This window comes from Rubrobacter taiwanensis, assembly GCF_004337705.1.
Lineage (GTDB): Bacteria > Actinomycetota > Rubrobacteria > Rubrobacterales > Rubrobacteraceae > Rubrobacter_C > Rubrobacter_C taiwanensis.
The window spans coordinates 1-43,873 of record NZ_SKBU01000017.1 but is presented as its reverse complement, the minus strand read 5'-3'; the positions used below and the strand labels follow the sequence as shown (position 1 = coordinate 43,873).

General features: G+C 67.3%; 45 protein-coding genes, 5 tRNA genes and 4 pseudogenes. 10 read left to right on the top strand and 44 right to left on the bottom strand.

The features are described 5' to 3' along the window. The 25 genes and pseudogenes from E0L93_RS10495 to E0L93_RS10375 all read right to left on the bottom strand — a co-directional run. On the bottom strand, nt 1-87 hold an 87-nt coding region (locus E0L93_RS10495; RefSeq protein WP_207890343.1), incomplete at its 3' end, for a GTP-binding protein. Between the two features lie 57 nt (nt 88-144). Further along, nucleotides 145-218, bottom strand: a tRNA-Met gene (locus tag E0L93_RS10490). 39 nt (nt 219-257) lie between these two features. Then, nucleotides 258-329, bottom strand: a tRNA-Thr gene (locus tag E0L93_RS10485). Nucleotides 330-342: 13 nt separating this feature from the next. Continuing rightward, nucleotides 343-424, bottom strand: a tRNA-Tyr gene (locus E0L93_RS10480). Between the two features lie 57 nt (nt 425-481). Then, a tRNA-Thr gene (locus E0L93_RS10475) sits at nt 482-553 on the bottom strand. A gap of 30 nt (nt 554-583) precedes the next feature. Next, a complete protein-coding gene (locus tag E0L93_RS10470) occupies nt 584-1,084 on the bottom strand; it encodes an NYN domain-containing protein (RefSeq protein WP_165874296.1) in 501 nt (166 codons plus the stop codon). Next, complete coding sequence (gene rlmB / locus E0L93_RS10465) at nt 1,069-1,788, bottom strand: 23S rRNA (guanosine(2251)-2'-O)-methyltransferase RlmB (RefSeq protein ID WP_132691657.1); 720 nt, start codon at nt 1,786-1,788, stop codon at nt 1,069-1,071. Before rlmB ends, E0L93_RS10470 begins: the two co-directional genes overlap by 16 nt. After that, a complete protein-coding gene (gene cysS, locus E0L93_RS10460) occupies nt 1,785-3,200 on the bottom strand; it encodes a cysteine--tRNA ligase (RefSeq protein WP_132691655.1) in 1,416 nt (471 codons plus the stop codon). The genes rlmB and cysS overlap by 4 nt, the downstream gene beginning before the upstream one ends. Next, nucleotides 3,197-4,465: a glutamate--tRNA ligase gene (locus tag E0L93_RS10455; protein ID WP_132691653.1), complete on the bottom strand. Its 1,269-nt coding sequence runs from the start codon at nt 4,463-4,465 to the stop codon at nt 3,197-3,199. Before E0L93_RS10455 ends, cysS begins: the two co-directional genes overlap by 4 nt. A 36-nt stretch (nt 4,466-4,501) precedes the next feature. Continuing rightward, on the bottom strand, nt 4,502-4,972 hold the full coding sequence (gene ispF / locus E0L93_RS10450; protein WP_132691671.1) for a 2-C-methyl-D-erythritol 2,4-cyclodiphosphate synthase: 471 nt from the start codon (nt 4,970-4,972) through the stop codon (nt 4,502-4,504). Further along, nucleotides 4,972-5,640, bottom strand: coding sequence for a 2-C-methyl-D-erythritol 4-phosphate cytidylyltransferase (gene ispD, locus E0L93_RS10445; protein ID WP_279387488.1), 669 nt, complete (start codon nt 5,638-5,640; stop codon nt 4,972-4,974). Before ispD ends, ispF begins: the two co-directional genes overlap by 1 nt. 23 nt (nt 5,641-5,663) lie before the next feature. Then, nucleotides 5,664-6,158 (bottom strand): CarD family transcriptional regulator, encoded by a 495-nt coding sequence (locus E0L93_RS10440; protein WP_132691649.1) that lies wholly within the window; start codon nt 6,156-6,158, stop codon nt 5,664-5,666. Nucleotides 6,159-6,160: 2 nt separating this feature from the next. Further along, complete coding sequence (gene disA / locus E0L93_RS10435) at nt 6,161-7,237, bottom strand: DNA integrity scanning diadenylate cyclase DisA (RefSeq protein WP_132691648.1); 1,077 nt, start codon at nt 7,235-7,237, stop codon at nt 6,161-6,163. Next, complete coding sequence (radA, locus tag E0L93_RS10430; RefSeq protein ID WP_132691646.1) at nt 7,234-8,607, bottom strand: DNA repair protein RadA; 1,374 nt, start codon at nt 8,605-8,607, stop codon at nt 7,234-7,236. The genes disA and radA overlap by 4 nt, the downstream gene beginning before the upstream one ends. Before the next feature lie 117 nt (nt 8,608-8,724). After that, complete coding sequence (locus tag E0L93_RS10425; protein ID WP_132691644.1) at nt 8,725-11,217, bottom strand: ATP-dependent Clp protease ATP-binding subunit; 2,493 nt, start codon at nt 11,215-11,217, stop codon at nt 8,725-8,727. A gap of 263 nt (nt 11,218-11,480) precedes the next feature. Continuing rightward, complete coding sequence (gene lysS / locus E0L93_RS10420; protein ID WP_165874295.1) at nt 11,481-12,962, bottom strand: lysine--tRNA ligase; 1,482 nt, start codon at nt 12,960-12,962, stop codon at nt 11,481-11,483. Nucleotides 12,963-13,013: 51 nt separating this feature from the next. Then, on the bottom strand, nt 13,014-13,499 hold the full coding sequence (greA, locus tag E0L93_RS10415) for a transcription elongation factor GreA (protein ID WP_132691640.1): 486 nt from the start codon (nt 13,497-13,499) through the stop codon (nt 13,014-13,016). Nucleotides 13,500-13,585: 86 nt separating this feature from the next. Next, complete coding sequence (locus tag E0L93_RS10410; protein WP_207890435.1) at nt 13,586-14,359, bottom strand: type III pantothenate kinase; 774 nt, start codon at nt 14,357-14,359, stop codon at nt 13,586-13,588. Continuing rightward, entirely contained in the window at nt 14,356-14,844 is a 489-nt protein-coding gene (gene folK, locus E0L93_RS10405; protein WP_132691638.1) for a 2-amino-4-hydroxy-6-hydroxymethyldihydropteridine diphosphokinase, read from the bottom strand. Before folK ends, E0L93_RS10410 begins: the two co-directional genes overlap by 4 nt. Then, a complete protein-coding gene (locus E0L93_RS10400) occupies nt 14,841-15,689 on the bottom strand; it encodes a dihydroneopterin aldolase (RefSeq protein ID WP_132691636.1) in 849 nt (282 codons plus the stop codon). Before E0L93_RS10400 ends, folK begins: the two co-directional genes overlap by 4 nt. Further along, nucleotides 15,682-16,542 (bottom strand): dihydropteroate synthase, encoded by an 861-nt coding sequence (gene folP, locus E0L93_RS10395; RefSeq protein WP_243638195.1) that lies wholly within the window; start codon nt 16,540-16,542, stop codon nt 15,682-15,684. Before folP ends, E0L93_RS10400 begins: the two co-directional genes overlap by 8 nt. A 3-nt stretch (nt 16,543-16,545) precedes the next feature. Further along, entirely contained in the window at nt 16,546-18,414 is a 1,869-nt protein-coding gene (ftsH, locus tag E0L93_RS10390) for an ATP-dependent zinc metalloprotease FtsH (RefSeq protein WP_132691634.1), read from the bottom strand. Between the two features lie 84 nt (nt 18,415-18,498). Further along, nucleotides 18,499-19,047: a hypoxanthine phosphoribosyltransferase gene (gene hpt / locus E0L93_RS10385; RefSeq protein WP_132691665.1), complete on the bottom strand. Its 549-nt coding sequence runs from the start codon at nt 19,045-19,047 to the stop codon at nt 18,499-18,501. A gap of 4 nt (nt 19,048-19,051) precedes the next feature. Next, nucleotides 19,052-20,383, bottom strand: coding sequence for a tRNA lysidine(34) synthetase TilS (gene tilS / locus E0L93_RS10380; protein ID WP_132691632.1), 1,332 nt, complete (start codon nt 20,381-20,383; stop codon nt 19,052-19,054). A 328-nt stretch (nt 20,384-20,711) separates the two neighbouring features. Then, nucleotides 20,712-21,305 (bottom strand): annotated as a pseudogene (locus E0L93_RS10375) (IS630 family transposase); the annotation flags it as partial. A 185-nt stretch (nt 21,306-21,490) separates the two neighbouring features. On the opposite strand from E0L93_RS10375, the pseudogene E0L93_RS10370 reads away from it, so the two are divergent. Then, nucleotides 21,491-23,010: pseudogene (locus E0L93_RS10370) on the top strand (transposase). Here E0L93_RS10370 and E0L93_RS10365 read toward each other — a convergent pair. The 13 genes and pseudogenes from E0L93_RS10365 to E0L93_RS10310 form a co-directional block, all read right to left on the bottom strand. Then, nucleotides 22,988-23,359, bottom strand: a complete 372-nt coding sequence (locus tag E0L93_RS10365) for a helix-turn-helix domain-containing protein (RefSeq protein WP_165874294.1) — start codon at nt 23,357-23,359, stop codon at nt 22,988-22,990. The pseudogene E0L93_RS10370 and the gene E0L93_RS10365 sit on opposite strands and share 23 nt — an antisense overlap. A gap of 11 nt (nt 23,360-23,370) precedes the next feature. Next, nucleotides 23,371-23,619 (bottom strand): amidohydrolase family protein, encoded by a 249-nt coding sequence (locus E0L93_RS15850; RefSeq protein ID WP_243638194.1) that lies wholly within the window; start codon nt 23,617-23,619, stop codon nt 23,371-23,373. Between the two features lie 193 nt (nt 23,620-23,812). After that, nucleotides 23,813-24,094, bottom strand: a pseudogene (locus tag E0L93_RS16640) (hypothetical protein); the annotation flags it as partial. 88 nt (nt 24,095-24,182) lie between these two features. Next, a complete protein-coding gene (locus E0L93_RS10355; protein WP_132691624.1) occupies nt 24,183-24,548 on the bottom strand; it encodes a hypothetical protein in 366 nt (121 codons plus the stop codon). Nucleotides 24,549-24,647: 99 nt separating this feature from the next. Beyond that, complete coding sequence (locus E0L93_RS10350) at nt 24,648-25,277, bottom strand: TetR/AcrR family transcriptional regulator (protein WP_132691622.1); 630 nt, start codon at nt 25,275-25,277, stop codon at nt 24,648-24,650. A 664-nt stretch (nt 25,278-25,941) separates the two neighbouring features. Beyond that, a pseudogene (locus E0L93_RS16635) lies at nt 25,942-26,433 on the bottom strand (Dps family protein); the annotation flags it as partial. 639 nt (nt 26,434-27,072) lie between these two features. After that, entirely contained in the window at nt 27,073-28,179 is a 1,107-nt protein-coding gene (locus E0L93_RS10340) for an FUSC family protein (protein WP_243638198.1), read from the bottom strand. Nucleotides 28,180-28,375: 196 nt separating this feature from the next. Further along, nucleotides 28,376-28,741: a DUF488 domain-containing protein gene (locus E0L93_RS10335; protein WP_132691618.1), complete on the bottom strand. Its 366-nt coding sequence runs from the start codon at nt 28,739-28,741 to the stop codon at nt 28,376-28,378. Between the two features lie 21 nt (nt 28,742-28,762). Further along, nucleotides 28,763-29,731 carry a sigma-70 family RNA polymerase sigma factor gene (locus tag E0L93_RS10330; protein ID WP_243638193.1) on the bottom strand — a complete coding sequence of 323 codons (969 nt, stop codon included), beginning with the start codon at nt 29,729-29,731 and terminating at the stop codon, nt 28,763-28,765. 77 nt (nt 29,732-29,808) lie between these two features. Beyond that, nucleotides 29,809-30,081 carry a hypothetical protein gene (locus E0L93_RS10325; protein WP_132691616.1) on the bottom strand — a complete coding sequence of 91 codons (273 nt, stop codon included), beginning with the start codon at nt 30,079-30,081 and terminating at the stop codon, nt 29,809-29,811. A 62-nt stretch (nt 30,082-30,143) separates the two neighbouring features. Beyond that, entirely contained in the window at nt 30,144-30,626 is a 483-nt protein-coding gene (locus tag E0L93_RS10320; protein WP_132691614.1) for a cupin domain-containing protein, read from the bottom strand. 110 nt (nt 30,627-30,736) lie between these two features. After that, a complete protein-coding gene (locus E0L93_RS10315; RefSeq protein WP_132691612.1) occupies nt 30,737-30,955 on the bottom strand; it encodes a hypothetical protein in 219 nt (72 codons plus the stop codon). A 5-nt stretch (nt 30,956-30,960) separates the two neighbouring features. Further along, nucleotides 30,961-31,464, bottom strand: coding sequence for a hypothetical protein (locus E0L93_RS10310; RefSeq protein WP_132691610.1), 504 nt, complete (start codon nt 31,462-31,464; stop codon nt 30,961-30,963). Between the two features lie 304 nt (nt 31,465-31,768). Here E0L93_RS10310 and E0L93_RS10305 point away from each other — a divergent pair, with 304 nt between their 5' ends. Beyond that, a complete protein-coding gene (locus E0L93_RS10305; protein ID WP_132691608.1) occupies nt 31,769-33,025 on the top strand; it encodes an NAD(P)/FAD-dependent oxidoreductase in 1,257 nt (418 codons plus the stop codon). Nucleotides 33,026-33,124: 99 nt separating this feature from the next. Continuing rightward, on the top strand, nt 33,125-33,277 hold the full coding sequence (locus E0L93_RS15845) for a hypothetical protein (RefSeq protein WP_165874292.1): 153 nt from the start codon (nt 33,125-33,127) through the stop codon (nt 33,275-33,277). A 93-nt stretch (nt 33,278-33,370) separates the two neighbouring features. Here E0L93_RS15845 and E0L93_RS10300 read toward each other — a convergent pair whose 3' ends face one another. From E0L93_RS10300 to E0L93_RS10280, 5 genes are all read right to left on the bottom strand, one after another. Further along, nucleotides 33,371-34,423: an MBL fold metallo-hydrolase gene (locus E0L93_RS10300; protein ID WP_243638192.1), complete on the bottom strand. Its 1,053-nt coding sequence runs from the start codon at nt 34,421-34,423 to the stop codon at nt 33,371-33,373. Continuing rightward, nucleotides 34,369-34,629, bottom strand: coding sequence for a cyclase family protein (locus E0L93_RS16630; RefSeq protein WP_424511427.1), 261 nt, complete (start codon nt 34,627-34,629; stop codon nt 34,369-34,371). The genes E0L93_RS10300 and E0L93_RS16630 overlap by 55 nt, the downstream gene beginning before the upstream one ends. Before the next feature lie 36 nt (nt 34,630-34,665). Then, the gene (locus E0L93_RS10290; protein ID WP_243638197.1) at nt 34,666-35,430 is read right to left on the bottom strand and encodes a sulfotransferase family protein; all 765 of its coding nucleotides are present in this window, start codon (nt 35,428-35,430) and stop codon (nt 34,666-34,668) included. 22 nt (nt 35,431-35,452) lie between these two features. After that, nucleotides 35,453-35,773 carry a hypothetical protein gene (locus tag E0L93_RS10285; RefSeq protein ID WP_132691604.1) on the bottom strand — a complete coding sequence of 107 codons (321 nt, stop codon included), beginning with the start codon at nt 35,771-35,773 and terminating at the stop codon, nt 35,453-35,455. Between the two features lie 109 nt (nt 35,774-35,882). Beyond that, nucleotides 35,883-35,956: transfer RNA gene (locus E0L93_RS10280), tRNA-Met, on the bottom strand. Nucleotides 35,957-36,027: 71 nt separating this feature from the next. On the opposite strand from E0L93_RS10280, the gene E0L93_RS10275 reads away from it, so the two are divergent. From E0L93_RS10275 to E0L93_RS15840, 4 genes are all read left to right on the top strand, one after another. Beyond that, entirely contained in the window at nt 36,028-36,411 is a 384-nt protein-coding gene (locus E0L93_RS10275) for a hypothetical protein (RefSeq protein ID WP_132691602.1), read from the top strand. Nucleotides 36,412-36,513: 102 nt separating this feature from the next. Then, nucleotides 36,514-37,638 (top strand): citrate synthase, encoded by a 1,125-nt coding sequence (locus tag E0L93_RS10270; RefSeq protein ID WP_132691600.1) that lies wholly within the window; start codon nt 36,514-36,516, stop codon nt 37,636-37,638. A gap of 191 nt (nt 37,639-37,829) precedes the next feature. Further along, the gene (locus tag E0L93_RS10265) at nt 37,830-39,575 is read left to right on the top strand and encodes an L-aspartate oxidase (RefSeq protein ID WP_132691598.1); all 1,746 of its coding nucleotides are present in this window, start codon (nt 37,830-37,832) and stop codon (nt 39,573-39,575) included. A 22-nt stretch (nt 39,576-39,597) separates the two neighbouring features. After that, on the top strand, nt 39,598-39,747 hold the full coding sequence (locus tag E0L93_RS15840) for a hypothetical protein (protein WP_165874291.1): 150 nt from the start codon (nt 39,598-39,600) through the stop codon (nt 39,745-39,747). Nucleotides 39,748-39,850: 103 nt separating this feature from the next. Here E0L93_RS15840 and E0L93_RS10260 read toward each other — a convergent pair whose 3' ends face one another. Continuing rightward, nucleotides 39,851-41,185, bottom strand: a complete 1,335-nt coding sequence (locus tag E0L93_RS10260) for a citrate synthase (RefSeq protein ID WP_132691596.1) — start codon at nt 41,183-41,185, stop codon at nt 39,851-39,853. Between the two features lie 140 nt (nt 41,186-41,325). Between E0L93_RS10260 and E0L93_RS10255 the strand changes: the two genes are divergently transcribed. The 3 genes from E0L93_RS10255 (at nt 41,326) to E0L93_RS10245 (ending at nt 43,531) form a co-directional block, all read left to right on the top strand. Next, nucleotides 41,326-41,952 (top strand): MarC family protein, encoded by a 627-nt coding sequence (locus E0L93_RS10255; RefSeq protein WP_132691594.1) that lies wholly within the window; start codon nt 41,326-41,328, stop codon nt 41,950-41,952. 78 nt (nt 41,953-42,030) lie between these two features. Beyond that, nucleotides 42,031-43,155, top strand: a complete 1,125-nt coding sequence (locus E0L93_RS10250; protein WP_132691592.1) for an acetamidase/formamidase family protein — start codon at nt 42,031-42,033, stop codon at nt 43,153-43,155. Between the two features lie 91 nt (nt 43,156-43,246). After that, nucleotides 43,247-43,531, top strand: coding sequence for a hypothetical protein (locus tag E0L93_RS10245; RefSeq protein ID WP_132691590.1), 285 nt, complete (start codon nt 43,247-43,249; stop codon nt 43,529-43,531). Nucleotides 43,532-43,873: the final 342 nt, after the last annotated feature.

Genomic DNA, 43,873 nt, shown 5'->3' with positions numbered 1-43,873 from the left:
CGTAAGCGTCGTCTTGCCGTGGTCCACATGCCCTATCGTCCCCACGTTTATGTGCGGCTTGGTCCTCTCAAACTTCCCCTTGGCCATCCTGCGAGTTCCTTTCCTCTAACCGCTCGAACCCTGACTCTCCGCAACAACAAGGAGTAGCGGTGGCAGGACTCGAACCTGCGACACGCGGATTATGATTCCGCTGCTCTAACCAACTGAGCTACACCGCCACTCTGTATTCTCCGGACCGGCTGCGCAGCCGGCCCCAGAGCCCCCGACCGGATTTGAACCGGTGACCCCTTCCTTACCATGGAAGTGCTCTACCACTGAGCTACAGGGGCGTATTGTTCTGTATGGGGGCGGGAGGATTCGAACCTCCGTAGGCAATGCCGGCAGATTTACAGTCTGCTCCCTTTGGCCGCTCGGGCACACCCCCGCGAACGCCCGGATAATAGTAGCAAACACCCGCGGTTTTTCAAACCCTCGCCGCAAGAGCCTGAGGGGGGATTTGAACCCCCAACCTGCCGCTTACAAGGCGGCTGCTCTGCCGTTGAGCTACCCAGGCCCGATGGGGCTCCCGGCACCAGATTATATATCACCCCCCGGATCTGCGCCGGATCTCCTCGAGCGCCCGCCGGGTCTCGGGCGAGAGATGATCCGAGATGCGGGAGCGCCACTTTCTATCCGGAGCCTGCACGAGCGCCGGCAGCTCGTCCAGCAGCTCGGCGAACTCGCGCGGCGTGCCCCGCCTCCCGCCCCGGGCGAGCACGGCCCGCTGCTGGGCGAAGTCGGCCGTGTAGACGGTGACCTCGCCCTCCAGCCGCTCCACCAGCCGCTCTATCTCATCGTCGGCAGACTCGCCGGGAGCGGTATAGACTACGCGCACGACCCCGCCGGCCAGCGGCTCGGTCTTACCGGGCTCGGGACTGCCGTGCGCGTCGAAGACGACGATGATCTCCGCTCCGGTCCACCCGGCGGCCCTGAGCGCGTCCCGCACCAGCCGGTCCCGCCGCTCCTCAAGGGCAGCGCCGTCTCCCCGGTAGCGCTCCAACGCCCCGAGGAGGTTGTAGCCGTCCAGTATCAGGTACGACGCCAACCCCGCTGCCTCCGGGCCTCGAACGCCAGCACCGCGGCCGCCACCGAGACGTTGAGCGAGTCCACGGTCCCGCACATCGGGATGCTCACCATCCCGTCGCAAGCCTCGCGCACGAGCCGCCGCAGGCCCCGTCCCTCGCTGCCGAGCGCGAGCGCGACCGGCCCCGCGAGATCCAGCTCCACATACGGCGTGCCGCCCCTGCTCTCCGCGGCGTAGACCCAGACCCCGGCCTCCTTGACGTGCTCCAGCGCTCGCCGCAGGTTGGTCTCCCGCGCTACCCGGACGTACTCGCTCGCCCCCGCACTGGCCTTGACCGCAGCGGGGGTGACGGGGGCTGCCCGGTCTTTCGGGATCACGACCCCGCTCGCCCCGGCTGCGTCGGCGACCCGCAGCACGCCCCCCAGATTCTGCGGGTCCGTGACGCCGTCGAGGACCAGCAGCAGGGGAACCCCGTCCGAGAGAATCTCCTCCAGCTCCGCGTACGGGTACGGTCCCGCGCGGGCCAGAACCCCCTGATGCACGCTCCCCGGCACGAGCTCCGCCGCCCGCTTCCGGCTTATCCTCCGAACCGGCGCCCCCCGTTCGGCGGCGGCCTGCTCTATCTCCTCCGATCCCGAGGCGTCCAGCACTTCGAGCACCTCGCGCCGGCCGCTCCTGAGCAACTCTAGTACGGGCCGGAGGCCGTATAAGAGCTCGCCCTTCACCTCCGGCGGCCGAGGACCGGCCCCTCCGGCGTGTCCTCGATCTCCCAGCCCTCGGAGCGCACCTCCTCCCGGAGGCGGTCGGCGGCCGTCCAGTCCTTCCCGCGCCGGGCCCGCTCTCGCTCGATCACCCGCCGCAGCACCTCTTCCCCGGGCTCCCCCACGTACCGCACCCGGACGCCGTCCACCTCGGCCACCGTTTCCCGCGCCAGATCGAAGCCCAGAATTCCCAGGATCTCCTCCAGCGCGTCCCGCAGGGATGCGAACTCCTCGGCGGCCTGCGGGCGCGCCGATACCTCCTGCCCGGCGCGGGAGGCCGCCTCGAAGACGGCGGCGATGGCCTCCGGCGTGTTGAAGTCCTCACGCATGGTGCGGTCGAACTCCTCCCGCAACTCTTCCGCCAGCCGGTCGGAGAGCTCCGAAGACCTCGTGGAGCCGGATATCTGGCGGTAGATCCGCTCCAGCCGCTCGTAAGAGCGGCGCTTCTCCTCCAGGATCTCCTCCGAGTAGTCTATGGGCTGGGAGTAGTGGCTCTGCAAAAACCACATCCGGATCGCGTTCTGGCCGTGCCGCCCGACGGCCTCCTTCACATCCACTACGTTGCCGACGCTCTTGGCCATCTTGTCCCGGGCCATGTTCACCATCCCGTGGTGCGCCCAGGCCCGCACGAAGATCCTGTCGGGATGCGCCCCGCGGCTCTGGGCCAGCTCGTTCTCGTGATGCGGGAAGCGGAGATCGGTGCCGCCGCCGTGGATGTCCGCCCCCTCGGGCAGGTGCTTCTCGACCATCGCCGAGCACTCGATGTGCCACCCCGGCCTCCCCGGCCCCCACGGGCTCTCCCAGGCAGGCTCTCCGGGCTTGGCCGCCTTCCAGAGCGCGAAGTCTAAAGCGTTGCGCTTGTAGCCCGTGTCTCCCTTCTCGGTCTCGCGCATCTCCTCGGGGCGCTGGCGGCTGAGGCACCCGTACTCCGGGAAGCTCTCCACAGAGTAGTAGACGTCGCCATTCTCCGCAGCGTAGGCCTTGCCCGCGTCTATCAGCTCCTGGATCAGGGAGATCATCTCCGGGATGTGCTCGGTCGCGCGGGGCTCCACGTCCGGCAGCCCCACACCGAGCAGCGCCAGCCGCTCGTGGAACGAGTCGGTGTAGCGGCGCACGATCTCCTCCCAGGAGACACCCTCCTGGTTGGCCTTGTTTATGATCTTGTCCTCTATATCCGTGATGTTCTGGACGAACCTGACCTCGTAGCCGCGGCTCTTGAGATACCTCACGGCCACGTCCCAGAAAAGGGGCGCCCGGGCGTTCCCGATGTGGATGTCGTTGTAGACGGTGGGACCGCAGACGTAGAGGCCGATCCTGCCGTCTTGCCCGATCCCGACCAGCTCTCCCGTCAGCGTGTCCCGTACTCTTACCGTCATCTCCTGCCTATCGCCTCTCTCGCCGCTTCCAAACGTCTTTTCGCCTCTTCGGGGCCGAGGGCCGCAAGGAGGTAGGCCATCTCCGGTCCCTGGTCCCGGCCCGTTAGCGCGAGCCGCAGCGGGTGCAAAAGCTCGCGCGCCCTTATGCCGCGCTCCTCCGCCCAGGCCCGCAGCTCGCCCACCAGCCCGCGCGCGCTCTCTACCGAGTCTACCGCACGCTCCGCGAGAACGCTCGCCGCATGAGCGTAGACCTCAGCCGCTTTTTCCGGCAGATCTCTCGCGAACACCGCCGGGTCCACCGGCTCCAGGATCTTCTCCACCAGAACCGGGGCGTCCGCCAGCGTAGCGAGCTCGCTCTGCACAGCCTCCGCGACGAACGTCTCCCTCCCCCCTGGGACCTCCACGCCCCGCACGAACGGCTCCATCCGCTCCCACAGCTCCTCCGCGCTCAAAGCCCGGATGCGCCGGGCGTTGGTCCACCGCAAGCGGTCCGGATCGAAGACCGCCGGGCTCGCCCCTAGCCGCGCCGGGTCCCACTCCCGCGCAAGCTCCTCCAGACTCCCGAACTCCTCTCTTCCCTCCGGATGCGACCAGCCCAGAAGCGCCAGGTAGCTCACGATGGCCTCCGGCAGGTAGCCCTCCCGCCGGTACTCCGCGACGCTCCGTGCCCCGTGCCGCTTGGAGAGCTTCCTCCCGTCGGGCCCCAGGATGACGCCCAGATGGATGAATTCCGGCGGCTTCCCGCCGAGCGCCCGGTAGACGAGCACCTGCCGGGCGGTGTTGGAGAGATGTTCTTCGCCCCGGATGACGTGCGTGATGCCCATCTCGAGGTCGTCTACCACCGCGGCGAAGTTGTAGGTCGGGGTCCCGTCGGACTTCATGAGCACGAAGTCCTCCACGCCGCTGAAACCGACCTCGCCGCGCAGCCGGTCGCGGAAGAATCCCTCCCGCGTCCCGGGCCGCAGGTAGACCGCCAGCCCGGACCTGCGGTAAGCCTTTCCCTCCTCCAGGAGCCGCCGCGCCGCCGCCGCGTACAGCTCGCCGCGCTCGCTCTGGCGGACCGGCCCCTCGTCGAAGCGGAGCCCGAGCCAGTCCAGGTCCCTGATCTGCGCCGCCTCGAACTCGCGTGAGCTGCGGGCGCGGTCGGTGTCCTCGATGCGCAGGACCGCCACGCCGCCGTGGTGGCGGGCGAAGAGCCAGTTGAAGAGCGCCGTGCGGGCGCTCCCGAGGTGCAGCATCCCGGTCGGGCTCGGCGCGAAGCGCACACGCACCTCTCCTGTGGCCGGGGAGTTCACGGCGGTCTAACAGCTCTCCAGCAGCAGCACGGCCTGCGCCGCGATTCCCTCGCCCCTGCCGGTGAAGCCCAGCCCCTCGGAGGTCGTGCCGCGGACGCTCACCCTCCCGGTCTCCACCCCCAGAGCTTGTGCCAGGTTCCGGCGCATCTCGTCCCGGTAGTCCCTTATCCTGGGCCGCTCGCAGATCACGACCGAGTCCACGTTCCCCACCCGCCAGGAGCCCCCGATGAGCCGCCGCGCCTCGCGCAAAAGCCCTATGGAGTCGGCGTCTCTGTATTCTTCGTCGGTATCGGGGAAGTAGTGCCCGATGTCCTCCAGCCCGGCGGCGCCGAGCAGGGCATCGGTGACGGCATGCGCCAGCACGTCGGCGTCGGAGTGCCCGGCGAGACCGAGCTCGCCGGGGATCTCCACCCCGCCCAGGATCAAGCGCCTCCCCGGAGCGAAGGCGTGCACGTCGATCCCGAGGCCGACCCGGATCACGGCCCGCCCCCCCGCCGGCTCTCCAGAATCGCCTCGGCGAAGATCAGATCCTCCGGCGAGGTCAGCTTGATGTTGGTCTTCTCGCCCTCTACGATCTCGATCCGCCCACCGAAACCCTCTATCAGAGAGGCGTCATCCGTGGCCCGGGCGAGAAGCTCCTCGGAGATATCGAAAACCCGCTCCAGCACCCCGAAGCGGAAGGCCTGCGGGGTCTGCACGGCCCAGAGGCTGCCGCGGTCCAGCGTCTTCCTGACCACCCCCTCCTCGACCACCTTTATCGTGTCGGAGACCGGCAGGGCCGGGATGACCCCGTCCGCCCCCCGCCGCGCCGCGCCGATGACCCGCTCCACCAGGGAGGGCGTCAGCAGGCACCGTGAACCGTCGTGTATCAGCACGAGATCCTGCGGCCCGGCCTCCAGCTCCCGGAGCCCGTTGCGGGCGGAGAGCGAGCGCGCCGCTCCCGGAGTGGAGCAGCCGGCGTACTTGGAGATCCGCTCCCGGGCGGCCAGCTCCCCCACCCGCCGCGCATCCCCCACCACGCAGATGCGGTCCACGCTCGGTGCCCGCTCGAAGGCCCGCAGCGTGTAGGCCAGCGCCGGGGTGCCCAGCAGCTCGATGAACTGCTTGGGCCGGCCCATCCTGCTGCCGGTGCCGCCGGCGAGTATAAGGGCTATAGTCTCCGAAGCGCTCAGCCCGCGGCCCCTCCGCCCTTCAGCGCCCGGTTCACCAGCCGCTCGGCCTCCGGCAGCTCCAGCCCCCGCACCGCCGCAATCTCGGAGACCAGGATCTGCCGCGCCCGCATGAGCGTGCTGCGCTCGCCGGTCGAGAGGTCGTGCTCCCGGCTGTAGACGGAGAGGTTGCGCACCACCTCGGCCACCTCCAGGAGCTCGCCGCTCTTGATCTTCTCCTGATTGTGCTTGAGACGGTGACTCCAGTTGGAGGGCATCTCCGTGACCTCGCGCCCCAGCATATCCAGCGCCTCCTCAATGGAGGCCTCATCGGCACAAGGTCTCAGGTTCGAGCCGTCTGCCGGCACGCTCAGAGTGAGGCCGGCATCGGAGATATACACCCTGTAGTACTTGCGTACCTCCCCGAGGACGGTCTTCTCCTCCGTCCCGGTGACGACCCCGGCCCCGTGGCTGGGGTATACGACGAGATCCCCCTCCCTGAACTCCCGTCCCACGGTTAGAACAGCTCCTCGGAGATCTCCAGGTTCTTCTGACGGGCCAGCCCGCGCCGGATGGCCCGCGCCCGTGCCTGGCCGACACCCTCCACGTCGTCCAGCTCCTCTTCGTCGGCCTCCATGAGCCGCCCGAGGGAGCCGAACTGGTGCACGATGCGCTCCGCCACCCGCTCCGGCAGCCGCGGAACCCGGATGAGCTGCCGGTAGCCCCGCGGCTTGAGGATGAACTCGTCCGTCTGCTCGACGGGACCGTAGCCTAGGATCTGTGTGATCTCGGAGGACTCGGAGAGCTGCTCCGGAGAGAGCCCGCGCAGTGCCCGGCGTGCCTCCCTGTAGTCGACGCCCTCCGCAACGTAGTCCCGCAGCAGCGCGTCGTACTGGTCCGGGACGTGCCGGAAGGCCTGCTCCAGCTGCATGTTCGCCAGCCGGCCCTCCTTGCCCAGCGCGATCACGTAGGTCTCTATCTCGTCGGCGATGCGCGCCGTGTACTCGAAGGTACGGATCGCCTGCACCACCTCCCGCAGCGTCACCGCTCCGTCGTACTCGTGCAGATCCAGAACCCGGGCCTCCCCCCGCAAGCGGCGGGTGAACTTCTCCAGCGTCGCCAGGGCCGAGTCCACCTTCGCCAGCACCACCCCGATGTCCTCCAGCACGTAGGGCGGATTCTTGCCGAGATAGATGGTGACCACGTTGCGGCGGTCGGAGACGGCGATGACCAGAGCTCCGGTCTGCTGCGCCGTGCGGTGGGCCGCCAGATGGCGCATCCCGGTCTCCCCCGAGGGGAGCGACTTGGGCCTGAGGTGAACGTTGGCGTAGTGGATGCTCGTGATGTCGCGGGAGACGATGATCGCCCCGTCCATCTTGGCGAGCTCGTAGAGCCGCATCGGGGTGAACGCGCACTCGACCTTGATGCCGCCGGAGATGATGCCGGCCTTCTCCAGCTTCTCGGGATCGGCGAAGACTATAAGGCCTCCGGTGCGCCCCCGGATGATGTTGTCCAGCGCGTCGCGCAGAGCCGTACCCGGCGCTACCAGCGGCAGCACCTCGATGACGGCATCCGGCAGGCGCCCGGGGCTCATTCGAGCGCCGCCTCCACAGCCTCGCCCAATGTCCTCACCTCGATAACTCCGGCTCCATCGCGGGTACGCTCCTTCCACCGGCTCCGGGGAGATATTATACGCCTGAACCCCATCTTTCGAAGCTCCCGCACCCGCCGCCCGGCCCCGGAGACGAACCGCACATCTCCCGTAAGCCCCACCTCCCCGAAGCACGCGCTCCGGGCTTGCACCGCCCGGTCCCTGAACGCCGAAGCGATGGCGAGCGCCACGCCGAGGTCGGCCGCAGGTTCCTCGACGCGCACGCCGCCGGTCACGTTGACGTACACGTCGTGGTCGCCGAGCCTGAGCCCCGCCCGCCGCCGGAGCACGGCACAGAGCATGTTCACCCTTCCGGCGTCCACCCCGTTCGCCACCCGCCGCGGAACGGCGAGCGGGCTGGGAGCCACCAGGCTCTCTATCTCGACCAGCATCGGACGCGTGCCCTCCAGCAGGCAGACCGTCACTACTCCGGGCGGCGGCTTCCCCTCGCGGTTGCTCAGCAGGAACGACGAGGGATCTTCGACCTCTTCCATACCCCGCCCGGTCATCTCGAACACGCCGACCTCGTTGGTGGAACCGAAGCGGTTCTTGAGCGCCCGCAGCACCCGGAACGCCTGGTAACGGTCACCCTCGAACTGCAGCACCGTGTCCACCATGTGCTCCAGCACGCGCGGCCCGGCGATGCTGCCCTCCTTGGTAACGTGGCCGACCAGAACCACCGCCACGCTCCGGCTCTTGGCGAGCCGCATCAGGCGCGCCGCGCTCTCCCGCACCTGCCCCACGCTCCCCGGAGCCCCCGAGAGCTCCGGCACGTACAGCGTCTGGATCGAATCCACCACCACGACCTCCGGACGCTCCTCGACGATCGTGGCCTCTATGACGTCCACATCGGTCTCGGAGAGCACCCTGAATCCCGCCTCCGCAACCCCCAGCCGCCGGGCGCTGAGCGCCACCTGCCGGGGGGACTCCTCGCCGGAGACCATGAGGCACCTCTCACCCAGATGCCCCATCATCTGCAGCAGCAGCGTGCTCTTGCCGACGCCCGGCTCCCCGCCGACGAGCACCAGCGAGCCCGGCACGACGCCGCCGCCCAGCACCCTGTCCAGCTCCCCCACCCCCGTGCTCAGCCGCCGCTCGCTGTCCGCCTCGACGGAGTCCAGCGTGAGGGTCCGCGCCGCAGCCGCCTTCTTCCCCGCCTCCGCAACCCGGGCGGCGAAACCGGCCGCCTCCCGGACGTCCCGCCGGACCTCCTCCACCATCGTGCTCCACGCGCCACATCCCGGACAGCGCCCGTGCCACTTGGGCTCCGCGCGCCCGCAGGAGGTACATACGTAGTGCGTCTTCGCAGCCATGCGCATCTATTGTAAGGGAAAGCCGTCAGTAGTCAGCGACCAATCTCCGGAGCGAGAAGGAGAGGCCCCGCGTGATCACGCGGGGCCTCGGTCCGACGACCGGCTACTGAGAACCGGCTACTGCTCGGCCTTCACGATCTCCTTGGGCTGCGTGACCTTGATGTCCACGATCGAGCCCCGCGTGTCGGCCTCCTCGAACGGCACGTCGTTGGCCTCTATGGTGACCTTCGAGCCGTTCGGGATGTCCCCGCGCAGGATCATCTCGCTCATCGGGTCCTCGACCATGCGCTGGATTACCCTGCGCAGCGGCCGCGCGCCGTAGGCCGGATCGTAGCCCGCCTCGGAGAGCTTGTCCAGAGCCGCCGTGGTGAACTCGACGGTCACGTCGCGCTCGGCCAGCTGCTCCCGCAGCCGGCGGACCTGGATCTCGATGATCTGCCGCACGTGCTCGCGCTCCAGCTTGTGGAAGACGATGATCTCGTCGATCCGGTTCAGAAGCTCGGGGCGGAAGATCTTGCGCAGCTCGCTCGTGACCCGGCTCTTCATCTCCTTGTAGGAGAGGCCCTCGTCGTCCGGGCTGAAGCCCAGCGACCGGGTCTTGTTGATCGTCTGCGCCCCGACGTTCGAGGTCATGATGAGCACGACGTTCTTGAAGTCCACCTGCCGGCCCTGCGCGTCGGTGAGCTGGCCGTCCTCCAGGATCTGCAACAGGATGTTGAAGACGTCCGGATGAGCCTTCTCGATCTCATCGAAGAGCACTACGCTGTAGGGGCGGCGGCGCACCTTCTCGGTCAGCTGCCCCCCCTCGTCGTAGCCGACGTAGCCGGGCGGCGAACCCACCAGCCGGCTCACCGTGTGCCGCTCCTGGTACTCGGACATGTCGAGCCGGATCATGGCGTCCTGGTCGCCGAAGAGGTACTCGGCCAGCGTGCGCGCCAGCTCGGTCTTGCCGACGCCCGTCGGCCCGAGGAAGACGAACGACCCCGACGGCCGGTTCGGGTCCTTCAGGCCGGCCATCGTGCGCCGGATGGAGCGGGAGACGGCCTTGATGGCCTCATCCTGCCCAACCACGCGGCCGTGCAGGGCCTCCTCCATCTGCAGGAGCCGCGCGGACTCCTCCTCGGTGAGCTTCTTGACCGGAATCCCAGTCCACATGCTCACGATCTCGGCGATCTCGTCCTCACCGATGGAGGCCTGATGACCGCCCCGCTTGCGCCAGTCGCGCTCCAGCTCGCGCCGCTTGAGGGCGAGCTGCTTCTCGGAGTCCCTCAGGCGCGCAGCCTTCTCGAACTCCTGCCCCTCGATGGCAGCCTCCTTCTCCGCCCGTACCTGCTGGAGCTCCTCGTCGAGCTCCTTGTAGTACGGCGGGGAGGACATGGTCTTGATCCTCATCTTGGAGGCCGCCTCGTCCACCAGGTCTATGGCCTTGTCGGGCAGGAACCGGTCGGCGATGTAGCGGTCGCCGAGCATCGAGGCCGCCCGCAGCGCCTCGTCGGTGATCTCTATCTTGTGGTGCGCCTCGTAGCGGTCCCTGAGCCCCTTCAGGATCAGCTCCGTCTCCTCCACGGTCGGCTCACCGACCTGGATGGTCTGGAACCTGCGCTCCAGCGCCTTGTCCTTCTCGACGTACTTCCGGTACTCGTCAATGGTCGTGGCGCCGATGAGCTGCAGCTCGCCGCGGGCGAGGGCCGGCTTCAGGATCGAGGCCGCGTCTATCGCGCCCTCGGCCGCACCCGCGCCGACGAGGTTGTGGATCTCATCGATGAAGAGGATGATGTCTCCGTGGTCGATGATCTCCTTCATGATCTTCTTCAGGCGCTCCTCGAACTCGCCCCGGTACTTGGAGCCGGCTACCAGAGCCCCCAGGTCCAGCGTGTAGACCTCCTTGTTCTCCAGGATCTCCGGCACCCGCCCGTCGGCGATCTCCTGCGCCAGCCCCTCGACTATCGCCGTCTTGCCGACGCCCGGCTCGCCTATTATCACCGGGTTGTTCTTGGTGCGGCGGACGAGGATCTGCATGATGCGCTCGATCTCCTTGGTCCGCCCGATGACCGGGTCGAGCTTGCCCTCCTCGGCGAGGAGCGTGAGGTTGCGCCCGTACTGGTCGAGCTGGCGGGTCTTGGGCCGCTTGCCCTCGGCCGCGCGGCCGGCCGCCGCCTCCCGGCGCTGGCTCCGGCCGCCGCCGAGCTGCTGCACGACCTGCCGGCGCACCCGCTCCGGGTCCACGTCCAGGTTGCTGAGCACCCGCGCCGCGACGCCCTCGGACTCGCGTACCAGCCCGAGCAGGATGTGCTCGGTGCCTATGTAGTTGTGCCCGAGCTGCAGCGCCTCGCGCAGCGCCAGCTCCAGTACCTTCTTGGAGCGCGGGGTGAACGGAGCCTGTCCGCCCGTCCCCTCCTCGCCGTAGCCGACGATGCTCTCGACCTGCTCGCGCACCTCCTCCAGGGTCACGTTGAGGGAGGCCAGCGCCCGCGCCGCGACGCCCTCGTCCTCCCGCAGGAGCCCCAAAAGCAGGTGCTCGGTGCCTATGTAGTTGTGGTTGAAGTGGCGGGCTTCTTCCTGAGCCAGCACCACGACCTTCCGGGCCCGCTCAGTGAACCGCTCAAACATCAGGCGATGCCTCCTCTGCCGGAAATTCCAGTGGTAAATCTATCGGGTGCCGCGCCTCGCTGAAAGCGCAGCCGGTCGGGGATTTCTCGGATAGCTCTAGCCCGCGCCACAGGCGCCTTCTGCCTACGCCGATCATAATACCTCTTCTTCTGCGTGCACCAACCACCTAAAGTATACAAAAGGCCGGGCGGATTGACTTCCGCATATCCAGGCCCTTCAGCGATAAGTCTAACCTCCGCTCCGCACCCGGATGGTGGTACAGATCACACCTCACCTCCTGCCACGCTCCGGAGGCGCTCCCGGACCACCTCTACCCCCGCGCCGGCTATGAACGGTCCGGCCTTCGGACCGCTCTTCCTGCCCAGCAGCGCCGCGTAGAGCGCCGCGAACGCCCGCCGGGGCTTTATCCCCAGCTCTCTGGCCGCGGAGTAGAGCGTCTCCTGGATCTCCTCGGCGTCCATCTCCGTCCCCAGCCGCTCCGCCACGATGCCGAGGTAGGTGCGCTCCTCCTCACCCAGCTGCGAGGCGAGTCCGGGCACCTCCCCCGTCATCTTGAACCGCTGCTCCTCGGGGGCCCACCGCTCCGCCCAGTTGCGGGCGTAGTAGAGATCCCGGGCGAGCCTACCCTCATCCTCCGCAGCCGCACCGTACCCGCTGTGCCGGAGCGCCTCGGCAGCCCCCCCGATATCCTCTCCGAAAGTCTGGGCCACGAGCGCCAGATGGGTGAAGGGGACCTCGGGCTCTCCGACCGCCGCCCGGTACTCGTCCATGAAGCGGGGGAAACCGGCGGCGACGTCCACGTCGAGCGCGCGCGAGGGATCCCGCCCCAGCACCAGCAGCCTGAGGGCGTCGGGCGGCATGATCTCGAGCATCTCGCCCGGGAGCAGCACGATGCCCCTAGAGCTGCTCATGGCCCCGAGGCCCCGAATCTGGAGCCACTCGTACTCGTAGCGCCCCGGAACCGGGTAGCCGAACACCTCGCGCGCCATCAGGTCGGCGGTGTCCGTAGAACCCCCGCGGCTGGTGTGGTCTTTCCCGAACGGCTCGAACGTGACGCCGAGCGCCTTCCACCGCGCCGCAAGCTCCACCCGCCAGCCGAGCTTACCCTCGCCCTTCGAGTAGTCGGCCACCTCCTCCCGGCCCTCCTCGGTGACGAAGACCACCTTGTGCTCGTCCGGCAGGTGCCGGACGAACCGGTTGCCGGTCAGCTTGCCCGAGGAGGCGCGGGGCACGTAGGGCGACCACCCCTCCGGCATCTCGCGTCCGGTCACCTCGTTCATGATCCGGCGCAGCTCCTCGGTGTGCTCCAGAGCCTCCCGCGTCACCTCCGTGTAGACGCCCTTCTCGTAGAGCTCGTGCGAGCGGAGAACATCTATCTCCATTCCCATGGCGTGCAGCGCCCGCTCGAAGGGCGCGAGGAAGCTCTCGGCGTAGGACTCGTGCTCGCCCGCCGGGTCCGGGATCTTCGCTATCGGGTGCCCGAGGTACCGTTCGTACTCTTTCGGGACGCCCGGAGCGATCTTGCGCAGCGGGTCTGCCGTGTCCGCGTGGAAGATGAAGCGGACCTCCTCGCCCCGCTCCCTGAGCGCCCGGCATACCGCCTCCCCGACCAGCACCTCCCGCAGGTTCCCTATGTGTATGTGTCCGGAGGGGCTGATCCCGGTCACCACCACGTGCGGCCCCTCGCCTAAAGAGGCCGCAACCTCCCGGGCCCAGCCGGGTACGGGGAGAGCGCTCTCGGTCACCTCATGCTCCGGGTTCTGCCGGTGTTCCTGACGGATCCGGGAAGGGGTCGGCTAACTCGCCTTCTCGACATCCACGATCTCGTACTCCGTCGCCCCCCGGGGCGTGGTTACGGTAACCCGCTCGCCCACCCGGCGCCGGAGCACCGCCTTGCCCACAGGGGAGGAGTGAGACAGCTTGCCGCTGGAGGGATCGGACTCGTTCGCACCCACGATCTGGAATGTGCGCTCCTGACCTGAGCCGACCACCTTGAGCGTGACCCGACTGCCGATGTTCACCGAATCGTCGGCGTGATCGGAGGGGTCCACCACCCGCGCGTTGCGGATGCGGCGCTGAATCTCGCTGATTCTGCGCTCCAGCAGGTACTGCTCGTTCTTGGCGTCGTCGTACTCGGAGTTCTCGGAGATGTCGCCGAACTCCCGGGCCTGCCGGATGCGGTCGGCGACCTCCTTGCGCCGTACCTCCGTGAGGTACTCCAGCTCCTGCTGGAACTTCTCTAAACCTTCGCGCGTGATTATTTCACGGTGTCTGTCCGTCATTGGAGTCGAGAGTATACGCACCGGAAACAGGAGTGTCAACGAGGCTCGGGGCAAATTTCCCACCCCGCGTGACCGGCGTCAAAACGCTAGGAGTTCAGCTCGTAGAGGATGCGCAGCCCCTTGAGGGTGAGGTCCGGCTCGCAGTGGTCTATCTCCCGGCAGTGGGGCACTATAGCGGGAGCGACACCGCCGGTGGCGACGGATGCGGCTCCGGAACCGAGCTCCTCCCGGAACCGGCGCACCAGCGCATCCACCGCTCCGGCGTAGCCGTAGACGAAGCCGCTGCGGATGGAGTCCGGGGTATTGGTGGCTATGGCCTTCGGCGGCCGCTCCTCTATGTCCACCGCCGGGAGCCGGGCGGCGCGGGAGATGAGCGCGTCCAGCGCCACGTGGAGGCCGGGGAAGATAGCCCCGCCCAGATACTCCCCGTCCCGGCCCACGGCGCAGACGGTCGTGGCCGTCCCGGAGTCCACTATTATGACCGGTGCGCCGTAGAGCGTCCGGGCCGCCACCGCGTTCACGATTCTGTCCGCTCCCACCGCGGAGGGATCGTCGTAGCGGTTGGGCATCCCGGTCTCTATCTCCGGCCCGACGCTGAGGAATCTGGCGTTCAGGTAGTCCTCCGCCAGGTGACAGTAGCTCCGGGTCAGCACCGGAACCACGCTGGAGATTACGAACGCCCGCACCTCCTCGAGGCGTAACCCCCGCAACTCGAGCAGCGCGGCGCATACCGCGGCCAGCTCGTCCGGCGTACGGCTCGCCTCGGTGGAGATGCGCCACCGCCCCCGCAGCTCTTCCCCTTCGAATACCCCGAAGACCGTCTGCGTGTTGCCCACGTCTACCGCCAGAAGCACGCTCACACCCTCCCGTACTCGCGCACGCCCGAAAGGTCGGCCTCCGCCAGCAACTCCTCCACGACCCCGTACCCCGGAACCTCCAGCTCCGGGGCGAGATCAGCCAGCGCCCGCAGGTTGAATGCCCGTACAACCCCCGGATGGGGAACGGTGAGGTCCGCTCCCTCGATGACCTCCCGCCCGAAGGTCAGCACGTCTATGTCTGCCGTCCGCGCGGTCTTCACCCCCTCCCGACGCTCCCGGCCGAGGGCACACTCCACACCTTGACAGAAGCGCAGAAGCTCCAGGGCCGAGGCCCCGTACTCAACCGCCACCACGCAGTTGAGGTAGTCCGGCTGCCCGGCTTCCACCTCCACGGGCTCCGTCTCGTAGACGCGGGAGACGCCCACCACTTCCACCCGGGGTCCGTTCCGCAGCGCCCGGATGATGGCCCTCAGGTACTCTTCCCGATCGCCCAGGTTGCTCCCCAGCGAGAGGAAGGCACGGCTCACCGCCGGAACTCACCCCGCACGGTCACACCGCCGAGCGAGCGCCCGACCGGAACCCTGACCTTGGTGATGGCGACCTCCAGCTCCAGCACGTCCGGGAAGCTCTCCAGCACGAAGCGCCCGACCCGGCCAACGGCGGTCTCCAGCAGCCTGAACTCTCGCCGCTCCAGAACCCTCGCCGCGCCCTCCACTAGCTCACCGTAGTCCACCACGCCGCGGATGTCGTCGTTCCCTCCGGCGGCGTAGGAGTACTCCAGATCCAGCAGCAGCTTCTGCGGCAGCGCCCGCTCCTCCGGCGAGACGCCGCAGCGGGCGTGCACCTCCAGCCCCCGCACCGCGGCCCGCAGCACCGCCGGCGGCTCGCCCTCCGGGGTGCGGTCCTCTCCGGCCCTCCCCGGTTCATCCCGCGCCGGGGCCTCCTTTAGAACCCGCTCCAGCTCCCGGCGGACCCTCTCCGGTTCCAATCCGAGCTCGTCCAGCACCCGGTAAGCGTCCGCCCGCCGTTCGTGCAGCAGCCCGAGCAGCAGGTGCTCGGTCCCGACGTGGGTGTCCCCTCTCTGCAGGGCCTCGCGCAGAGCGGCCTCCAGCGCGCGCCGGGCGGGCGGGGTAAACGGGAAGTCCTCTCCCGCCGGACCCCGGCCGTATCCGACCAGGCCGCCGACCAGATCCCGCGTCTCCTTCAGGCTCACACCGAGCGAGGACAGCGCCCGGCGGGCCGCTCCGTCCCGCTGCCGGACGAGGCCGAGCAGCAGGTGCTCGGTGCCTATGTAGCTGTGGCCGAAGTAGCCGGCCTCCTCCCGGGCCAGCTCCACCGCTTCCCGGGCCCGGTCCGTGAAACGCTCAAACATCCTCGCCCCGGATCGCGGCCGCCACCTTCAGCGCCTCGCGGTTGGCCCGCACATCGTGGACCCGGAAGATGGTCGCCCCCCGCTCGTAGGCCATGACGCTCGTGGCCACGGTTCCGAAGACGCGGTCCTTCACGCCGGCACCGGTGATGAGGCCGAGGAAGGACTTGCGGGAGGTCCCCACGAGCACCGGGAACCCCAGCGCGCAGATGCTCTCCAGCTCATCCAGGAGCCTCAGGTTGTGCTCCAGCTTCTTGCCGAACCCGATGCCGGGGTCCACGATGATCTTCTCCGGGTCCACCCCGGCGGACACGGCAGCCTCCGCCCGCCGGGCCAGAAAGTCCCGCACCTCGCGTACCACGTCCTCGTAGCGCGGGTCGAGCTGCATCGTCTTGGGCTCGCCCCGCATGTGCATCAGTACCACCGGACACCCGGCTTCGGCCACCAGCGCGGCCATCCGCCCATCTCCCCGCAGCGCCGTCACGTCGTTGACGATCCGCGCCCCCGCCTCTAGCGCGGCCGCGGCGGTCTCCGAGCGGTAGGTGTCTATGGAGACGACCGCCTCCGGGCTGCGGGCCGCTATGCCGCGCACCACCGGCAGCACCCGCCGCCGCTCCTCCTCCGGGGGAACCGGGTCGGAGCCCGGCCGGGTGGATTCTCCTCCGACGTCCACGATCTGCGCCCCCTCCTCCAGCATCCTCAGGGCGCGTTCGACGGCGCTCTCCCTTTCGAAGAACTCCCCGCCGTCGGAGAAGGAGTCGGGCGTGACGTTCAGGATGCCCATAACGACGGGGCCGGGCCCCAGCGTGCGGGACCCGACCCTGATCCCCGCCCCGAACTTCAGCCCGCGTTCCACGAGCTAGACACCGTCCCGCCCCCTGCCGTCCGGGCTCACCGGCTCGGCGGCGTACTCCTCGACGAGCCGCTTGAGGTGCTTGGAGTCTACCGTCTCGTACTCGATGAGATCGGAGGCCAGCTTGTCCAGAAGCCGCCGGTTGCGCACCAGCGTCTCCTCGGCCATGTCGTAGGCCTCGTCCACGATGCGCCTTATCTCCTTGTCTATCTGGAAGGCGATCTCGTCCGAGTAGTCCGGCTGGGTGTGCAGATCCCTGCCCAGGAAGACCTGCCCGTTGGACTGTCCCAGAGCCAGAGGACCCAGCTTCTCGCTCATCCCGAAGCGGGTGACCATCTGGCGGGCGAGCTGGGTCACCCTCTCGAGGTCGTTGGAGGCGCCGGTTGTGACCTCGTCGAAGACCACCCGCTCGGCCACCCGGCCGCCCAGCAGCACCGCGAGCTGCGCCATGAGCTGGGAGCGGCTCATCATGTACTGGTCCTCCTCCGGCAGGCTCATCGTCACGCCCAGAGCCTGTCCGCGCGGGATGATCGTAACCTTGTGCACCGGGTTGGCCCCCGGGGTAAGCGCCCCGACGATGGCGTGCCCGGCCTCGTGATAGGCCGTGATCTCCTTCTCCTTCTCCGAGATGAGGCGGCTCTTGCGCTCCGGGCCGGCGATGACCCGGTCTATGGCCTCCTCCATCTCGGCCATATCTATCTGCTCCTTGTTGTGCCGGGCGGCGAGCAGCGCCGCCTCGTTGACGAGGTTCGCCAGATCCGCCCCGGTAAAGCCGGGCGTCCCGCGGGCGAGCGTGCCGATGTCCACGTCCGGCCCCAGCGGCTTGCCGCGGGTGTGCACCTTCAGGATCTTCTCCCGTCCCGGCAGGTCGGGACGGTCGACCACGATCTGCCGGTCGAAGCGCCCCGGCCTCAGGAGCGCCGGGTCGAGGATGTCCGGGCGGTTGGTGGCGGCGAGCATGATGATCCCGCTCTTGGCGTCGAATCCGTCCATCTCGACCAAAAGCTGGTTGAGGGTCTGCTCGCGCTCGTCGTGGCCGCCGCCCAGACCCGCGCCGCGCTGACGCCCCACGGCGTCTATCTCGTCCATGAAGATGATACACGGCGAGTTCTGCTTGGCCTGCTCGAAGAGGTCGCGCACGCGGCTGGCCCCCACGCCCACGAACATCTCCACGAAGTCCGAACCCGAGATGGAGAAGAAGGGTACGCCCGCCTCTCCGGCCACGGCCCGGGCCAAAAGCGTCTTACCCGTCCCCGGAGGCCCCACCAGCAGAGCGCCTTTCGGGATGCGGGCCCCGAGCTTCTGGAACTTCCGCGGGTTCTCCAGGAACTCCTTGATCTCCTGCAGCTCTTGCACGGCCTCGTTCGCCCCGGCCACGTCGTCGAAGGTGACCTTGGGCATGTCTTTGGTGAACTGGCGGGCCTTGCTCTTGCCGAAGCTCATCACCCGGTTGCCGCCGCCCTGCATCATGCTCAGCAGGAAGAGGAAGAGGATGAGGATGAGCAGTATCGGGCCGAGCGTGCCGAGCAGCGTCAGCCAGAACCCGGTGTTCTGCGGATCGGTCTTAAACGGGATGTTCGCCTCGTTGAAGACGGCCGCAATGTCGTACTCGGAGGGATAGGCGTACTCGAACTCCTCCACCCGGCCTTCCCCGCGCTCGACCCAGCCGGTCACGGTCTGGTCCTCGTCCAGCACCAGAAGCGGCCGCTGCGGATCGTCCACCACGAACGCCCGCTCCTCGACGGCCTCCCGGAACTCCTGCGAGTTCATCTCGTAGACCTGCGAGTCGCCCTCGGAGAGGAGCCGGACCAGGATGACCGCGAAGACCAGAAGGATTATGAAGTAGAATCCACCGCTTCTTAAGAATCTGCCCAACTGCCGTTTACCTCTCGTAAGAAATCTCTAGGAACGACCAGATTATACTATCTGTCCCCAGTCTATCGCGCCCGGCTACCGCGTCTAAGTGGGCGTCCCCTGAAAGACCTCGGGCTTGAGGACGCAGATGTGCGGCAGATTGCGGTAGGAGCCGGCGTAGTCCAGCCCGTAGCCGATCACGAACTCGTCCGGGATCTCAAATCCCAGATACCTGACGTCCAGATCCACCTTCCGCCGGGAGGGCTTGGTGAGCAGGGCGCAGATCTCCAGGCTGGCCGGCCTGCGGGTCCGGAGCGCCCGCGTTATGTAAGAGAGGGTGAGCCCGGTGTCTATGATGTCCTCGATGATGATCACGTGCCGGCCGGAGATGTCCTCTTCCAGATCCTTGAGAATGCGCACCACGCCGCTTGAGGTGGTCCCGGAGCCGTAGGAGCTGACCTCCATGAAGTCTATCTCGCAGGGCAGGTCTATCTGCCGCATGATGTCCGCCATGACTATGGTGGCCCCGCGCAGGATGCCCACAAGCAGCGGCCTCTTCCCCTGATAGTCTTCCGTGATCTGCCCTCCTAGCTCCCGGACTTTCTGCTGGATCTGATCCGAGTGGATGAGGATCTCGGCAACATCGCCCATCATGCTCTTACCCGCCGCCATGCAAGTCCTCCACTTCTAGCCTCAACGCCCGCCGCGTGCGCGGGGTCACCCTGAACTCCTCTCCCAGCTCGCCCCCGAAGATCCAGGCCACCCGCCCGGTCCCGTCCACCACGACCGGCGTCCGGCCTCTGCGGTCCCGGGGCACTCTCCGGTCCATCATAGCGCGAAATACCCGCTTCCTCCCCCCCAAACCTAACGGCCGGATCTGGTCCCCCTCCCGCGCCAGGCGCACGCGGTAAGGCCCCAAGCCGGCGTCCAGGTAGGCCACTTCGGACCGCCGGGCGTCCTCGGAATCGAAGTCCGCCTCGCTCACCTTCACGCGCCACCCGGCGTAGAAGAACTCGCCGGGCCGCAGCTCCACAGCATCCCTCCCCTCTTCCCGCCGCCGGTAGAGGACAAGCTCCTCCCCGTAGCGCACCGCGGCTACCACGCCTCCCGGCAGATCCCGCACCCGCGTCCCCTCCCGCTCCCGCACCAGCTCCAGCAGCTCCGCCACGATCCTTGCGGGCAGCGGGTCCCCGCTCAGCGTTCTGTACGCCCGGCGTACCGCGTGCCGCCGCAGGGCCGGCGGCACCTCTTCCAACCGCCGTACCTCCAGCACGACCTCTTCGCCCCGCTCCCGTACGAGCCCGGCGGCCAGCTCCTCCAGCGCCTCAAGATCTTCCCGGGCCAGCGCCGCCGCCCGGGCCAGGTTCGCTCCGGCCCCGGGGTGCAGCTCCTCCAGCACCGGCAGCACCTCCAGCCGCACCCGGTTGCGGGCGTACTCCGCCTCGAGGTTGGAGGAGTCGGTGCGGTAGGTTTGCCCGAGCTCGCCGAGATAGGCCAGAACCTCGGCCCGGCTGCACTCGATGAGCGGCCGCACCACCCGGCCCCGCACCGGCGGGATGCCGCCCATCCCGCGCAGCCCGGCTCCCCGCGCCAGGTTCAGCAGCACCGTCTCGGCCACGTCGTCCGCCGTATGCCCGGTGGCTATAGCTGCGCAGCCGTGCGAGTCCGCGATCTCCTCCGCCAGGAGATACCGCTCGCGGCGCGCCACCGCCTGCAGGTTGGCCTTGCTCTCAAAGCGCAGCCGCCGCAGCTCGAACCTCACCCCCAATCGCCCGCACAGCTCGCGCACGAACTCCGCATCGGCTTCGGACTCCGCTCCCCGCAGCCCGTGCTCCACGTGCAGCACCACCGGCTCTGCCTCCAGCTCCACCAGCGCCCTCAACAAAGCCACGGAGTCCGGCCCGCCGGAGACGAGCGCCAGCGGCCGGGAGAGGTCCATCCCGTACCGCGCCGCAGTGCGGGACACTTTCGCTACCAGAGAGCCGGACATGAGATCATTTTAAACGCGCCGCTCCCCCGCACGACCCAAAGGGACTGCCCAAACGGCGGGCGCAGTCCGGGCCAGGGCCTGTCTGACGGCTCATGAGGGCAACCATGCCATCAGCGAGGCGATGATCACCACCGCCCGGTAGTTGGCCGCTACAACGAACGTAGAGCCCCAGACCGTCAGGCCACGACGAGCGCCGCAACCGCCAAAGGGCCACCACCGCCGGGCTCCGGCTTGCGGCTCAAGCGTCTCTCTCGAAATCTACGACCTCGCCCATGAGCCGGGTCTCGGGCGGACGGGTCTCCGCGATCACCACCTCTTACAGCGGTATTCATAAGTACTGAACCTCGACCTGGTAACCGCAGTGGTCGAACCACCCAGCGGCATCACCGGGAGTGATCGCCGAGAGCGCCTCCTCCATCGCCTCCAGCAGGGCTTCGTGGGTGCGCGCACCGAGCTTTCTCAAGACGTTCTTGATCTTGGAGAACGCTTGCTCGATGGGGTTTAGATCCGGCGAGTAGGATGGCAGGAACACCATCTCGGCTCCTCTCGCTTCGATGAGCTCCCTTATCCTCTTGGGCCTGTGCGCTCCAAGGTTGTCCATCGCCACCACCTGCCCTTCAGAGAGCGTCGGTGCCAAAAAGTGCTCGATGTAAACCTCGAAGGCTTTAGCGTCTGTGGCTCCCTCAACGCACATCGACTCTCCCATTCCATACAGACTCATCGAGGCGATCAGTGTCAGGTTCTTGCCCCTGTTCTTGGGCACCTTCCCGTAAGCTCGCTCTCCTCTGGGAGCCCGAGAGCGTAGTCGATCCATCGAGATATGCGTCCCGCTCTCGTCCACGAACACGAGGCGCCTAACGTCAAAGCGAGAAACCAGCCATCGCCACAGAGCTCTCGCTCCCTCGTCGCGTTCGGAAGCTACCTTCGACTTTTTTTCTAGGACGGCAAAACACGCTTGACCGAAGACGCGGCCTCCTTTAGGGTTGGGGCGGCGTTTTCCCTACGACGAGAGAAGCTCCCATGGCAAGGAACCAGCCCCGCTCACCGGCAACATCCGAACTGAGGTTCGAGCCACTTGAGGACCACTGCCCAATCTGTGAGAGGAAGCTGTGGGTGGCCTATCACAACGCTCGCACCGTCGCCACGCTCTCGGGGTTGGTGCGACTGAAGTTGGTGATCCGTCGCTGCGTGAACCGGGAGTGCGAGCTCTACCAACGATCCCGCCGGCCCGAGCAGGAGGGAGCCTTCGCGCTACCTCAGGGCGAGTTCGGCCTCGACGTCATAGCTTTGGTTGGCGCTCTGCGCCATGCCCACCATCGCAGCGTGCCGGAGATCCACCGTGAGCTCCTCGGTAGAGGGGTGAGCGTCTCGGAGAGGACGGTTACCAATCTGCTCGATCGTTACGAGGAACTGGTGAGCCTGCGCCTCTCGGATCGCGCTCGCCTTAGAGAGAAGCTGGGGGAGCAAGGTCGGGTGGTCCTGGCCATAGACGGTCTGCAACCGGACGTGGGCCACGAGGTTCTGTGGGTGCTACGCGAGTGCCTCTGCGGGGAGATATTGCTAGCACGCAGCCTTCTGAGCGCGACCGAGGAGTCCCTGGTGGGCTTGCTGGGGGAGGTAGCCGAAGGGCTCGAGGTTCCGGTTGTGGGCGTCGTCTCCGATGGGCAGCACCCGATCCGACGGGCCGTGGGGAGGGTGTTTCCGCAAGCCCCTCACCAACTGTGCCAGTTCCATTACCTGCGCGAGGCGGCCAAGGAGGTCTACGAGGCCGACCGGCATGCCAAGAAGGAGCTCAAGAAAAGGGTGCGGGGGGGTAAGGCCCATAGAGCGCGAGCTCGAAGGACGCAATGACCCCGAGGCCGAAGCCGTGCGCGGCTACTGCCTGGCGGTACGCAGCGCGATCACCATTGAGTAGGGCGTCCCCCGCTCGCCGCCTCGGGCATAAAGCTGCACGAGCGAATCGAAGCCATACAGGAGTCCATAGAGCGGGTCGAGAAAAAGGGGAGCTTCCGGGAGAGCTAGGGCGTCTGAAGGGGATGCTCGGGCGCGCCCTCGCCCAGACGGCCTCTATGTGGAAGCCCATCCGCCTGTGCTACTCGTGGGTACATCGAGCGGCGCGCATCCTTAAAAACGAAGAGGGCCTGCGCCTCGAAGAGCTACGCCGAGACTACCGCAGGCTGCTCTCGGAGATGTCCTCCCGCAGAGAGGAGGCGGGCACCCTCTCGGGGGCGGTGTCTTTGTTCTCGAAGGTTACAAAGAGCTACTGGAAGGGCCTGTTTTGCTGCTACCGCTTCCCCGAAGGGACCCTGCCACGCACCAACAACGACCTGGAGCACCTCTTCGGATCGGCACGCTACGGCGAACGGCGAGCCAGCGGCAGAAGGAACGCCTCGCCCGCGATGGTGGTGAGGGGCAGCGTGCGCATGTTGGCCGCCGTGGCCACGCCACCGGAGGGCTTCAACGCTCAGGACATACGCCCCACCGATGTTGAGCGATGGCGGGCGCTACGGGCTTCGCTCGAAAAGAGACGAGAGAGCCGCCGCGCTCAACTGCGGTTCAGGCGGGATCCGGATGCCTACCTCGGCAGGCTCGAAGAGCAGCTACTCAAGCAGGTTTTGCCGTCCTAGTTTTTTTGAGCGGCCACTCGCCCGGAAGCCGGGCTATGTTACGGCTCATCGTCGCCTCGGAGACCTCCATGCCCGTCTCATCCTCAAAAGCCTCGCAATGCTCGCTGAGAGTAAGATCGGGGTTGGACTTCAGCTGAGAAGGCAGCCACTGCCTCAATGCCTTGCCCTTCACCGAGGGCCTGCCGGGGATCTTGCGGATGTTGACGTCCCCCGTCTGGCGCCTTCTCTTGAGCCAGCGCTTGATGGTAGATAGGGAGACTCCGAAGAGGTCTGAAACCTCCTTTCTCGGGATGCCACGGTCGATGGCGGAGAGCACTTTCAATCTGAGGTCCTTGGAGTATGCGTTCATGGACACCATTTTCACTTAGGTCCACTACTTACGCAAGCCGCTGTTACGACCAGGGTCGTCAGGGCCAGGCGCCTTATGGCATCCCACCTGTCCGGGGCGTCCACGAGCACGAAGTCTGCCTCGTTGCCCTCGGCGATGCCGTAGCCCTCCAGACCGAGCGTGCGGGCCGCGTTCTCGGTGACCATGTCGAAGCAGGCGGTGACCTCCTTGCGGCTCGTCATGTGGCAGGCGTGCACGGCCATGTGCGCGGGCTGGAGCATGCCGCCGGTGCCTAAGACGACTGATGCATAACTTTTCAGACCAACAGATCGGCCAGATGATGAAGCGGACGACCAAGTTGGAAGTTGAGATATTGTCCGCAGGTGTAGGCGGCGATCTTCGCCGCAAGACGCGCCAGAAGCCCTCGAGAGTCTTCGCCCGGTGGTGCTCCAGAAAGAACTGATCCTTGAGTTGGTTTATTACCCCCTCGATGACCTGGCGCTTGCCCGACGCCCACAGCCGGGCAGCCTCGTCCCACGCCCTTTTGGAGTTGTCCTTGGGAGTGGCCGCAACTATTGCCCCGTAATCCTCAAACCAGTGGCGCTCCCATGCAATCGAGGTGAAGCCCTTGTCGGCGAGGTAGGCTGCATGTCTGTCGTTGTGGATGAGGATCTCGCCGATGGGCCGCTCGTTGGAGGCGGCCTCGGCCAAGCAGAAGGTCGTTATCACTCCCGCTGGCGTGATCGAGAGGCCCACCTTGAAACCGTAGACCCACTCGGTCTTGGAGGCACACCGTCCGAAGGTGGCCTCTGCGGCGAACAACCCTTGCGGCACGCTCTCACCCTCACCACAGCCTTAAGATGAGGGTGGTGTCCAGGACGTGGTAGACGGCAGAGGGATCGGCGAGGGTTTGCGCCAGATGAAGCTGGAAGGCTCTCATCTCGGCCTCCAAAGCCCGCGCCTTGCGGTTGAATTGACTCTGGGATGGGAGCGTGGGGAAGTACTCTTGCAAGTGGACGTCGGCGAACCTCCAAAAGTCCCTCTCGCTTCTGAAGCGCGGCCACTGAGCAAGTATGGCGAGGGTGAGGATCTCCGGCTCGGAGATCAGCGACGGACGCCCGGGCTTGGATGGCTTCGGGGAGCGGTTGGCCTTCCACCAGTCGTCTATGAGGACGTACAATGAGACGAGGAAGGAGTCGAGATCCAGCATGGCACCATCCTTTGGAGAGAGTTTGGTGCCTCAGCATAAGGTTTCGGCTCCTTCTGCGCTTCTCGGCATTACACATCAGCCGTCTAAGGCGCGCTCGCTCTACCTTTGGGCCGGAGAACGGCGACGCATGAGGCCGCCCACGAGGCGCTCCATGGCGCCCCAGGCCTCGTCCCTCGCCGCCTCGGGATCGTCTGAGGCAGCCACGAAAAACGCTGCCTCAAGCAGCGCGCCGTTGATCAGGCGCGCCAGCGGCCCGACCGGCTGAGGCTCGATGTAGCCCTCCGCGATGAGGGCATCGAGCCCCTCCTCGATCTTGCCCACCGCGTGGCGCGCATCTATCTCACGCCACTCCCAGCCCAGCACCGAAGGTCCGTCCAGGAAGAACGTGCGCTTCATCTCCGGGTCGAGGACGGCGTCGACGAAGGCGCGATACCCCGCCATCACGGCCTCCGGTAGCCGGGCCTCAGCACGTTCGGCCTTCTCGATCTCCTCGTCTATCTCGCTCTCCATCTCATCGACCACCACCCGGAAGAGGTCCTTCTTATCCTCGAAGTGGTGGTAGAGCGCCCCGCGCGTCAGCCCCGCGCGCCGCACGATCTCCTCGGCGGCCGTCCCGTGGTAGCCCTTCTCGGCGAACAGGGCGCGCGCCGCGTCCAGCAGCGCCCGCCGCGTGGCCGCCCTCCTCTCCGCCTGTGTGCGCCGTCTCTTGACGTCCTCGTTTACATTCATGCCGTATGCATATTAACGCCGGGCGCAGGAACGTCAAGGGAAGGCTCGACAGGCGTTGGCGCGATGCGCAGGTCGGAGGCACCGCGTCGGTATTGGGAGAGGGGCATCCGACGAGCGTTGCGAGGCGCCGCGAGTGCCGGCGGGTTCCGGGTGGAGCGCACGGCGAAGGCCGGAGACGGCGGAGGACCGGCCGTCGGGTGGTGACCGGTGGGGCGAGCGCGATCCTCGGATGGATCCATGAGAAGCCCTCCTCTCGTAGCCTCCGTGCCGTAGGACCGTCGGCATAAGTGTAGCGGCATCGGGGGATCGGCGTACGCCCTCGGCGCCTGGCCAGCGAAAACGCTCCGACGTAGCGTCCCTGAATACTACCCGTTACGGAGAACCACACCTCGCGGGATACAGTCCACTCCACTTTCTTCGCCGCTGGGTTCCCTTCCGGTCCTGCTGAGGCACCGGGAAGCGAACCCCCGAGTATGCCTCTCCGAGCCATCGCTTCTCGCGCCCGTACGTAGGGGCGGAGGCGTTCTTAGCCTCCTGGAGCCGTGTTGTCGTCCGCCTCGGGGATCGCGTACAGGAACCAGTCGCTCTCGTGGGCCTCACGGGCCCGTTCCCGCGAGAAGTTCCCGGTCGGCGAGCCGCGGTTCTCGTCTCCCTCAGAGATCTCGTACAAGATGCGCCTCTCGGTCTCGTCGATTATGTCTTCCAGGATACCGGCCGTCGCCGCGTCCCTCGCCTCATCGCACACCTTGTGGGCCTTCCGCTGCGTCTCGGCCATGCGGCGGTTGTCTTCCAGCAGCCTGCGGACCATCTCGCCGGCGGGAACGAAGTCGTTGTCATCGGGGATGGTCTGCAGCTCGCTCACGTGCGAGATGCTGCGGATCGTGGCACCACCGAGCTTCCTTACTCGCTCGGCCAGGACATCCACCAACCCGAGGATAGAGTCGGCCTGCTCGTCGAAGAGCAGATGCTAATCCCTGAAGCGCGGACCCGAGAGGTGCCAGTGGTAGTTTTTGGTCTTCAGGTAGAGCGCCAGGGAGTCCGCGATGAGGGGATTGACAGCCCCGGTTACGGCCCGCACCTCCGCGGGCGTCAGGTCCGTCGGCGTCGCCAGCCGGGATGCCGGCGGAAAGATCTTCTTGGCTTTAGTCTGAGTCATTCTCCTTGTGTCTTAGGTTCGGTCGTACAACTCTCTAGCCCCGAGGCGCCCTACGCGCCATCGTCCGGCGTCCGAGCGAGCCGCGCGCGAACACCTCCTCGGTGGTCAACAGAGTCCAGAGGCGTTTCATCCATTTCCACATGGCCAAACGCGCCTCCCTCCGATCCAATACTCGAGTTTTATTAATATTCATACTGCATGTATGTTATTGGCGAGTTTGCGGATGTCAAGGGTTGTGCCGGTGCTCCGGCAGGAACCGCAGGCGTCAACCGATCAGCGCCCGTGTGATTATATTAGCCGTGGCGTGATGGTTGGGCGGGTTGGCACTGGCGAGAAAGCGACGACTGGAGAAGGCGCGAGACCAGGAGCGGCAGCTAGAACGCCGGTTGCTCGCCGCCTGCGCTCACGGGTATCCGAAGTACCGCCGAAGGCAAAAGCAAGAAAAGCCGCGTAAGCGCCGAAGGCGCCAGGACGGGTAGCCACGGTCCTGTGACTATCGAGGACATGGGCTCCTGAGCGACGCGCCTACGCTGCCCGCGCCAGACCTGTTTTCGTGCGCCCGTCTTGGGTTCTTCTGGCACCGTCGCCTGTCGGCACCGGGGGTGTGAGGAGCCGCCGTTCGGAACGCGCTTCGCGGGCTCAGGGATCGTCGGATTCCCGGGGCGCGACCTCCTCCAGGGCGGCGAGGGCCTCGGCCTGGTTCATGCCGGCGCTCCTCAAGAGGTCCACGGCCATCGAGCAGACCTGGCCCACCAGCACGCTGATCGCCAGGTCGTGCCTCTCTGCGAGGGCCTCGGTGGCGCCGCGCGCCGCCAAGAGCGCGAACCGCCGGGCCTCCTCCGCTTCCCGAGCCTCCTCCGCTTCTTCCGACGCCTCCAGGTACCCGGCCAGCGCCCGCACCGCCCGTGAGAGGTCGAGCACGGCCTCCGGCACCGACGGCGGGACCGCTGCCCTGCGCCTTATGGCGTTGGCGGCGCCGCGGGCCAGAACCCGCGTGTTGATCACGGCCAGCTCTATCCTTATGCTGGCGCCGGCGTAGAGTTCGAGGTGCTTTAGGGACCTGCGTCTCGTCGGGGAGAGGCGGGCGGTCTCGTAACCGGCGGAGAGCACCTCGTCGAAGCTTCTTACCCTATCGTCGAGCTCCCGAGCTCTTCCCAGCACCGCCTCGGCCTGCTCGAGGTCGCGTTCTTCGAGCGCCTCGGCGATCTCTTCGAGAACCGCGACCAAACTCCGGAAGATCGGCTCGGCGGCCCTCTCGACAAGGCGCTCCGGATTCACAGGGAAGAGGTGGCTTACCAACAGAGCAACCCCGCCGCCCACTAGGGCGTTGAAGAAGCGGTCGGGCGAAAAGGCGGCATCCGGAGGCTGCAGGGCGACCACCAGGATCGCAGAGATCGCCGCCTGGTTCACCAGCAGCTTCCTCTCGCCGAGGAGCACGGCCGCCGCCATCGCCAGCCCCACTACTATCCCTATCTGCGCCGCCCCGACGCCGATTATCCGTACGAGGACGTCGGCTATCGCGAGCCCGACAACGACTCCCAGTGCCACCTCGACCGCGCGCTTGCCGCGCTCCCCAGGAGCAAGCCCCAGCGTCACGACCGCCGCTACGGGCGCGAAGAAGGGCTGCTCGTTGCCCAGCACCACGGCGGCGAGGAAGTAGGCGAGGCTGGCGGCGACCGCCGTCTGGAGTATGGGCCAGACGTTGGCCATGAGCCGCTCGGTCCCCGAGGCGAGGTGCCGGCTCACCTCAGGCAACGGATCCATGTCTCTTGGCGGCCTCACGCTCCTCCGTTTGGGCGACCTTACTCGTTCCGTAAAGGCTGCCCGTTCACTATATATAGCGAAGCTCCCAAACCGTCACGCCAGACCGAGGTTCGCGCCGATCCTTGCCCACCGAGTAGGCTAAGGGCTTGTATCGGGAAGCCCCCCGGAGACCGGCGCATCAAGCCTCTCCGACGAGCTCTCGGACGAAGGCCGCCAGCGCCCGGGCGTTGTTGTGCTCGATGTCTTTCGCGCCGAAGAGCAGGGTGACGTTCTCCTCCGCGGCGCGCTCCCCGAGCTCGCGCAGCTCCTCCATCTTCCCCGTCCCTTCGAGTTCGGTCCGGTATCGCTTCAGGAACCCCTCCCAGCGCTCGGGGTCGTGGCCGAACCACTTCCGGAGCTCGGTGCTGGGGGCCAGGTCCTTCCTCCACGATTCGATCCGGGCCTCCTCCCTGGAGAGCCCCCGCGACCAGATCCTATCCACGAGGATGCGCTGCCCGTCATCCGGCCCTGGCTCCTCGTACACCCTCTTCACGCGCAGCGTCACGCTTTTTTCTCCTGCCCTCGTTCACGCCGAAACTCCCTCCTCATTGTCGAGGGAGTCCCGCTCCGCTGCGCGGCGCGGAACCCGCTTGGACCCGGATCTGAGGAGTTGCTCCGCCTCGTTCTGGAGCTGCCTTACCCGCTCCCGCGAAACGCCCAGCTCAGACGCAAGCTCGGCCAGCGTGGGCGGGTCCCGGCGATCGAGGCCGTAGCGCCTCACCAGCACGTAACGCGCCTTCTCCGGCAGGCGCTCTACGGCCGCCTTTAGCCGCTCCTCCTCCATCTCGCTTATGACGGTATCCGGAACGCCGGAAGCCGTCTCGTCGACGACGAAGTCCCCGAGGCGTGAGGCCTCCTCTTCGTCCGAGGCCGGCCTGTCCAGGCTCGTGGCGTCCGGGAGGATTCCCTTCGCCTCCCGCACCTTCTCGGCGGTCCAGCCCAGCCGCCCGGCGACCTCCTCGTCGGTCGGCTCCCGCCCCAGCTCGACCCAGAGCTCGCTTACGGCGCGCCTGACCTTCCTTACCCTCTCCCCCGCGTGTACCGGAAGCCTTATCTGTCGGCCCTTATCGTGCAAGGCCCTGCCCACGGCCTGCCGGATCCACCAGGTGGCGTAGGTGGAGAACCGGTAGCCCTTCTCGGGGTCGAACTTCTCCGCAGCTCGCATGAGCCCGATGTTGCCCTCCTGGATGAGATCCTCAAACGGCAGGCCCATCCCCCGGTACCTCTTGGCGATGCTCACCACGAGCCTCAGGTTCCTCTCGATAAGCTCCCTGCGGGCTCGCTTGTCCCCCCGCCTGAGACGCCGGGAGAGCGCGATTTCCCCGCCGCGCGTCAGCAGCCCCCGTCTGCCTATGCGCTCCAGGTATCCGGCCACCAGTCCCGGGGTCTCGTGCTCCAGCCTGCCAGAAGAGGTGCCCGCGCGGACCGCGGGCGCCGCCTCTCCAGATCCCCGAACCGTCAGCCGCTCGGCCCCACCGGGGCCGGCACCACTCACCTCCGTGTCCGCCGTAACGTCAAGAAGGCACCGTGTCGCCCCCGCGCGGCGCATCCGATGCGCGGGAACCCCGTCTCTCATTTCCGCTCCCCGAGCGCGCGCCTCCACCAGAAGCGGCGCCTGCCCGCGCCATCCGCCCGCAGGGCCTCGGCCCTGCTGCGCTCCCTCCTGAGCGCGGACTTCCTGGTCCTGATGCCTCGCGAACGGTACTCCCTGGCCCTCAGGCGGTAGACGTGCTCCTGGTAGAAGTCCCGTTCCCCGGACGTCCTCGCCGCGTCGCGCAGCTCGTAGGCCCCTTCGAGGGTGGCCGGCACCCTCCGTTCGCGCGTCTCTCCTCCGCGTGACTCCACTGATCGTGCTCCTTCCTCTAGCCGCCTGCTAACCACCGGTCTCCGGCAGACCGGCGCGGGATTCATCGCTCCGAGGCACGATCGGCCCCCGGCAGGTCCAGGTCCGCCCGTCCCTCCGCCGGCTCGGTCGGATGCACCGGCTGTGGGAAACCTCGTCCCTGCTCGAGCGGCTGCACGAGGGTGTGCAGGAAGGCGGCGTCGCTCAAGGCCTCCGCGTCGTAGGATACGTTGCCCCGCAGGACGAGCGTCCCCCCGGCGGAGAGCTCGTGCCGCTCCTCTTCCACCCTGAACCGCACCTCGCCCTCCAGCACCTGGACGGTGGAGGCGCCGGCCACTCTTCTTTCGCCCGTGCGCCGGCCGGCGGCGATGGCGGTGAGCGCCAGCTTCAGGGAGGGCTCGTTGGCAAGTATGAGGATGCTGCGACCGTGGTCCTCGTAGGTCTTCTCGCTCTTGAGCCGGTCGAGCGCGGCCATGGTGTCGAACGCCCGCACCGGCTTGCGCGGCTCGCCGCTGCCTTTGGGACCCCCGGCCTTACCGTCGTGCATGTAGCTAACACCTCCGTTCATATAGCCGCGAAGGGTGGCTCCCCCGAACGGCCCGGGCCGTGGCACCGCCGCAGTGCCTCTACGCCCGCGCCTACCGACCGTCGCGGGGCCTACTTCTTCTTTCCGGTCTCCCCGAGGATGGCGAAGACCTCCTCTATGAGGGCCCGGCGCTTGTCGGGCGGCAGATCCCTGGGGTGCATGGTCTGCTTCTCGCTCTGGAGCCCGCGCTGCGCGGCCTCCTCCGAGAGGTAGCGGTCGATAACCCGCACGATGGCGTCAACCTTCGCGCGCGGCAACTCCTCGCCACTGCCGAACAGCTTGTTCCACATCACGGTCACCTCCTTTGGGCGTCGCCGCTCGCACGACGCCGCCGACCTGTCGAATCATCTCCGCGCAGCGTCGCCCCGATGATCCCGGAGTCGCTGCGCCGGAGCAAAGCAACGGCGCGCGAACTGAGGAGGTAGTCCACGAAGTTCTCCCGCGGCATCACGTTCGGCGCCTCGACCCCGCTGCGGCCGGGCCTGGGATCGAGCGCCACCCACCCGACGTCAGCTCCCGGCCCGGCGAGCAAGGAGATCAACTCGTCAGGAGTACACGCCCTCGCATACCAGCCCCCGCCCGGCGCCTCGGCAAACAGGTACCCGCGGGCCGCCCAGCCGGCCGAGAACACGGGTAGCGCCTCTCCCCTGGCCCCCATGGGTACGCGTAGCACCTCCAGCCCTTCGTCGCCGTGCCTGGCCACCACGTGGTGCACCAGCACCGGATGCCCCGCCGAAACCTTGCCCTCGTCACGCCCCGCGAAGCCTCCATCGCGTCCCTCGATCGACCCTGCAGCCATGCAGACTCCTTCATAGATATTCATACTGTATGTATGTTATTATCGAGTCCGCCGGTGTCAAGGGCTGCGTTCGTCGAGAGGGCAGGACTGCCGGAGAGCCTCCGGGAGCTGCGGCGTGCTGGCAGAGACGCGTGTGGACGATTATCCAATGTCGAAAGGGGAGAGAGGGTTAGATGGCTTTTCTGTTTAGCGGTGTCCCGGGGCTCGCTTCCGAGGCGCGAGCCCGCGGTCGGAGGGCGGGAGCGCGGGGCCGGCGCGGAAGGATCGGAGGGACGGCGGTGCGGGGTTTCGGAGGCGGGCTCTGATGGCGGCCCCTGTTTCGCGGCCCGGGCACGTCGCGGTCGTGGGCGCCGGGATGCCCGGTCTGGCCACCGCCTGGTTCTTGCAGGAGCGCGGGGTGCGCGTCACGGTTCTGGAGAGGGAGCGGGTGGCTGCGGGATCGTCGTGGGGCAACGCGGGCTGGATTTCCCCCGCCCTTACCACGCCGCTCCCCGAGCCTGCGGTACTCCGGTACGGCGTCCGGGCGGCGTTGAACCCCGCCTCCCCCGTCTACATCCCCCCGCGCGCCGACGCGCGGCTCTTGCGGTTCCTCCTCGGGTTCGCCCGCCACTGTACCGAGCGTAACTGGCGGGTGGCCATGAGTGCCTACGCGCCGGTGAACCGGCGAGCCCTCGGCGCCTTCGACGCGCTCGCCGCCGGAGGTGTTGACGAGCCGGTGCGCGAGGCGGAGCCGTTCCTGGCCTGCCACGTCTCCGCCGAGGATCAGAAGGTTCTGCTAGAGGAGCTTCGCCACGTCGAGGCCGCGGGACAGAGGGTAGAGTACGAGGCGCTAACCGGAGCCGAGGCTCGCGAGCTGGAACCGGCGCTCTCCGAGAAAGTCGGGGCCGCCGTCCGGATCCACGGCCAGCGCTTCATCAACCCGGGTCGGTACCTGTGGGCGCTCGCCGGAGCCGTCCGCACCCGCGGGGGCGACCTCCGCGAGGGGATAAGCGTGCGCGAGGTCCGCGACGAGGGCGCGAGGGTGGCCGTGGAGGCGGCGAGCGGCGAGGTGCTGGGCTTCGACGCCGTGGTGCTGGCGAACGGCGCGTGGTTGAACTGGCTCGCCCGCCGTTTCGGCGTCCGCGCCGTCGTGCAGGCTGGTCGCGGCTACAGCTTCAGCGTGCCGGTCGAGCACATGCCGTCCGGGCCCCTCTACTTCCCGGCCCAGCGTGTGGCCTGCACGCCGCTCGGCGACCGGCTGAGGATCGCAGGTATGATGGAGTTCCGGGCTCCGGAGGAACCGCTCGACCCGCGCCGCATCGCCGCGATCGTCGCCGCCGTCCGCCCGCTCTTGCGCGGCATCGCCCTTGAGGAGCGCACCGAGGAGTGGGTGGGATCCCGGCCCTGCACTGCCGACGGGCTGCCCCTCATCGGCCCGACGGCCTCCCCGCGCGTCTTCGTAGCGGGCGGACACGGCATGTGGGGCATCGCCCTCGGTCCGCTCACCGGAGAGCTGCTCGCCGAGACGGTCGCGACCGGCCGCGCCCCCGCCGAGCTCACCCCGTTCCATCCCCTCCGCTGACACCTTCGGTAACGAGGGCGCCAGGGGCAGTGAATTCAGCAGAAGCCCCGGCCGCGCAATCCGGGGAGACGGTCGTGCGCGCGGACTCGCCTCCCCCGGATGGCGGCTGAAGTGGCCGGCGGCACCGGCTCGGAGCTGCACGTGGTCTACGTCGATCCGCTGCCCGGCTTCATGACGAACAGCGCCGGCAAGGTGGGCTACGATCGCGCCCTCTGTACGAGCAGGAGTTCCGGCAGAAGCTGCGGTAACTGAGCCGGCAGACGGCACTGAGGACCTCCTCGCGTAAGAATTCGCTGCGGCGCAGGGAAGCGCGCTTGAGCGAGGCTTCCTGTGGAGAGGCGGCGGTCAGGAAACGCCCGCCCTGCGCGCCTCCTCTACCGCCTGCTCGATGCCCGCGGTCCAGGGTTCGCCGTGACCCACGAGCACCGTCCCTGCACCGGTCTCGGCGAGCGCCTCAAGCGAAGCCAGCGCCCGCTCGCTGTCTGCCGTCGCCGCCCGGGCGACGATCCGCGGACCGGTCCTCGCGGTGTAGGGGTCGAGGGTCACAATGGCGTCCCCGGCGATGAGGCAGTCCCGATCGGGCAGGTACAGCGAGCAGTGGCCCAAGGTGTGCCCGGGCGTAAAGACGACCCGCGGGGAGCCGGGCACCGGCAGGTTCCCACCCCCATAGCGCCTGACCTCCTTGATCGGCCTCGGCCACCACGCGCGGTTGCGCACAAACGCGGCGACCATCGGAGCCGCGCGCAGCTGGGTGGCGAAGTAGTAGGTGCGGGCCCGCTCGTGAGCGTACTGGCGCGGTTGCTTTGTCAGCGGTACGTCGTTCTCGTGCACCCAGACCGGCACGCCGAGCTCCGCGCGGGCGCGCTCGGCGAAGCCGAGGTGATCGAAGTGGGCGTGCGTGAGCACGACGGCCTCGATATCCGAGAGTGTGCGCTCCAGGTTCTCGAGAGCTTCGATCAGCGACGACCAGGAGGTCGGCACCCCGGTGTCGACCACGGTGAGCCGGCCGTCCTCCTCGAGGAGGTACCAATTAGTGAACGAGCCCTCGATCCGGTGAACGCCCTCGGCGGCGTTGGGATGGAACACTACCATCTCCTCTCTTGCGGTCTTCTTTCTGTATCTACCCCGGCCGCCGGGAGAGATAACTGATGCGCGTGTGGAGTGCGCCCGCGTGGCCCCTACCTCGGGCAGCTTGTCGAGGTTGGCCATCTTCTCGATGTGGCAATATTCGCGCTCTATGCCTGCAAAGTGCGCCGGCCACAGCAGCGAGGGATCGCGTCTCTTTCTCCACTCCGCGCCGATCAGAGGGTAGGGCCTGTCCAGGCTCCAGGCGTCGGTTCCTATTAGCCGCACGCCCTTCTCCACCAGCAGAGCACCGCCTCCCTCCCCAGACCGCACCCGCGCTCGAAGAACTTCTCCGTACCCCAGTGCTCGTCGGCGCCCGTGCGGAACAACACGATGTCGCCGGGCGAGGGGGCGTGCCCGATCTTCTGCTTCGGCCGTATTCGGGCAACAGCGGCTCGATCCGTTGCCAGGCTCTGTCGGTTATCTCTCCGCCTCTGGCCATGGTGCTCTCTCCCGCAGTCACGGTTTCCTCTCACCATGGGATAACACGGATGCAGGCTCCCCTCAGACACGCTCTAGACCTGCCAGCCGGGAAACTCCCTGCCGGCCAGCTCCCGGAAGCGGTCGGCGTCGTCTGAGAGTCCGGCGGCGAGGCGTCTTAGCAACGAGCCACCGATGGTCACCGGCGAGCCGCGCGCAACATTCCAGCGGCGCTCGTGCTCGGGGGTCCAGAACGAATCGTCCACGCCCGCGAAGCGGTAGAGCTCCCGCAGAGTCTCCCGCCGCCTCGTGAGGAGATCCTCCCGGGCGCAGATGAAGATCCGCTCGCGCGGAAAGCGGGCGAGGTAAGGTTCGAGTCGCGCGTAGTAGCGGCTCCGGTCGAGGTACTGGCTCTCCGGGTCCGGCAGGGCTTCCTCTGCGGGCCGCCGTTCCGTGCCGTCGACGCGGTGGTGGAGATACTGCGAGACCGCGCGCTCGATGGGGTCGCGCACGGCATATACGAGCCGCGCCTCCGGCACGACCCGCGCCATCCTCTCCGCAGCCTCCGGAAAAGACGGCGAGGTGTACCCCGGCGACGCCTCACCCCGCACCGGCGCGGGCCGGAACTGCGCAGCGTACCACTCCAGCCCCCGGTGCCAGTTTCCCTCAAGCCACTTCCCGCCCGGACGCTCCGGGCCGCAGAAGAAGTTGAGCTCCTTGGGCTCCGACATGGCAACCTCCGGGTGCAGGCCCAGGTAGCGGTGCAGCGCCGTGGTCCCGCACTTCATGGCTCCGATAATGATCAGGTTCGGCAGAGCGCCGAACCCTCCCCGCTCCAGGCTCACCCGCAAAAGCACCATGCCGCCCAAGATAGCACCCGCCCTAGTAGCGCCCCGGGCGGAAGACCAGCGCGTTCCAGGCGGTTTCGGGCCGGTCCCGCACCGGGCCTACGGCCCCGCAGCCCAGACAGCGCGCCCGGTGTCCGCCTTCCACGCGCTCTATAGCTACCGAAAACCCGCGGTGGTTGCACGGAGAAGCCGGCGGAGACCGGTTCGCCCCCTCGCTGTCCCGCAACGCCCGCCGGGCCTCTTCGGCGCTGCGCCGAACCGGACCTATGGTGCCGCAATTCGTACAGCGGGCGCGGATACCGTCGTCCGCGATCAGGAGCCTGCCAGGATAGTTGTGATCGCACGCGCCGTTCACGGATGCCGCCTGTCCGAACTATGAACCGAGCATATCATGCGATTCCGTTGCGACAAGCACAAACCGCTGCGGGGGAAAAGAAAAGGCTCCGGGAGACCGGAGCCGGTAGTAGCGGGGGCAGGATTTGAACCTGCGACCTTCGGGTTATGAGCCCGACGAGCTACCAGACTGCTCCACCCCGCGTCGCCGAAGCAGATTTTAACAAACGCTCCCAGTTTGTAAAGGCTCCGGAGACCTGCTACCGTGAAAAAATCATGGGTACCATGTACGCCATCCTCATAGCCGTCAGCGCGCTCGCAGCGCTCTACACCGGATTTCTCGCGCTCAGAGCCGGCCTCCGGCTGCGCCGCACCTACCGCGATCTGATGCAGAGCGTCGCACCAGACCTCGACCGGCTCCACAGACGCACCCAGACCCTCCAGCGGAACGCAGACGAACTGGGCCGCCGGGCGTCCGAACTCCCGGTCCAGATCTCCGGCCTGCAACAGAGCATCGCCCAACTCCAGTTCCTTATCAACACCCTCAACGAATCCATCAACCAACTCCGACGCGCCCTCAGGTACACCGACCTCAAGAACTTCGGCGCCGCCAACTTCTCGCGTATCGCCGACGCCTTCCTGAACCCCAGAAACAGGTAACTCGGGCAATCTATATATGCTTTTGACACATATATACTCATGGTATAAACTGTGATTTGGGAAGTTCCGGGGCCTGCTAAGCGGATAACAAGGAGTTTGCGAATGGCGAACCAGACCAGAGGCGGACTTGAGGGAATAGTAGCTGCCCGGACGGCCATCAGCGACGTTGACGGCGAGCGCGGCGAGCTCATCTACCAGGGGCTGGACATAGTGGACCTCGCCAACAACTCTACCTTCGAGGAGACTACCTATCTCGTGTGGAACGGCCGGCTGCCGGGCCGGGAGGAGCTGGATGCGTTGAGCCGCCGGCTCGCCGAGAACCGGACGCCGCCGGACGAGGTGGTGCGGATGCTGCGGAGCTTCCCGAAGTCTGGCGCTCCGATGGAGGTTCTCAGGACTGCGGTCTCTGCGCTGGGGATCTACGACCCCGAGGGCGGGGACGACTCGCGGGAGGTGAACGTGCGGCGCGCGATCCGGCTCGTCGCCCAGACTCCCACGCTGGTAGCGTACATCCGGCGGCTGCGGGAGGGCCGGGAGCCCGTTGAGCCGCGCCCGGATCTCCCGCTGGCGGCCAATTTCCTGTACATGCTGACCGGCGAGGAGCCCACGGAGGAGTCGGCGCACGAGTTCGATGTGGCTCTCATCCTGCACATAGACCACGAGCTGAATGCCTCGGCGTTCGCCAGCAGGGTCATCACCTCGACCCGGGCGGATATGTACTCGGCGGCGACCGGGGCCATCGGGGCGCTCTCCGGCCCGCTGCACGGCGGGGCCAACCAGCGGGTGATGGAGACGCTGCTGGAGATCGGGGAGCCCGGGCGGGCGGAGGAGTATGTCCGGGACCTGCTGAAGCGCAAGGAGCGCGTGATGGGCTTCGGCCACCGGGTGTACAAGGTCATGGACCCGCGAGCGAAGGTGCTGAAGAACATGTCCCGCGCTCTGGGCGAGCGCCACGGCAACACGAAGTGGTACGAGATCAGCGAGATCGTCGAGGAGGTGATGCGGGAGGAGAAGGGGCTCTACCCGAACGTGGACTTCTACTCCGCCAGCTTCTACTACGAGCTCGGCATCCCGGTGGACCTCTTCCCCTGCGTCTTCGCCATGAGCCGCATGACCGGCTGGACGGCGCACGTGCTGGAGCAGCAGGCGGACAACCGCCTCATCCGGCCGCGGGCCGAGTACGTCGGCGAGCGGGATGTGCCGTACGTCCCCATCGAGGAGCGGTAGCAGAAAAGCGCGCCTGAGGTTGCGGCAGCCATACCCGGCCCCCGGTATTTGTGAGCGCGTTCCCTGCCTCTGGGGCAGAGCGTAAACCAGATCACCCCGGCCGCGCACCCCGGTTTGTATAACAAACCCGTACCTACCCTACCGGTAGCGCACCCGAAGAGCAGAGCGAGAGAAGCGCAGGTGATGCAAGGATGCAACGCAACGGGTTTGGCTACGAAGAAGTCGCAACAGACGCACTAATTATAGGGGCGGGAGCCGCCGGGCTCCGCGCGGCGATAGAGCTGGCGGAGAGCGGGGTGCGGCCGCTGGTGCTCGGCAAGCGCCGGCACGGCGACGCGCACACCATCTGGGCTGCGGGCGGGATCAACGCTTCCTTAGGCACCCGCGACCCGGAGGATCGGTGGGAGATCCACGCCGCCGACACCATCCGGGAGGGTCACTTCGTCAACGACCCGCGGGCGGTGGAGCTGCTCGCGCGCAACGCCCCGGACCGCATCCGCGAGCTGGCCGGGTGGGGCTGCGGTTTCTCCCGCACGGAGGACGGCGAGCTGGACCAGCGGTACTTCGGCGCGCAGTCCTACCGGAGGACGTGCTTCGCCGGGGACGAGACCGGGGAGGCGATCCTGAGCACGCTCGTCGCGAAGGCGCGGGAGCTCGGCGTCCCCTACCGGGAGAACGTGTACGTAACGAAGATCCTGACGGACCAGGAGCGGGCTGTGGGGGCCGCCGGCTACGACATGGAGAGCGGCCGGTACCTGGTGTTCCGGGCACCGGCGGTAGTCATGGCCGCCGGCGGCCTCACGGCGCTCTACGCCCGCAGCTCCTCCCGGCCGGACGAGAACACGGGCGACGCGGTGGCGCTGGCCTACGAGGCCGGAGCCGCGCTGCGGGACATGGAGTTCGTACAGTTCCACCCGACCGGGATGGTGAAGCCGGAGGAGCTGAGCGGCGAGCTGGTGACCGAGGCCGTTCGCGGCGAGGGCGGCCGGCTCCTCAACGCCCGGGGCGAGCGCTTCATGGAGCGCTACTCGCCGGAGCACCTGGAGCTGGACGCCCGCGACGTGGTCGCCCGGGCGAACTACGCCGAGATCCAGACCGGAAGAGGCACGGAGGACGGGGCGGTCCTGCTGGACATCTCGCACCGCAGCCCGGAGTACATCCGGGAGCGCCTGCCCAGGATGTACCGGCAGTTCAAGAAGGTAGGCGTAGATATCACCCGGGAGCCGATGGAGGTCGCCCCCACCGCTCACTACGCGATGGGCGGCGTAGAGGTGGACTTCGGCACTGGGGCCACCACGCTGCCGGGCCTCTTCGCCATCGGGGAGGCGACCGCCGGGTTGCATGGCGCCAACCGGCTCGGCGGCAACTCGCTCGCAGAGACGGTGGTCTTCGGCGAGCTCACGGGCCGCTATCTCGCAGAGTACCTGAGGGACGCTCCCCGGCCCGCGCTGCCGCGCCGCGCCGTTGAGGACCACCTGGAGGCGCTGGACTCGCTGGCGGACTCCGGCGGCGGACACGACCCTCAGGAGCTCATCGAGGAACTGCGGTCCATCATGTGGGACCACGCCGGGATCGTGCGCACCGGAGAAGGCATCCGCGCGGGTCTGGATCGCCTCGCCGGCCTGGAGCGCCGGGCCGGAAGCGCCGCCGCGGAAGGCGCCGGCAGCCGGAGCTTCGAGCTCGCGAACAACCTGCGCTTCATGCTCGTGGCCGCGGAGGCCGTGCTGCGAAGCGCGCTCGCGCGCCGGGAGTCCCGCGGGGCTCACTTCCGCGAGGACGCTCCGGAAGAGAGCGCCGGCTGGCAGAAGAACATAATCTGCGAGAAGGGGAACCACGGCGAGATGCTGCTCCGGACGGAGCCGGTGGGCGAGATCCCGGCCGAGATTCAGGCCGCGCTCGCCGAGGAGCACAGCCTGGAGTACCACCACCTGGAGTAGCCGGCCGGTATAATCCCCTCACATGAGCGAGCAAGACCAGAGGCAGCAGGAGCCGGAAGCCCTCCGGCCATCGGGCGAGATCTGCGAGGTGTGCGGGACCGAGATGTTCGGGCTGCACTGCAAGCTCGTCTGCCCCAACTGCGGCTACCGCCGCGACTGCTCGGACCCTTAGAGGCATCAGGTTTCAGGCTACAGGCGTCAGGTAATTACAGATAGATACGGAGAAGCCCCGCTCGCAGCGGGGCTTCTGGAATCCCGGCTCACTGCCTGTAGCCTTACCTCTGATCGATCGACACGTAGTCGCGGTTGCGGGGTCCGGTATAGATCTGGCGCGGCCGGGCTATGCGTTGCTCGGGGTCCTCTAGCATCTCCAGCCAGTTTGCGATCCAGCCGGAGGTACGGGCGATGGCGAAGACCACGGTGGAGGACTCGGTCGGGATGCCGAGGGCTTCGTAGATCAGGCCCGAGTAGAAGTCCACGTTCGGGTAGAGCTTGCGGCTGGTGAAGTACTCGTCGTCCAGCGCGCGCTTCTCCAGCTCGGTGGCGATCTCCAGCAGCGGCGAGGTCTTGCCGACGGCCTCCAGCACCTCATCCACGTTGGACTTGATGATCCTGGCCCGCGGGTCGTAGTTCTTGTAGACGCGGTGGCCGAAGCCCATCAGGCGCTCGTCGCCGTTCTTGACGCTCTCCAGATAGTCCGGGATGTTCTCGACGCTGCCTATACGGCGCAGCATCTTCAGGACCTGCACGTTCGCCCCGCCGTGCAGCGGGCCGTAGAGCCCGGCTATGCCCGCCGCTATGGCCGAGTAGGGGTCTACCAGGGAGGAGCCCACGCCCCGGACGGCGTTGGTGGAGCAGTTCTGCTCGTGGTCGGCATGCAGGATGAAGAGCACATCCAGCGCCCGTTCGAGCCGCGGGTCCACTTCGTACCTCGGCTCGGCCATCTTGAAGAGCATGGAGAGGAAGTTGCCCGTGTAGCTGAGCTCGTTGTCCGGATAGACGTACGGGAGTCCCAGGCTATGCCGGTAGGCGAAGGCGGCGAGGGTGGGCATCTTGGCGATCAGACGCACGGCGGCCATATGCCGCTCGTTCTCGTCCCGGATGTTGCTCGCGCCGGGATAGAAGGTGGAGAGGGCGCCCACGCTCGCCAGCAGCATCCCCATCGGGTGCGCGTCGTGCCGGAAGCCGTCCATGAAGTCCTTGATGTTCTCGTGCACGTAGGTGTGGTGCGTGATCTCGTACACCCAGTCGTCCAGCTGCTTTCGGGTGGGAAGCTCGCCGTAGATGAGCAGGTAGGCGACCTCAAGGTAGGTGGAGTGCTCGCATAGCTGTTCGATGGGGATGCCCCGGTACTCAAGGATGCCGCGCTCACCGTCTATGTAGGTGATAGAGCTCCTGCAGCTCGCGGTGTTCAGGAATCCCGGATCGTAGGTCATCAGCCCGAAGTCATCTTCGTCGACCTTGATCTCGCGGAAGTCCATCGCCCGCACGGTGCCGTCCGTGATCTCCACTTCATACTGTTTGCCCGTGCGGTTGTCCGTGACCGTCAGGGTGTCTTTAGCCGTCGAGACGCCATCTCCCTCCCGATCCTGAAACCTGTCCTGTGACACCTGTGATCTCCCTTCTTCTCACGTTTTCCGGGGATACAGATACATATTACCCGCCCCGCCTCAGAGTAAAAGGTTTGCACACCACCCCGTCCGGCGCAAAGGCGGGAGAAGACCGCTCTCCTGGTGTAACATCCCCGTCTGTGCCGGAGCTCGTCTTCAACTCGTTCGTGACGCTGCTGGTGGTCGTAGACCCGGTGGGACTGGCGCTCATCTTCGCCGCTCTGACCCGCGGCGCCACCGAGGAGTACCGGCGCCGAATGGCGATCAAGGGCGTGGGCATCTCGGCCGGGATCCTGGCCGGGTTCACGGTCGCGGGCGGCGGGCTGCTGGGCGCTCTAGGCATCGGGATACCCGCCTTCCGCATAGCGGGCGGCGCGCTGCTCTTCCTGCTCGCGCTGGAGATGGTCTTCGCCCGGCAGTCCGGCATCCGCTCGACCACCGCCCGCGAGCAGGCCGAAGCCTCCCAGAGGGAGGACATCTCCGTGTTCCCGCTCGCCATACCGCTCATCGCGGGCCCGGGCGCGCTCACGGCCGTGCTGCTCTTCTCCGGCGGCGGGTTCTACCTCCCGAACGTCCTCGTGGTGCTGTTCGTGGTGGCGGTGGTGCTCCTGATTACGCTCGCGTGCCTCCTGCTCGCCGCGCGCCTCGTCCGGCTCTTCGGCAAGACCGGCGGGGATATCCTCTCGCGGGTGCTGGGCGTGATCCTGGCCGCGCTCGCCGTGCAGTTCATTATCGAGGGACTGCAGACGAGCCTGGGACTGGGGTGAGAAACGGCGAGCTTCCCCGGTCTGCACCCGGCGGTTAGAATGGGTGCTGTAAGCAACCCCGGGGCGAGGAGAGTGAAGATGCCGCAGGAGCACGTGATCGCCATAGACCCGCACAAGCCGCTCGCCGAGGAGCCGAACACCGGCCACAACCGCTGGCACGAGGCCATCGAGCCCGTGCTTGAAGCGGATCCCGGAGATCTCGTCGTCTACGAGACCCGGGACGCCTTCGACGGGCAGCTCACCCCGGGCTCCACGGCAGCGGACGTGGCGAACGCCGACCTGAGCGTGGTGCATCCCCTCACCGGCCCGGTCTACGTGAAGGGGGCAGAACCGGGCGACCTGCTGGAGGTCGAGCTGGTGGATATCGAGGCCGACCCGTGGGAGCAGTGGGGCTACACGGTGGAGGTGCCGGGCTTCGGCTTCCTGCGCGACGAGTTTCCGGACCCGTTTATCGCCCACTGGCAGCTGCACGGCAACGAGTACGCCGAATCCGAAGACCTTCCGGGCATCCGCATCCGCTGCAATCCCCACCCCGGGACCTTCGGCGTGGCTCCCAGCGCCGGGCTTCGGCGGCGTGCCGCCGAGCGGGAGGCCGAGCTCGCGGAGAGCGGCGGCTTTGCCCTCCCGCCGGACCCGACCGGGGCCGTACCCTCGGATTCCACGGCCGGTGAGGCCCTGCGCACCATACCGCCGCGAGAGAACGCCGGGAACATAGACATCAAGCAGTTCTCCCCCGGCACGACGATGCTCATCCCGGTCCACACCGAGGGCGCGCTGGTCTCCACCGGCGATGTGCACTACGCCCAGGGCGACTGCGAGGCCTGCGGCACGGCGATCGAGATGCGCTCGCGGGTCATCGTGCGCTTCGGGTTGCGCAAGGGAGAGGCCGAGCGGAAGGGCATCCGGGACCTCCAGTTCTACCGCGACGATTACTTCACCTACCCGGAGATGGCCGTGCCGCGCCGCTTCCACGCCACGACCGGTATCAGCGTGCGCCGGGACGGCACCAACGCGAGCGAGGACCTCACGGTGGCCGCCAAGAACGCCCTGCTGAACATGATCGAGCACCTTGAGACCCGCGGCTACACCCGCCAGCAGGCGTACGCCATCTGCAGCGTCGCCGTGGATCTGCGCATCAGCCAGACGGTGGACGTGCCGAACCTGCTCGTGAGCGCCCTGCTGCCGCTGGACATCTTCATGTAGGAGCCTTGCACGAATCCGCAGCGATGATACGGTAAGGAGCGTTACTGCAAGCTCCGGCTGCGAGATCCGCGCAGCGCAAAGGAGAGGCACAGTGATCACGGTAACCGAAGAAGCGAAAGAGCTCTTCCAGAACGTCGAGCGCCCCGAAGGGGCGGTCCTGCGCCTGGATCTGGTGAAAGAGAACGAGGTCGGGATCGTCTTCGGCGAACCCCAGAGCGACGACCAGGTCGTGGAGCACGAAGGCGAGGAGCTGCTCCACATCTCGGGCCTCGTGAGCCAGGCCCTGGACGGCAGCACCCTCGACCGGGTGGAGACCCCGGAGGGGACCGGGATCACCATCAGGCCGCCGGAGCCCGGCACGGACTCCTCGCAGTAACTTCAGGATAAATGCTCTAAGGCGGCGCTCCCCATCCCGGGAGCGCCGCCCTCTTTCCTACCACCACCAGGCTACGATGCCCGCCGTCAGCACGGCCAAGGCGAGGGAGAGGTAGCGGTAGTTGTAGTACCAGGGCTTCCCCTTGAGCTCCTCCGTCTCCTCCGTCCAGTACCGGCGCCGCCAGGTGTACTCTTCGACCTTCTCAGCCGGCGGCGGGTCCGTCGCCAGGCTGACGGCCGCCAGCAGGATGCAGCTTAATACTACAGTTGTAGATAGTGGTATGCTCTGGCATCATGCTCACTCCTGCTAAAGGAGGACGGACATGGTGCGACACCCGGTGGA

What these genes read in the sequence shown, in the direction of transcription:
- hpt (WP_132691665.1), bottom strand. Translation starts at nt 19,047, where the DNA reads ATGATGGGCGATGTTGCCGAGATCCTCATCCACTCGGATCAGATCCAG.
- E0L93_RS10320 (WP_132691614.1), bottom strand. Translation starts at nt 30,626, where the DNA reads ATGCACGACGGTAAGGCCGGGGGTCCCAAAGGCAGCGGCGAGCCGCGC.
- E0L93_RS15845 (WP_165874292.1), top strand. Translation starts at nt 33,125, where the DNA reads ATGGCGGCTGAAGTGGCCGGCGGCACCGGCTCGGAGCTGCACGTGGTC.
- E0L93_RS10425 (WP_132691644.1), bottom strand. Translation starts at nt 11,217, where the DNA reads ATGTTTGAGCGGTTCACTGAGCGGGCCCGGAAGGTCGTGGTGCTGGCT.
- E0L93_RS10310 (WP_132691610.1), bottom strand. Translation starts at nt 31,464, where the DNA reads ATGGCTGCAGGGTCGATCGAGGGACGCGATGGAGGCTTCGCGGGGCGT.
- E0L93_RS10365 (WP_165874294.1), bottom strand. Translation starts at nt 23,359, where the DNA reads ATGAACGCATACTCCAAGGACCTCAGATTGAAAGTGCTCTCCGCCATC.
- tilS (WP_132691632.1), bottom strand. Translation starts at nt 20,383, where the DNA reads ATGTCCGGCTCTCTGGTAGCGAAAGTGTCCCGCACTGCGGCGCGGTAC.
- E0L93_RS10305 (WP_132691608.1), top strand. Translation starts at nt 31,769, where the DNA reads ATGGCGGCCCCTGTTTCGCGGCCCGGGCACGTCGCGGTCGTGGGCGCC.
- E0L93_RS15850 (WP_243638194.1), bottom strand. Translation starts at nt 23,619, where the DNA reads ATGCTCCAGCCCGCGCACATGGCCGTGCACGCCTGCCACATGACGAGC.
- E0L93_RS10350 (WP_132691622.1), bottom strand. Translation starts at nt 25,277, where the DNA reads ATGAATGTAAACGAGGACGTCAAGAGACGGCGCACACAGGCGGAGAGG.
- E0L93_RS10400 (WP_132691636.1), bottom strand. Translation starts at nt 15,689, where the DNA reads ATGTTTGAGCGTTTCACGGACCGGGCCCGGGAAGCGGTGGAGCTGGCC.
- E0L93_RS10355 (WP_132691624.1), bottom strand. Translation starts at nt 24,548, where the DNA reads ATGCTGGATCTCGACTCCTTCCTCGTCTCATTGTACGTCCTCATAGAC.
- E0L93_RS10265 (WP_132691598.1), top strand. Translation starts at nt 37,830, where the DNA reads ATGCAACGCAACGGGTTTGGCTACGAAGAAGTCGCAACAGACGCACTA.
- greA (WP_132691640.1), bottom strand. Translation starts at nt 13,499, where the DNA reads ATGACGGACAGACACCGTGAAATAATCACGCGCGAAGGTTTAGAGAAG.
- cysS (WP_132691655.1), bottom strand. Translation starts at nt 3,200, where the DNA reads ATGACGGTAAGAGTACGGGACACGCTGACGGGAGAGCTGGTCGGGATC.
- disA (WP_132691648.1), bottom strand. Translation starts at nt 7,237, where the DNA reads ATGAGCCCCGGGCGCCTGCCGGATGCCGTCATCGAGGTGCTGCCGCTG.
- E0L93_RS10275 (WP_132691602.1), top strand. Translation starts at nt 36,028, where the DNA reads ATGGGTACCATGTACGCCATCCTCATAGCCGTCAGCGCGCTCGCAGCG.
- radA (WP_132691646.1), bottom strand. Translation starts at nt 8,607, where the DNA reads ATGGCTGCGAAGACGCACTACGTATGTACCTCCTGCGGGCGCGCGGAG.
- E0L93_RS15840 (WP_165874291.1), top strand. Translation starts at nt 39,598, where the DNA reads ATGAGCGAGCAAGACCAGAGGCAGCAGGAGCCGGAAGCCCTCCGGCCA.
- E0L93_RS10270 (WP_132691600.1), top strand. Translation starts at nt 36,514, where the DNA reads ATGGCGAACCAGACCAGAGGCGGACTTGAGGGAATAGTAGCTGCCCGG.
- E0L93_RS10290 (WP_243638197.1), bottom strand. Translation starts at nt 35,430, where the DNA reads ATGGTGCTTTTGCGGGTGAGCCTGGAGCGGGGAGGGTTCGGCGCTCTG.
- E0L93_RS16630 (WP_424511427.1), bottom strand. Translation starts at nt 34,629, where the DNA reads ATGGTGAGAGGAAACCGTGACTGCGGGAGAGAGCACCATGGCCAGAGG.
- E0L93_RS10315 (WP_132691612.1), bottom strand. Translation starts at nt 30,955, where the DNA reads ATGTGGAACAAGCTGTTCGGCAGTGGCGAGGAGTTGCCGCGCGCGAAG.
- E0L93_RS10250 (WP_132691592.1), top strand. Translation starts at nt 42,031, where the DNA reads ATGCCGCAGGAGCACGTGATCGCCATAGACCCGCACAAGCCGCTCGCC.